Annotated in this window: 53 protein-coding genes (1 of these 53 cut by a window edge); 32 read left to right on the top strand and 21 right to left on the bottom strand. The window is 47.4% G+C overall.

Annotated elements, in window-relative coordinates; translation table 11 throughout:
* Nucleotides 1-1,282 carry the 5' portion of a sodium:solute symporter gene (locus tag WBJ53_RS14350; RefSeq protein ID WP_338876830.1) on the bottom strand. It extends 404 nt beyond the left edge of the window, so 1,282 of the gene's 1,686 nt are visible here — the first part of the coding sequence; the start codon lies at nucleotides 1,280-1,282; its stop codon lies beyond the left edge, outside the window.
* A gap of 232 nt (nucleotides 1,283-1,514) precedes the next feature.
* Here WBJ53_RS14350 and WBJ53_RS14345 point away from each other — a divergent pair, with 232 nt between their 5' ends.
* Together WBJ53_RS14345 and WBJ53_RS14340 are read left to right on the top strand one after the other, a co-directional pair.
* A complete protein-coding gene (locus tag WBJ53_RS14345) occupies nucleotides 1,515-2,303 on the top strand; it encodes a glucose 1-dehydrogenase (RefSeq protein ID WP_338876829.1) in 789 nt (262 codons plus the stop codon).
* A 126-nt stretch (nucleotides 2,304-2,429) separates the two neighbouring features.
* A complete protein-coding gene (locus tag WBJ53_RS14340) occupies nucleotides 2,430-2,963 on the top strand; it encodes a DinB family protein (RefSeq protein WP_338876828.1) in 534 nt (177 codons plus the stop codon).
* A 10-nt stretch (nucleotides 2,964-2,973) separates the two neighbouring features.
* Here WBJ53_RS14340 and WBJ53_RS14335 read toward each other — a convergent pair whose 3' ends face one another.
* From WBJ53_RS14335 to tilS, 3 genes are all read right to left on the bottom strand, one after another.
* Nucleotides 2,974-3,702 carry an SDR family oxidoreductase gene (locus WBJ53_RS14335; protein ID WP_338876827.1) on the bottom strand — a complete coding sequence of 243 codons (729 nt, stop codon included), beginning with the start codon at nucleotides 3,700-3,702 and terminating at the stop codon, nucleotides 2,974-2,976.
* A 121-nt stretch (nucleotides 3,703-3,823) separates the two neighbouring features.
* Entirely contained in the window at nucleotides 3,824-6,106 is a 2,283-nt protein-coding gene (locus tag WBJ53_RS14330) for a carboxypeptidase regulatory-like domain-containing protein (protein ID WP_338876826.1), read from the bottom strand.
* 157 nt (nucleotides 6,107-6,263) lie between these two features.
* Nucleotides 6,264-7,685 carry a tRNA lysidine(34) synthetase TilS gene (gene tilS / locus WBJ53_RS14325; protein WP_338876825.1) on the bottom strand — a complete coding sequence of 474 codons (1,422 nt, stop codon included), beginning with the start codon at nucleotides 7,683-7,685 and terminating at the stop codon, nucleotides 6,264-6,266.
* On the opposite strand from tilS, the gene WBJ53_RS14320 reads away from it, so the two are divergent.
* The 12 genes from WBJ53_RS14320 (at nucleotide 7,665) to WBJ53_RS14265 (ending at nucleotide 18,994) form a co-directional block, all read left to right on the top strand.
* Nucleotides 7,665-9,446 (top strand): OstA-like protein, encoded by a 1,782-nt coding sequence (locus tag WBJ53_RS14320; protein ID WP_338876824.1) that lies wholly within the window; start codon nucleotides 7,665-7,667, stop codon nucleotides 9,444-9,446. The genes tilS and WBJ53_RS14320 overlap by 21 nt on opposite strands.
* Nucleotides 9,447-9,541: 95 nt before the next feature.
* Entirely contained in the window at nucleotides 9,542-10,198 is a 657-nt protein-coding gene (locus tag WBJ53_RS14315; RefSeq protein ID WP_338876823.1) for a T9SS type A sorting domain-containing protein, read from the top strand.
* Between the two features lie 126 nt (nucleotides 10,199-10,324).
* Nucleotides 10,325-11,218 (top strand): outer membrane protein assembly factor BamD, encoded by an 894-nt coding sequence (gene bamD / locus WBJ53_RS14310; RefSeq protein WP_338876822.1) that lies wholly within the window; start codon nucleotides 10,325-10,327, stop codon nucleotides 11,216-11,218.
* 82 nt (nucleotides 11,219-11,300) lie between these two features.
* Nucleotides 11,301-11,615 (top strand): DNA-directed RNA polymerase subunit omega, encoded by a 315-nt coding sequence (locus WBJ53_RS14305; RefSeq protein WP_338876821.1) that lies wholly within the window; start codon nucleotides 11,301-11,303, stop codon nucleotides 11,613-11,615.
* A gap of 259 nt (nucleotides 11,616-11,874) precedes the next feature.
* Nucleotides 11,875-12,585 (top strand): phytanoyl-CoA dioxygenase family protein, encoded by a 711-nt coding sequence (locus WBJ53_RS14300; RefSeq protein ID WP_338876820.1) that lies wholly within the window; start codon nucleotides 11,875-11,877, stop codon nucleotides 12,583-12,585.
* A gap of 201 nt (nucleotides 12,586-12,786) precedes the next feature.
* A complete protein-coding gene (locus tag WBJ53_RS14295; protein ID WP_338876819.1) occupies nucleotides 12,787-13,281 on the top strand; it encodes a hypothetical protein in 495 nt (164 codons plus the stop codon).
* A gap of 118 nt (nucleotides 13,282-13,399) precedes the next feature.
* Nucleotides 13,400-14,683 carry a bifunctional phosphopantothenoylcysteine decarboxylase/phosphopantothenate--cysteine ligase CoaBC gene (coaBC, locus tag WBJ53_RS14290; protein ID WP_338876818.1) on the top strand — a complete coding sequence of 428 codons (1,284 nt, stop codon included), beginning with the start codon at nucleotides 13,400-13,402 and terminating at the stop codon, nucleotides 14,681-14,683.
* The gene (locus tag WBJ53_RS14285; RefSeq protein WP_338876817.1) at nucleotides 14,680-15,594 is read left to right on the top strand and encodes a DUF4835 family protein; all 915 of its coding nucleotides are present in this window, start codon (nucleotides 14,680-14,682) and stop codon (nucleotides 15,592-15,594) included. Before coaBC ends, WBJ53_RS14285 begins: the two co-directional genes overlap by 4 nt.
* A gap of 114 nt (nucleotides 15,595-15,708) precedes the next feature.
* Entirely contained in the window at nucleotides 15,709-17,385 is a 1,677-nt protein-coding gene (recN, locus tag WBJ53_RS14280) for a DNA repair protein RecN (protein WP_338876816.1), read from the top strand.
* 97 nt (nucleotides 17,386-17,482) lie between these two features.
* Nucleotides 17,483-17,935 (top strand): viral A-type inclusion protein, encoded by a 453-nt coding sequence (locus tag WBJ53_RS14275; protein ID WP_338876815.1) that lies wholly within the window; start codon nucleotides 17,483-17,485, stop codon nucleotides 17,933-17,935.
* Nucleotides 17,874-18,569 carry an SCO family protein gene (locus tag WBJ53_RS14270; RefSeq protein WP_338876814.1) on the top strand — a complete coding sequence of 232 codons (696 nt, stop codon included), beginning with the start codon at nucleotides 17,874-17,876 and terminating at the stop codon, nucleotides 18,567-18,569. The genes WBJ53_RS14275 and WBJ53_RS14270 overlap by 62 nt, the downstream gene beginning before the upstream one ends.
* Nucleotides 18,566-18,994, top strand: coding sequence for a c-type cytochrome (locus WBJ53_RS14265; RefSeq protein WP_338876813.1), 429 nt, complete (start codon nucleotides 18,566-18,568; stop codon nucleotides 18,992-18,994). The genes WBJ53_RS14270 and WBJ53_RS14265 overlap by 4 nt, the downstream gene beginning before the upstream one ends.
* A 94-nt stretch (nucleotides 18,995-19,088) precedes the next feature.
* Here the strand turns inward: WBJ53_RS14265 and lptC are convergent, their stop codons facing one another.
* The 3 genes from lptC to WBJ53_RS14250 form a co-directional block, all read right to left on the bottom strand.
* A complete protein-coding gene (lptC, locus tag WBJ53_RS14260; RefSeq protein WP_338876812.1) occupies nucleotides 19,089-19,646 on the bottom strand; it encodes an LPS export ABC transporter periplasmic protein LptC in 558 nt (185 codons plus the stop codon).
* A 63-nt stretch (nucleotides 19,647-19,709) separates the two neighbouring features.
* Nucleotides 19,710-21,026: a hypothetical protein gene (locus WBJ53_RS14255; protein ID WP_338876811.1), complete on the bottom strand. Its 1,317-nt coding sequence runs from the start codon at nucleotides 21,024-21,026 to the stop codon at nucleotides 19,710-19,712.
* Complete coding sequence (locus WBJ53_RS14250; protein ID WP_338876810.1) at nucleotides 20,983-21,753, bottom strand: type III pantothenate kinase; 771 nt, start codon at nucleotides 21,751-21,753, stop codon at nucleotides 20,983-20,985. The genes WBJ53_RS14255 and WBJ53_RS14250 overlap by 44 nt, the downstream gene beginning before the upstream one ends.
* Before the next feature lie 630 nt (nucleotides 21,754-22,383).
* On the opposite strand from WBJ53_RS14250, the gene rho reads away from it, so the two are divergent.
* Together rho and WBJ53_RS14240 are read left to right on the top strand one after the other, a co-directional pair.
* Complete coding sequence (rho, locus tag WBJ53_RS14245) at nucleotides 22,384-24,597, top strand: transcription termination factor Rho (protein WP_338876809.1); 2,214 nt, start codon at nucleotides 22,384-22,386, stop codon at nucleotides 24,595-24,597.
* Between the two features lie 83 nt (nucleotides 24,598-24,680).
* Entirely contained in the window at nucleotides 24,681-24,827 is a 147-nt protein-coding gene (locus WBJ53_RS14240) for a hypothetical protein (protein WP_338876808.1), read from the top strand.
* A gap of 40 nt (nucleotides 24,828-24,867) precedes the next feature.
* Here WBJ53_RS14240 and WBJ53_RS14235 read toward each other — a convergent pair whose 3' ends face one another.
* On the bottom strand, nucleotides 24,868-25,383 hold the full coding sequence (locus WBJ53_RS14235) for a hypothetical protein (RefSeq protein WP_338876807.1): 516 nt from the start codon (nucleotides 25,381-25,383) through the stop codon (nucleotides 24,868-24,870).
* 288 nt (nucleotides 25,384-25,671) lie between these two features.
* Here WBJ53_RS14235 and WBJ53_RS14230 point away from each other — a divergent pair, with 288 nt between their 5' ends.
* The 4 genes from WBJ53_RS14230 to WBJ53_RS14215 are packed head-to-tail and all read left to right on the top strand — an operon-like array spanning nucleotide 25,672 to nucleotide 29,688.
* Entirely contained in the window at nucleotides 25,672-27,375 is a 1,704-nt protein-coding gene (locus WBJ53_RS14230; RefSeq protein WP_338876806.1) for a 7TM-DISM domain-containing protein, read from the top strand.
* Nucleotides 27,338-27,964, top strand: coding sequence for a response regulator transcription factor (locus WBJ53_RS14225; protein ID WP_338876805.1), 627 nt, complete (start codon nucleotides 27,338-27,340; stop codon nucleotides 27,962-27,964). The genes WBJ53_RS14230 and WBJ53_RS14225 overlap by 38 nt, the downstream gene beginning before the upstream one ends.
* A gap of 54 nt (nucleotides 27,965-28,018) precedes the next feature.
* Entirely contained in the window at nucleotides 28,019-28,930 is a 912-nt protein-coding gene (locus WBJ53_RS14220) for a sterol desaturase family protein (protein ID WP_338876804.1), read from the top strand.
* Nucleotides 28,931-28,968: 38 nt separating this feature from the next.
* Nucleotides 28,969-29,688, top strand: coding sequence for a hypothetical protein (locus WBJ53_RS14215; protein ID WP_338876803.1), 720 nt, complete (start codon nucleotides 28,969-28,971; stop codon nucleotides 29,686-29,688).
* On the opposite strand, the gene WBJ53_RS14210 is transcribed toward WBJ53_RS14215, so the two are convergent.
* On the bottom strand, nucleotides 29,675-29,986 hold the full coding sequence (locus WBJ53_RS14210; RefSeq protein WP_338876802.1) for a GNAT family N-acetyltransferase: 312 nt from the start codon (nucleotides 29,984-29,986) through the stop codon (nucleotides 29,675-29,677). The two genes, WBJ53_RS14215 and WBJ53_RS14210, sit on opposite strands and share 14 nt — an antisense overlap.
* Nucleotides 29,987-30,108: 122 nt before the next feature.
* Between WBJ53_RS14210 and WBJ53_RS14205 the strand changes: the two genes are divergently transcribed.
* The 4 genes from WBJ53_RS14205 (at nucleotide 30,109) to WBJ53_RS14190 (ending at nucleotide 33,373) form a co-directional block, all read left to right on the top strand.
* Nucleotides 30,109-31,386 carry an exo-alpha-sialidase gene (locus tag WBJ53_RS14205; protein WP_338876801.1) on the top strand — a complete coding sequence of 426 codons (1,278 nt, stop codon included), beginning with the start codon at nucleotides 30,109-30,111 and terminating at the stop codon, nucleotides 31,384-31,386.
* Nucleotides 31,387-31,437: 51 nt separating this feature from the next.
* A complete protein-coding gene (locus WBJ53_RS14200; protein WP_338876800.1) occupies nucleotides 31,438-32,406 on the top strand; it encodes a YafY family protein in 969 nt (322 codons plus the stop codon).
* A 90-nt stretch (nucleotides 32,407-32,496) separates the two neighbouring features.
* Nucleotides 32,497-32,940, top strand: coding sequence for a GyrI-like domain-containing protein (locus tag WBJ53_RS14195; protein WP_338876799.1), 444 nt, complete (start codon nucleotides 32,497-32,499; stop codon nucleotides 32,938-32,940).
* A gap of 40 nt (nucleotides 32,941-32,980) precedes the next feature.
* Entirely contained in the window at nucleotides 32,981-33,373 is a 393-nt protein-coding gene (locus tag WBJ53_RS14190) for a DUF3224 domain-containing protein (RefSeq protein ID WP_338876798.1), read from the top strand.
* Between the two features lie 79 nt (nucleotides 33,374-33,452).
* Here the strand turns inward: WBJ53_RS14190 and WBJ53_RS14185 are convergent, their stop codons facing one another.
* The 4 genes from WBJ53_RS14185 to WBJ53_RS14170 form a co-directional block, all read right to left on the bottom strand.
* Nucleotides 33,453-34,661 carry an acyl-CoA dehydrogenase family protein gene (locus WBJ53_RS14185; RefSeq protein ID WP_338877192.1) on the bottom strand — a complete coding sequence of 403 codons (1,209 nt, stop codon included), beginning with the start codon at nucleotides 34,659-34,661 and terminating at the stop codon, nucleotides 33,453-33,455.
* A 497-nt stretch (nucleotides 34,662-35,158) separates the two neighbouring features.
* Nucleotides 35,159-36,493, bottom strand: coding sequence for an ammonium transporter (locus WBJ53_RS14180; RefSeq protein WP_338876797.1), 1,335 nt, complete (start codon nucleotides 36,491-36,493; stop codon nucleotides 35,159-35,161).
* Nucleotides 36,494-36,561: 68 nt separating this feature from the next.
* Nucleotides 36,562-37,716, bottom strand: a complete 1,155-nt coding sequence (locus WBJ53_RS14175; RefSeq protein WP_338876796.1) for a porin — start codon at nucleotides 37,714-37,716, stop codon at nucleotides 36,562-36,564.
* 329 nt (nucleotides 37,717-38,045) lie between these two features.
* Complete coding sequence (locus tag WBJ53_RS14170) at nucleotides 38,046-38,396, bottom strand: 4Fe-4S dicluster domain-containing protein (RefSeq protein ID WP_338876795.1); 351 nt, start codon at nucleotides 38,394-38,396, stop codon at nucleotides 38,046-38,048.
* A 134-nt stretch (nucleotides 38,397-38,530) separates the two neighbouring features.
* On the opposite strand from WBJ53_RS14170, the gene WBJ53_RS14165 reads away from it, so the two are divergent.
* Entirely contained in the window at nucleotides 38,531-39,550 is a 1,020-nt protein-coding gene (locus WBJ53_RS14165; protein WP_338876794.1) for an acyl-CoA reductase, read from the top strand.
* Between the two features lie 71 nt (nucleotides 39,551-39,621).
* Here WBJ53_RS14165 and WBJ53_RS14160 read toward each other — a convergent pair whose 3' ends face one another.
* The 7 genes from WBJ53_RS14160 to WBJ53_RS14130 all read right to left on the bottom strand — a co-directional run bounded on the left by WBJ53_RS14160 (nucleotide 39,622) and on the right by WBJ53_RS14130 (nucleotide 47,335).
* The gene (locus tag WBJ53_RS14160; protein WP_338876793.1) at nucleotides 39,622-41,334 is read right to left on the bottom strand and encodes a hypothetical protein; all 1,713 of its coding nucleotides are present in this window, start codon (nucleotides 41,332-41,334) and stop codon (nucleotides 39,622-39,624) included.
* Between the two features lie 189 nt (nucleotides 41,335-41,523).
* Nucleotides 41,524-43,632 carry an ATP-dependent DNA helicase RecG gene (recG, locus tag WBJ53_RS14155; protein ID WP_338876792.1) on the bottom strand — a complete coding sequence of 703 codons (2,109 nt, stop codon included), beginning with the start codon at nucleotides 43,630-43,632 and terminating at the stop codon, nucleotides 41,524-41,526.
* A gap of 58 nt (nucleotides 43,633-43,690) precedes the next feature.
* The gene (locus WBJ53_RS14150) at nucleotides 43,691-45,118 is read right to left on the bottom strand and encodes a DUF5723 family protein (protein WP_338876791.1); all 1,428 of its coding nucleotides are present in this window, start codon (nucleotides 45,116-45,118) and stop codon (nucleotides 43,691-43,693) included.
* Nucleotides 45,119-45,334: 216 nt separating this feature from the next.
* Nucleotides 45,335-45,937, bottom strand: coding sequence for a NifU family protein (locus WBJ53_RS14145; protein ID WP_338876790.1), 603 nt, complete (start codon nucleotides 45,935-45,937; stop codon nucleotides 45,335-45,337).
* A 143-nt stretch (nucleotides 45,938-46,080) separates the two neighbouring features.
* Complete coding sequence (rpmA, locus tag WBJ53_RS14140; protein WP_338876789.1) at nucleotides 46,081-46,386, bottom strand: 50S ribosomal protein L27; 306 nt, start codon at nucleotides 46,384-46,386, stop codon at nucleotides 46,081-46,083.
* A gap of 83 nt (nucleotides 46,387-46,469) precedes the next feature.
* The gene (gene rplU / locus WBJ53_RS14135; RefSeq protein ID WP_338876788.1) at nucleotides 46,470-46,787 is read right to left on the bottom strand and encodes a 50S ribosomal protein L21; all 318 of its coding nucleotides are present in this window, start codon (nucleotides 46,785-46,787) and stop codon (nucleotides 46,470-46,472) included.
* A 155-nt stretch (nucleotides 46,788-46,942) separates the two neighbouring features.
* Nucleotides 46,943-47,335, bottom strand: a complete 393-nt coding sequence (locus WBJ53_RS14130; protein WP_338876787.1) for a PaaI family thioesterase — start codon at nucleotides 47,333-47,335, stop codon at nucleotides 46,943-46,945.
* A gap of 188 nt (nucleotides 47,336-47,523) precedes the next feature.
* Here WBJ53_RS14130 and WBJ53_RS14125 point away from each other — a divergent pair, with 188 nt between their 5' ends.
* From WBJ53_RS14125 to WBJ53_RS14100, 6 genes are all read left to right on the top strand, one after another.
* Nucleotides 47,524-48,282: a phosphosulfolactate synthase gene (locus WBJ53_RS14125; RefSeq protein WP_338876786.1), complete on the top strand. Its 759-nt coding sequence runs from the start codon at nucleotides 47,524-47,526 to the stop codon at nucleotides 48,280-48,282.
* Between the two features lie 69 nt (nucleotides 48,283-48,351).
* A complete protein-coding gene (locus WBJ53_RS14120) occupies nucleotides 48,352-49,005 on the top strand; it encodes a DedA family protein (protein ID WP_338876785.1) in 654 nt (217 codons plus the stop codon).
* Between the two features lie 116 nt (nucleotides 49,006-49,121).
* Nucleotides 49,122-49,865 (top strand): shikimate dehydrogenase, encoded by a 744-nt coding sequence (locus tag WBJ53_RS14115; protein ID WP_338876784.1) that lies wholly within the window; start codon nucleotides 49,122-49,124, stop codon nucleotides 49,863-49,865.
* Nucleotides 49,866-49,981: 116 nt separating this feature from the next.
* Nucleotides 49,982-51,142 (top strand): N-acetylglucosamine-6-phosphate deacetylase, encoded by a 1,161-nt coding sequence (gene nagA, locus WBJ53_RS14110; protein WP_338876783.1) that lies wholly within the window; start codon nucleotides 49,982-49,984, stop codon nucleotides 51,140-51,142.
* 948 nt (nucleotides 51,143-52,090) lie between these two features.
* Nucleotides 52,091-55,045 (top strand): TonB-dependent receptor, encoded by a 2,955-nt coding sequence (locus tag WBJ53_RS14105; RefSeq protein WP_338876782.1) that lies wholly within the window; start codon nucleotides 52,091-52,093, stop codon nucleotides 55,043-55,045.
* A gap of 13 nt (nucleotides 55,046-55,058) precedes the next feature.
* The gene (locus tag WBJ53_RS14100) at nucleotides 55,059-55,559 is read left to right on the top strand and encodes a hypothetical protein (RefSeq protein WP_338876781.1); all 501 of its coding nucleotides are present in this window, start codon (nucleotides 55,059-55,061) and stop codon (nucleotides 55,557-55,559) included.
* 92 nt (nucleotides 55,560-55,651) lie between these two features.
* Here the strand turns inward: WBJ53_RS14100 and ribD are convergent, their stop codons facing one another.
* Complete coding sequence (ribD, locus tag WBJ53_RS14095) at nucleotides 55,652-56,674, bottom strand: bifunctional diaminohydroxyphosphoribosylaminopyrimidine deaminase/5-amino-6-(5-phosphoribosylamino)uracil reductase RibD (RefSeq protein ID WP_338877191.1); 1,023 nt, start codon at nucleotides 56,672-56,674, stop codon at nucleotides 55,652-55,654.
* Nucleotides 56,675-56,810: 136 nt separating this feature from the next.
* On the opposite strand from ribD, the gene prmC reads away from it, so the two are divergent.
* The gene (gene prmC / locus WBJ53_RS14090) at nucleotides 56,811-57,659 is read left to right on the top strand and encodes a peptide chain release factor N(5)-glutamine methyltransferase (RefSeq protein WP_338877190.1); all 849 of its coding nucleotides are present in this window, start codon (nucleotides 56,811-56,813) and stop codon (nucleotides 57,657-57,659) included.
* Nucleotides 57,660-57,671 lie beyond the last annotated feature (12 nt).

Genomic DNA, 57,671 nt, shown 5'->3' with positions numbered 1-57,671 from the left:
AGGCAGCCGCAATTGACCCCATTGAAGCACTAAAGATCACGGCAATCAGTAGCCCAATGAGACCATGCGGCAGAAAATCGAGCACAAATCGCAGAAATATGTAATTAACATCATTCGTATCGGCTGCCGGGTTATTTTTTTGGATGAGCTTAACCACATCCTGCTTTACCGTTTTAAGGGCTTCGTCGGTTTGATGCAGGTTAACTACAGCGGCTTCCTGAGCCACTTCATCATGCGCCTGCAAAGCGGCCTGCATATCGGCGACTATTCGCTGGCGCTGGGCTGTCAGGTTCTGATGTTTGATTTCAGCGATCTGATAAGGTTGCGCATATTGGCTACTTTTCAGCCGTTCGGTTTCCTGCTTATTAAAAAATACGGGAGACGGATTATACTGGTAAAACACAAAAACCAGTACTCCGACCAACAAAATCAGAAACTGCATCGGCACCTTCAGTAAACCATTCATTAATAACCCCAGGCGGCTTTGGCTAATTGTTTCTCCCGTCAAATACCGGCCCACCTGCGACTGATCGGTCCCGAAATAAGACAATTGCAAAAAGAATCCACCAATCAGTCCTGACCATAAATTATAGCGACTGTTCGCATCGAACTTCAGGTCGATCAGATTCATACGCCCGGCTTTTCCGGCAACATGCAGCGCATCGACAAAACCAACCCCATCGGGCAGAAATTTCACCGTCAGATAACCAGCCAGCGCCATTGCAAACGTAACAATTGCCATTTGCTGCAGATGCGTATAGGAAATAGCTTTCGTACCGCCCGAAACCGTATAAATCAGGACAATTCCCCCCATAAGCAGGTTGGTCCAGTAAATATTCCACCCCAGAATGGTCGATAGAATAATGGCGGGAGCATAAATCGACAAACCGGTCGACAGCCCGCGCTGGAGCAAAAACAACCCCGCCGTCAGGGTTCGAACGCGGGTATCGAAACGGCTTTCGAGGTATTCATAAGCGGTAAATACTTTCAGTTTATGAAAAATAGGTACGAATGTAACCGAGAGCACAACCATGGCCAGCGGCAATCCAAAATAGAATTGCACAAAACGCATTCCATCGCTGAAACCTTGCCCCGGAGCAGAAAGGAAAGTGATTGCGCTCGCCTGCGTTGCCATGACCGATAGGCCAACATGATACCACGGTAATGATTGCCCGGCCAGCAGATAGTCGTCCATACTTCGACTATTCCGACTCCGGACTACACCATAAACAATAACTCCCAATAACGTTGCAATTAATACGCCCCAGTCAATTGTACTCATGAAAGCCAGCGCATTAAAACGTAAAACAGGATAATTTCAACGGCTAAACTTCCGATGACGATCGTGTAGAGTTGCGTCCATGTACGCACAAAGGGCGGTAGATCTGATGATTTATCCGGCATAAAAGGTGGGTTGATGAATAATAACGGCAAAATTACTGGAAATCTGACGTCTCTTTTGAAATACATGCTGAAACATATAGTTTGCATGGCACATACCCGACAAAACCGCTATGAATTCTCAATCTGTTTTTCATTCAGAAAAAGCCCTGTTCGATCTTTCGGATAAAGTTGCCCTTATCACTGGAGCCAGTAAAGGTATTGGCGAAGATATTGCCCGGCTCTTTGCCCGATTTGGCGCAAAAGTAGTGGTCAGCAGCCGAAAACAGGAAGCGCTGGATGCACTTGCCAATGACATCAGAAATCAGGGAGGAGAAGCCACCGGAATTGCCGCCCACGTAGGCGATTCTGACCAGCTACAAAACCTGGTCGATAAAACCATTTCTGTATATGGAGGTATCGATATTCTGGTCAACAATGCGGCTAGTAACCCTGTTTTCGGCCCGGCATTGGAATGCGATGGGTTAGCGTTTGATAAAATCATGCAGGCGAATGTAAAAGCTCCGTTTGAACTGAGTAAACGCTGCTATCCGAGTATGAAAGCCCGAGGGGGCGGTAGTATAATCATGATGAGCAGTATTGCGGGTTATACTCCCGACCCTGGCCTGGGAATTTATAGTGTAAGCAAAGCATCGTTAAACATGCTCACAAAGGTCCTGGCTAAGGAATGGGGACCCGATGGGATTCGGGTAAATGCAATCTGTCCGGGGCTGATTAAAACAAAGTTTAGTCAGGCACTATGGCAAAACGAACAAATTCTGGACCACTTCATCAAACGGCTCCCCATTGCCCGGATGGGCGCAACTGACGAAATTAGTCCACTAGCTCTTTTTCTGGCGGCAAATGCTTCGTCGTACTGCACAGGTAGCTTATTTTATGCCGATGGCGGAACAATCATTTAAGTAGTTATGTAGCCTATGGTAAGTGGGCTGCCACTCATTCGAATCTGGTTTATCGTATCGGTGGCAGCCCTACCCGTTTACTCCATCCTATAGCAATGAAGCATTGCTTCGGTATATAATCAACCCATGACACCTTCCATCGAAACTCGCGAAGTCTGGCTACGCGGTCCCCTACCCGATGTTCCTCCACTGCTCCAGCCCGTTGCTCATGCGTTGCTTCAGGCACGCGAAGAAGCCCAGGCCCTACTGCAACACTTTCCGGATTCGCTACTCTGGGAACGGCCTGCCGATGTGGCTTCGGTTGGTTTTCATCTACAGCATTTAACGGGCGTGCTCGACCGGCTTTTTACCTACGCACGTGGTGAGATGCTCTCGGCAGCACAGTTGGCCGTTCTGGCTACCGAAGGCAAGCCCGAGGTTGATGGCCCCATTTCTGTACAGAGCCTGATGAGCCAGTTCAATCAACAGGTCGATGTTGCTCTTGCTCAACTACAGGCAACCGACCCACAAACCTTGCTCGAAATTCGTGGAGTTGGCCGGGCGCAGATTCCATCTACCGGACTGGGCCTGTTTGTTCATGCGGCCGAACATACGATGCGCCACATTGGTCAACTATCGGTTACTGCCCGGATTCTATTGGCCCAACAGTCGGCAAAATAAGGCTGAGTTTTCATAAAACCCCGAGCCGACCGCCATCGGCAACGAGGGTAGTTCCATGAATAAACCGGGCATCGTCTGAGGCTAGATAACAGATAGCAGATGCAATATCTTCGGGTTTACCAATGGCGCCCTCAATTTTCTCCCTGCCGCTTTTCACATTCGGATTTTCCCATAACATGGGGGTATCAACGGCCCCCGGTGCCACGCAGTTGATCCGCACTTTAGCCATGTCGTATTCCAGTGAAACACCCCGCGTGAAGGCTTCCATGCCACCTTTACTGGCCGCATACGGAATTACATTCGCCGTTGTCTGATGCGCATGAACAGAACTAACATTCACAATGGCGCCCCCGTTCATGTGCGGAATACAAAACTTACAGAAGAGAAATACGGCTCTAAGATTTACGGCCATCAGCTCATCCCAATCGTCAATCGACAGATCGACGATTGGGGTAAAGGTCATCATGGCGGCATCATTGACTAAAATATCAACCCTGCCCCATTGGGCAACCACATCGTTTACGGCCGTTTCAATGGCTGTTGCGTTGGCCAGATCTACTTCGGCAAAATCAGCAATGCCCCCTTTTTCTCTAATTTGTTCGACAACGTCGATACCCTGCTCCCTATCGCGCCCAATCACCAGCACTTTCCCACCTTCGGCCCCCATCTGTCTGGCAGTTGCGCGCCCAATACCCGATGTAGCTCCCGTAATAAGGCACACTTTGTTCCTAAACCGCATAATGTCAGGTTGTTTTGCCATCCAACCATCTGTAGCATCGAACTGTTTAACTCTCTGGTCACAGTTACACAAAAAGCGCAGGCCTGTGGGCCTGCGCTTTTTGTGTAGAAACTCCGTTTAGCTACTGCACTGATAATATTTTAAATTCTGTTCGACGGTTCTGCTGATGTTCATCTTCTGAACAGGTCACCCCATCGACACAGCCATTGATAATTTCACTCTCACCATATCCACGGGCCACCAATCGTTTGGCATCGATTCCGCGCGACACCAGATAGTCGAGAGCAGCGCGAGCCCGGTTTTCCGACAACCGAAGGTTATAGGCATCGGTAGCCCGCGCATCGGTATGCGATCGTAATTCGATCTGCATCTGCGGATATTCTTTCAGGATTGCCAGCACGTGGTCGAGTTCTTTGGCAGCGTCGGCCCGGATAAAAAACTTATTCAGATCGTAGTAGATGTTTTTCAACTGGAATACATCACCAACGCCATACAGCCCGAGCGAATCCGTTACGACCTTGGCTTTCTTTTTCGATTTTGCATACTGGGTCTTCTTGGTCGCATACCGATCCTTCTGTGCTGTGAGCGTGTAGGGCGCTCCTGGCTTCATGTTAAATTCATAGCCACCATCGGGACCAGTCGTTACGGTTTGTTCTGATTTATCTTTCTCATTCCGCAGGGTCACTTTCACACCCGATGCAGGCTGCTGGTTTACTTCTGTTTTTACGACTCCCCGAACCAATGTGTTTTCGGTTCGTTCGAGATAAATTGATACGCTCAGCACCGGTTTGGGCGACTGAGTTAATGTAGAAAATCGGACGCTGTTCAGTGCAAACCCTTCTTTAACGGCCCGGAATTCATACTCTGTGTTGGCATCTACACACATTTCTGCCCGTCCATCGACATTTGTAACCCGCAGGTCCTGATTGACGCCATTGCGCAAGATGCGTACATCGGCGCTTTCGAGTGGAGAGCCGGTTTTAGCATCGTAAACTAAGATATTCAGTTGCTTACAAGTCCGGCGGAATGCGTAAATATCATCATCACTAATACCTTTCTTACGGTTACTGCTGAAATAACCAGTGGTACGATATTTATCGGTAATAAAGCCAAAATCATCTTTCTCGGAGTTTACGGGGGCCCCTACATTTTGAACACCTTTATAAGCTACTCCATCTTTCAGTTCGGCATAGAAAACATCCAGCCCGCCAAGTCCTTCATGCCCATCCGACGAAAAATACAAATTACCGTTTCCGTCGGCATAAGGAAACATTTCGTTGCCTTCGGTATTGATTTCTTTTCCCAGATTTACGGGGGTGCCCCATTCGCCATTGTTATATTCGACTACATACAAATCGGTTCCGCCAAAGCCTCCTGGCATATCGGATACGAAGTACATTTTAGAATCGTCGGGGGCAAAGGCGGGGTGCCCAACCGAGTATTCGTTACTATTGAACGGCAGTTCTTTGATGTCGACCCATTTGCCGCCTTTATTCACGGAAGAATACAATTTTAATTTTCTGACACCATCTGAGCTTTTACCGGCCTTTCCTTTACTGGTATTGTTCCGGGTGAAAACGATTGTATTCTGATCACGCGTAAACGTCATTGGCCCTTCATGATATTTGGTATTCAGCGTGCGACTGAAAATTTCGGCTTTGGTCAATGGCTGCGATGGCTCCGCCGATTCGTCGACCTGAGCTTCTTTCGCCTGTGCCCCTCCCCCAACAGCGGCAGCACCAGCCCGTTTAAACTCCAGACCGGGCACCCGTAACTGGTTGGTATCGGGGTGATAATACATATCCAGAAAAGGAGTCTGATTCCAGTTAAACACCCGTTTTACTGCCCCCGATTCATCACGCGCCGATACAAAAACCAGTCCACCTTTGTAGTACATGGGGCTGAAGTCGGCCTGGCGCGAATTAATAGGAAGATCATACAGCCGATAGGAGGATGAGTCCTGATAGAATCGGCTCAAATCCATATAAGAGACCGTAAAACGCCGACCACGCAAATCCTGAGCCTGTTTTTCGCCATACTGGCTATACATTTTCTGCGATTCGCGGTATTTACCGTTGGCAGCCAGCGACTGTGCGTAATAGAGGTAAACCTCACTGTCGAGATCAGTATACTGCTTCACTAGATCGGCATAAACACGCTCGGCATTCCGCGTATCCTGTAATTTTCGATAGCTATAACCAAGTTTAATTAATGCTTCCCGCGTTTCGGCAGGGTCCTTCTTTTTGTCCGTGCGCAAAAATTCTTCATACGCTCGCACAGCGCTGACGTAGCTAAGGTTATCAAACTGTTTGTTAGCCGCTCGTAACCGCGCACTTTGCGCCTGAACGGTGAGGCTTCCAAAAGCCATCCCCGCGATGAGCAAAACCCGTACAATCCGGTTCATGGGAGTCTATAAGTTAAAATACTATGGGCTTATGGCAATTATATCAAATAGGATGCCAGAATTTATTTTTTTATCCTTTTTAGCTTTTTATGAGCCTGAAATACGTTATCAGGAACCTTAAAAGTGCAATTTATTAGATGCAGTTCAATGTTTTAAGTCACTTGCTGTCCCAAATAAATTGTGCCACCTGCGTTGTGTTCTCGGTGATTCGAAACCGATGATTTATCCGATGCCCGATTACCCACACAATTTCTCCGCCCGATGCTAAAACCATAACCTGCTGCCGTTCTGTATACGTTAATTTCAGATCATTCAGCAAATCGCTCACCAGCTTTCGACCATTTAGCCCTAGGGGCCAAAAGCGATCACCACGCTGCCAGGGGCGGATGACAAGCGGAAAAATCAGGAGACTGGCATCAAGGCAGGCAATGGCTGCGTGGGCTGGTGGGCGAAAATCGGGCGGTTTGTTTAGCTGCAGCACCGTTAATTCGGCCAGATCGGCTATGGCTATTGAAGACGTTGGCCAGTCGGTAACAAAAATTTCGGTAGTGGGTCTGGTTCTGAGTTGTTCCAGCATTAATCCTGTTTTCCCGTTCAACCGGTCGTGTGTTATCCGATGGGTAGCCGTCTCAAACACTTGCCCAACGGGTCTGGCAAGCGATTCGATCATTTGTTTTACCTGATCGGTTCCAAATCCAAACGGTTTCAACCATTCGGCAAGCAGAAAGGCGGGTTCGGGTTGCTGCAACAGCTTATCGGCAGAAAACAGTACCCGATCCGTTTGTTGCTCTGCCACTTCGTTCCAGCACTGTTCTACTTGTCGCTTCATGAGCGATTCGGCCGCCCGTAATCGTTCGATAGTTCGAGGCAGGCCTTCCCACAACCCCGGATTCAATCCGATTAATATGGGTACGACGTGATGCCGAATCCGGTTGCGAGCGTATTTATCATCACTATTGGAACGATCTTCCCGATAAGCAATTCCTCGTTCACGGGCATAGTTGGCTAAGTCATCGCGTGTTGCAAACAACAAGGGACGAATCATAACGCCCGCCACCGATTTTTCCTGCCGCGGAGCGATGCCATGAAGGCCCGCAAGCCCAGTACCACGCGTTAAGTTAAAAAGCAGGGTTTCCAGCACATCATTCTTATGATGTGCCGTAGCCAGGCTGGCATAGCCATTGGCATCGACAAGTTGGGCAAACCAGGCATACCGCAGATCACGGGCGGCCATCTGAATCGAAATATTCCGTTCATGAGCGACGGCATTGGTATCGAAACGAGTCAGATGAAACGGAACCTCATACTGTTCGGCCTTGTTTTGTACAAAATCGGCATCGGCGTCCGACTCTGCACCGCGAAGTCCGAAGTTGACGTGGGCGATGGCGAAAGGCAATCCCGTCTGATAAAACAGATCAGCCATAACCATCGAGTCAATGCCTCCACTCACAGCCAGCAACACGCGATCGGCAGGACCGCATAATCGATTGTCGTTAATAAATGCTAAAAACGCCTGCTCCAGCGTAGGGTTCCGGCCCGAAGCCGTAGTTTTGTCATTATGTTTCGACTGCTTACCCACGTTTTAGTTGTATTTATCCTGATCGGCTCACTGTTTCTGTCTTCAGATGCGTTGGCACAGGCTGGTGGAACACTGCCTGCCGACAAAGTTGAATTACTTCATGCCGACAGTTTAGTGGGAATCAATCAACCCGGCCAGATTATCCGTAAAATTTACAATAATGTACGCTTTCGCCAAAAAGGTGTACTGATGTATTGTAATCTGGCTATACAGAATGTAACGACAAACATAATCGAAGCGTATGGCAATGTCCGGCTCATTCAGGGCGATACCATCAGTGTACGGGGTGATACCATGTTCTACTATGGCAACACACGGCAGGCCGACATTCGTAGCCATGTGGTGATGCGTGATCGCAAAATGACGCTGACCACCAGCCAGCTTGAATACGATATGGTTACGGGAATTGCTCACTACCCCAAACCTGGCCGTATTGTCGATAAAGAAAATGTATTGACCAGCCGCGAAGGCTACTACGACACCCGCACCAAACTGTTCACCTTTCGCCAGAACGTTCGATTAGTTAACCCCAAAGGTACGCTTACGGCCGATTCGCTGCTCTATAATTCGCTGACGCGTATTGCCACCTTTCAGGGACCAACGCGCATTGTGAACAAAGATGGCGTTCTGACGGCTGTAGAAGGGCAGTATAATACAACTACAGGTATTTCAAACTTCCAGCGTCGGGCAACGGTTGAAACGCCCAAATACCGACTTACGGGCGATTCGTTATATTATGACAACATCACGGAGTTAGGAATTGCCAAGGGCAATGTGGTGATGGTAGCCAAAGACCGGAAAGCAATCATCACCGGCGACCATGTGCGGTATAACGGCAAACTTGGTATTTCGAGGGTTACGGGGCATCCGGTCGCCAAAAGTCTGGCTAACGAAACTACCCAAGACACGCTCTTTCTTCGGGCCGACACGCTGTTTTCATTCGACGACACCATCAATAACACCCGTCGGTTACTGGCTCAAAAAAATGTTTTTGTCTTTAAATCAGACTTGCAGAGCAAATGCGACTCACTGATTTATAACACAGCCGATTCAACCATTTACTTCTATAAAAAACCAATTGTCTGGAGCCAGAACAAGTACCAGATGGAAGCCGATTCGATACGAGCCTTAATGAAGAACAATCGGATCAATACCATGTATCTACAGAGCAAATCATTCGTGATCTCGCTCGATACACTCATGAACTTCAACCAGGTGAAAGGCCGAACCATTACCGCCTATTTTGCTACCAAAATTACACCAGTCAGTTCAGCCTCAGCCAGTTCGACAGCAGGAAATCTTACAGCCTCTGCAACGAATGCTCCCCCACGAAGCGTACCGGCAAAAGGAGCCACTCCGGCATCAGCTACGGTTGTTCAACAGGAGCAAACTGTATTAGATCGGGTGGTTGTGGAAGGAAACGGACAAAGCATTTACTATGCTGTCGATGAAAAGAATAAGATGATTGGTCTCAACCATGTTGAGTGTAGCCGAATGAACATCGAGTTTACCGACAGCAAGGTGGGCCGGATTCGGTTCTATGGTCAGCCCGACGCTCAGTTGATTCCGCCAAAAGAAATAACCAGCGACGATAAAGAGCTCGATGGTTTCTACTGGCGTGAGGCAGAAAAGCCCACGAAGGGACAGGTTTTGTGGCAGGAAACACCGCCCGTAGTGAAGCCGGGGACTAAAAAACCATTAAAAATCAGGAGCTCAACTAAACCTTTAGCTAAAAAACGCGTTCCAAAAGGTATAAAATAACACTTTTAACAATTTTTTAGACTCTACCCCGTTGACTTTGTCTTTTTCGATGAATAGGTTTGCGGTGAGTACAAGTGTACCTGAAGTTGATATCTATGAAGCAAATTATACTTTTGGGTTTTCTGACCGCCATTCTGACGGCCACCACTCCGCTCCTGGCTCAAACAGCCCTGCGCGATTCCGACCCCCACAAGGGGAGTCGGTTGGAGTTGGGAAGGGCCTCGGGAGGACGGAAGACAGCCGCTCCTACCCTTTCTACCAAACGCTTTTCGCTGGCACCGTCTACAACGGCAAACAGTCTGGATCGGGCAACAACCATTCGGAAAAATGCACCAATCAACGAGTACTACCGATCGTTGCTGGTTGCTCGTCCGACAGCGAAATCAACAGGTCGTAGTGTTTCAACCGAGAATACATCCGTTTCGGTAAGCGAAGCCCGCTCGGGCGCCGAACCAGAAATTCGGGCCGATGAGCGGATGTATAGTAATGACCGCATTACGGTCTCCAACATATATCCTAATCCTGCCAGCGAATCAGCACAAGTCGATTATCAGATAACAGGCACTGTTGGTGAAGCCAAACTGATTTTACTGAATGTGCTGGGTTCTCCCATTGCCGAATATGAACTGGGGGCTAACGACCACAAAGTTCATTTGGCAACCCGCGAGCTGGCGAGTGGTTATTATTTCTATCAGTTATCATTGGATGGCCGGAAAGTAGCAACCAAAAAGTTGCTGGTTCGCCATCAGTAAGCGATCGTTGAGCTTGTTAAATTTTCATAAACAGCCTCTAATAAGCGATCAATTTGCCGCACTATACGGGCCACATCGTCGTTAAAGTCGGTGTAGCCCGTATTTTTTTAGTATATTTGCGTTCTTATGCAACAACGTCACATCAGTAAAGGTCTGCTGGGAGTTCTGGTCGTGCTAATTATGGGTTCGTGCAGTCCGTTTGCCAAACTGCAAAAGAACGGTACTGACGACGAAAAGTATAAAGCAGCCGTCGAGTATTATAAAAAAGAGGACTGGTATCGAGCTGGTTTGCTCTTTGAAGAATTGATTCCGGTGCTGAAAGGAAGCACAGAGTCAGAAATGGCGCAGTTTTATCACGCCTATACGCAGTACCATCAGCAGCAATACTTGCTCAGCGCCACTCTTTTCAAGAAGTTTTACGAGACATTTGCCCGTAGTGAATATGCGCAGGAAGCAATGTATATGTATGCCTACTCGCTGTATAAAGATACTCCGCAATACAACCTCGATCAATCGAATACCCTAACCGCCACCTCGGCTTTGCAGGACTTTGTCAACACCTATCCTGACAGTAAATACCGCGACGAGTGTACTAAAATCATTCTGGAACTGCGGGGCAAACTGGAGCGGAAGGCCTACGAAAAAGCTAAACTATACTATAAGACCAGCGGTTTTAATATTGCTTCCTATAAATCATCGGTTATTTCGATCAATAACTTTCAGAAAGATTTCCCAGACTCCGAGTATAACGAAGAGCTGGCTTTTATGAAAGTAGATGCAGAATATAGCCTGGCTAACAATAGTCTGGAAACCAAACAGAAGGAACGGTATCAGGAAGCAATTAATTATTATCAGGCGTTCATCGACAAATTTCCCAATAGCAAATATCTGAAACAGGCTGAACGGATGTACGAATCCAGCCAGAAAGAAATTGAACGGTTGGAGAAACTGGAGCAGGAACGCGAAAAGCTTAGAAACCCAAACGCAAACCGCCCGGCGAAAGTAACGGCAGCAAATTAATTTGGCTAGTTGTCGTTGGTGAACAGAATCGAAACAATTACTGTTCACTAATGGCTTCTGGCTGTTAACTGTTAACTGAAATATGGCAACGAATCAATCTCTTATTACCCGCGATAATGACAAGATAGCGGCTCAGACAGGTAATCTGTATGAATCAGTATCAATCATATCGAAGCGCGCCCGTCAGATTGCGACGAAAAACAAAGAAGAATTAAGCAATAAGTTATCAGAATTTGTATCTGCAGTTGACAACCTCGAAGAGGTGTTCGAAAACCGCGAGCAAATCGAAATTTCCAAATTTTACGAACGGATGCCCAAACCAACGTCGATTGCTACCGACGAGTTTCTGGAAGGGAAAGTATTCTGGCGCAATAACGAAGATGACGCTCAGCAATAACCTGTAAGTAACTGCTGATTTTCTCCTAACCGCACGGTATGTTTTCCGTGCGGTTTTTTGGTTTCTGTTAGTTGGTACACCAATTTTCAGGGATAAGCCTTTAGCCTATGAGCGAAAGTGCTACTGTTATTGAGTTCTTGTAGCTTTCCATTTTTACTACAATAATTACCATACCCTGACAGGTAAATACAATAAACTATAAAAATAACACAAAAATTACATATATTTAAACGCTAGCCATCAGCAAATGGGAGACCTTATGAACCACAGAGACGAACTTTTGGGCAATGGCTTTTCAATTATTGACAACATCTTCTCGGCAGACGAAGTGCATACCATTTTGACTACGATCAACAATGCTGATTCAAACAAAGGTACTTTCAGAAAAACTACAGACTTATTTGCAATCCGACAGTTTTTAAAAGAAGTTCCAGAAACTTTTGACCTCATATTTACAGACAAACTGAAATCAGTTATTCGACAAGTTATGGGGAATAACTATTTTGTGGTTAAGAGCATTTATTTTGACAAACCCGAAACATCAAATTGGTACGTTTCATATCATCAAGACTTAACAATTTCAGTAGACAAAAAACATAAACTTGATAACTTCGGACCTTGGACAACAAAACAAAATCAGGTTGCCGTTCAACCCCCAACAGACTTATTAGAGAACATAACAACAATTAGAATTCATTTAGACGACACCGACGAAAATAACGGAGCTTTAAAAGTTGTACCGGCTTCCCACTTGAAACAAATATACAGACCTGAAACAATTAATTGGGACATAGAAACTGAAATAACTTGCGCAGTTAAGCAAGGTGGACTTATGCTTATGAAGCCACTCACGTTGCACAGTTCAAGCAGGACGACAAACAGAAAAAAAAGACGAGTTATTCATATAGAATTTTCAAACAAAGAATTACCGATAGAATTAAAATGGGCAGAACGAATAAACTTGAACTAGGTTCCAGAACGGCTAACATTAGCTTGGCAATATAACGACTGAATTGGACCGCCGAAGCGGTGCTTCTATGAAACATTTGCGCAAGATTCAACAATAGGATTTCTATTGAACTTTTATATTTGGATCCTCCACATCGCCAGGCCGTAAACTGGTAGCTGTCAGGTAAGCAACCAAAATCTAAACAAAAAAAAATTCTGCAAAATGGGACAATACAAAGCAAACTCACTAAATTCTCAAAATTTCAGTTTAACATTTGGTAATAAGAAAGCGGGAGAACTAATTTATAAAAAATGGTATTCGTTTGATGCGGAAATTTTATTGTCCAACGGCAAAAAATATCGGCTGGAACCAAAAGGATTCTGGGACTCGAAAATTGAATTAAAAGATGAGAGTCAAACTTTATTAGAGTTCAAAATGGGCTGGAAAGGTATACTTATTAAAACATTCTTTGACAATAAAGAAAATACTTATTTACTAACACTTAAAGGGCTTTTGAGTAATAAGTTTGTGCTACTTGATACTAATAATTCAGAATTAATGGTAGCAGAAACTGAGTTTAAATGGAACAAATTAAGCTTTGACTATACCATTGAAACTACTTCACATTTTGACAACTTTGGTAATAATGAGTTATTGTTACTCACAATTTTGCATTGCATAAATTATTATATGACAATCACTGTTGCAGCAGCATAATAAAATCTAACTATAAAAAAATTCCCGAACGGCTAACATTAGCTTGGCAACAGGGCCGATAGACTGGCCCGCCAATCAGCCGCTCTTCATTCACAACAAATCAAAAACTTAAACAGCCTTGAAAGGAAAACGAATTTTATTGGGAGTGACGGGCAGTATTTCGGCCTATAAAGCCGCTTTGCTGGTTCGGTTGCTGGTTAAGGCCGAAGCTGAGGTTCAGGTTGTTATGACCGAAGCAGCCCAGATGTTTATTACACCGCTGACACTGTCTACTCTCTCAAAGCGGCCGGTTTTATCGACCTTTGTAAACGACAACAGCGGCAACTGGAATAACCACGTCGAACTTGGACTTTGGGCCGACGCGCTTGTCATTGCCCCGGCATCGGCTCATACACTGGCTCGCTGCGCCTACGGACTCTGCGATGACCTACTGTCGGCAGTGTATCTATCGGCAAAATGTCCGGTATTTATTGCGCCAGCGATGGACCTGGATATGTACCGCCATCCGACCACGGTTGAGAACCTGCATCGACTCGAATCCTTTGGCAATCACATTATCCAGGCCGAACATGGTGAACTGGCCAGTGGTCTGGTTGGCGAAGGTCGCCTGGCCGAACCCGAACACATCATGCAGGTGCTGGAAGGCTTTTTTGAGGCTGGGAATAGTAGGGAGTTGCAGGGAGTCGGCATAGTAAATTCTTCTCCAGGCTCCCTGCAATTCCCCGCAGCTCCCCGCAACTCCCCCGCTCCTCTACAAAACAAACGCGTACTAATTACAGCCGGACCAACGCAGGAAGCTATTGACCCGGTTCGTTATATTAGTAACCATTCAACGGGTAAAATGGGTTATGCGATAGCCCGGGTTTTTGCAGAAGCCGGTGCTCAGGTTTCGCTGGTGAGCGGGCCAACGGCTTTGCCGTTACCGCACCCAGCCATTCGGCGGGTTGAGGTACGGTCGGCGAAAGAGATGTATGAAGCCTCGGAGGCTATTTTCAACGAAGCAGATATAATCGTATTAAGTGCGGCTGTAGCCGATTATACACCGCTGCATGTAGCCGAACATAAAATCAAGAAAAAAGAGAGCACATTTTCTATCGAACTCACCAAAACAACCGATATTGCAGCCACGCTTGGGAGTCAGAAACACCCCGATCAATTGATGATGGGGTTTGCACTGGAAACCAACGACGAACTGGCCAATGCGTTGAAAAAGCTGCACTCCAAAAATCTGGACTGGATTGTACTCAACTCATTACGCGATCCGGGAGCCGGTTTTGGGCACGATACCAACAAAATAACCGTTATTGACAAAGACGAACAAACCTACGAATTTGCGCTAAAAACGAAAGACGAAGTGGCGCAGGATCTGGTTAGTCTGGTTGCCCGGAAGTTATCAGTATGAAACAACTAATGCTATTGATCTGCCTGCTTGCTGTTCAATTGACAACACAGGCTCAGGAACTGAACTGTCAGGTAACGATCAACTCCGATCAGTTATTTGCACAGCAGAAAACTGACTTTTCCTATGTGAACCAGTTAAAAGGTATCATTACGGAGTTCATGAATAACCGACGCTGGAGTAATGACCAGTTTGCGGTTTCTGAACGTATCAACTGCTCAATGAATATTAACCTGATCAAATCATTGACGCAGGGCGCTTTTGAAGCTACAGCCCAAATCGTTGTTACCCGGCCAGTCTATGGCACAACTTACGAAACCACAACATTCAGTTATGTCGATCGGGCCTTCAATTTTGTTTATTTACCCTCAACGCCCGTTTATTTTCGCGATAATCAGTTTTCCGACGATTTAACGTCGATGCTGGCTTTTTATGCCAATGTAATTCTGGCCGTCGATTACGACACGTTCAGTAAACGCGGAGGAAATCCATTCATTCAGAAAGCCTATACCATTGTGAACCTGGCCCAGCAGGGGTCTCCCAATGGGGCCTGGCAAAATTCGGGCGACCGGCGGAATCGCTATTGGCTGATCGAGAATTTGCAAAATCAGCAGCTCCTTCCTTTCCGCGATGGTGTATATTCGTATCATCGCCAGGGGCTCGATATGTTTGCCGCCAATCCGGTAGAGGTTCGCAAACAGGTACTTGCCCTGCTAACCACCATCCGTACCATTGGTCTTCAACTACCCAATTCGGTTCTGATCAGTTCCTTTTTTGATGCTAAATCGCAGGAGTTACTCAATATTCTCTACGAAGGCACTGCCAATGAGCGCAAACAGGCTTTTGAGCTATTATCTTTTTTAGATCCGGGCAAAACAGAAGCCTATCGAAAGTTGGTAGCTACGGGTCAGTGAGCTTAAAGGGGCCAGGTTTTTTCTTTCTCCAAACGCATTTTTCATTCAAACTATCCATCCGTATTTTTGAACCGCACCCCCACTGGCATTGTTCTGTAAGTAAGCGCTTCTTCTATGCTATCGCATTTACTGATAAAAAATTACGCACTGATCGATCAACTTGAACTCACCCCCGATCGTGAACTAAACATCATTACGGGCGAAACGGGGGCCGGAAAGTCGATTATGTTGGGGGCAATTGGCCTCTTACTTGGCAATCGCGCCGATACAAGGGCTCTCTACGATCCGGAGAAAAAATGCATCATCGAAGGTATTTTTAGCGTTTCGGGCTATCAGATTGAACGAATCTTCGATGAAGAAGAATTAGATTTTTCTGATACCTGCATTGTGCGTCGGGAAATCAGTGTCAGTGGAAAGTCAAGAGCTTTTGTTAATGATACGCCCGTTAATCTCGAAACGCTTCGACGCGTAACCAGCCAGCTGATGGATATTCATTCGCAGCACGATTCGGTTTTGCTTGGCTCAAACGAATATCAACTGGAAATAGTCGATACATACGCTCAGGACGACGAACTTTTGCAACACTATCGGATCGACTACCTGGCCTATCGGTCGGCAAAATCGGTTTATGAACAACTACAATCGGAGGCTTCCGCCATGCGAAAGGAGTTCGACTATAATAACTTCCTGTATGAAGAACTGGTGAAAGCCCAATTGCAGCCCGATGAGCAGGAAAGCCTGGAACAGGAACTGAACATACTCGAAAATGCGGAGGAAATTAAGGAACGACTGCAACTGGCCTACGAATATCTGGATAACAGCGAACAATCGGTCATCGATTTTTTAAAAGGAACTGTTAGTAACCTTACCTACATCAGCAAGCTTTCTGACCAGTACGAGCAATTGCTACAGCGAGCACAAAGCAGTTTGATTGAACTTCGCGATCTGGCCGACGAAATCAGCACGGAACAGGATCGGGTTGAGATCGATGATACCCGAGCGGACACCATTCGCGAACGACTCAATCTGATTTATCAGCTTCAGAATAAACACCAGGCAAAAAATGTACAGGCACTGATTGCCTTACGGGACGAACTCGAACAAAAAGTCAGTAAGGTGCTAAACCTCGATGATGCGCTTACAGAAGCCAAAATGAATACCGAAGCTGCCAGGGCAAAGCTTCAGGGTAGCGCCCAGGCTCTTTCCGATGCAAGGCAGATGGTACTTAAACCCATCGAATCGGAAATTAAAAGCCTGCTGAACGAGCTGGGTATGCCTAATGCATCGCTGCTGATTCAGGCCGAAATTGGTAAACCAACTCCGGCCGGTATCGATACCATTTCGTTTCTGTTCAGTGCCAATAAAGGCATAAAACCACAGCAACTGAAAAGTGTAGCATCAGGCGGTGAGTTTTCAAGGCTAATGATGGCCATAAAATACATTCTGGCCAGTAAGCGCTCGCTCCCGACAATTATCTTCGATGAAATTGATACAGGCGTTTCGGGCGAAATAGCGATTAAGATGGGGAACATGATGCGTGATATGGCCCATAGCCACCAAATCATCGCCATCACACACTTGCATCAGATTGCCGGACAGGGTAATGCTCATTATTTCGTCTTTAAGGATCATTCGTCGTCCAAAACAGTCAGTCGAATTAAAAAACTTACTTTCGACGAACGGGTTGCAGAAATAGCCCAGATGATTGGCGGTAAAAATCCTTCGGCCAGCGCGCTAAAAAATGCCCGCGAAATTCTGAAACAACGCGCTACGGCAACTGCCAATAGATGATATATGACACGTATGCGCTATGACATGACGGTTTGTTCAGCCATAGCGCATATGCCATTCATTTACCTCCTGTTTCTTTCGTTTTCCTACCGTTTTTATGCTTAAGCCTATTTTACAACTTGTCGGAATCTTCAGTCTGGCCTTTCTTTGGGTAGCTTGTAATCAATCAGATGAAGAAACTGTCAGGCAAGCGGAAAATGATGTTTTCGCCATTCATGACGATATTATGCCGCTAATTGACGATGTCATGAAAATGCGGAAAGTAGTAAAAGCCCGAATTGCCTCGCTCGACAGCGCAAAAGCAACAGGTACAGCTACTCTTCGCCTTGACGAAGAGCGCGATCAGGCACAACGAATTGTCAGAGACTTGAACGTTGCTGACAGCCTGATGATGCGCTGGATGGATCAATATAAAAATGATACGATTGCCAGCTTGTCGACCAAAGATGCCCTCCGCTACCTGGATCAGCAAAAAGAACAAATCTCCGATGTTAAAACAAAAATCAACAATAGCCTTTCTGAAGCGACTACGTTTATGGCCAAACCTTAATGCCTGGATCGTTTTATCGGGTCTGACTATACTAGGCTGGAGTTGTACTTCATCGGGCGATAAATTGCCAATTCTGGGTCAGCGCAAAGCAGTACTCAAAACAGTTGATGGCAAATTAGTTACAGATTCGGTTTATCATACGATTCCCGATTTCAACTTTCTTAGTCAGTATGGCGATACGGTTACGGCTAAAACCTTCGCCAACAAAATCTATGTTGCCGATTTTTTCTTTACGTCATGCCCAACCATTTGCCCGAAAATGAAAGTACAGCTTAAGCGAGTCTACGAAAAGTATAAGAATAATCCTGATGTTGCTTTACTTTCGCATTCGATAGACCCCGAACACGATACGGTACCTGTATTGAAAGAGTTTGCAGACAATTTAGGAATCACGGGGCGCCAATGGTTATTTGTAACCGGCGACCGGGAAAAAATCTACGACATTGGCCAGAACAGTTATATGGTAACTGCACAGCAGGATTCGTCAGCAGTTGGCGGTGTTGTGCATAGTGGTGCCTTTATTCTGATTGACAAAGACAAACACATTCGGGGCCTTTATGATGGCACAACCGAAGCCGGGGTCGGCAAATTGATGAACGATATGGACCGGCTACTGGCCGAATATAAACAATGATGCGATTTTGGAGTGGGTTATCCCTCGTAGTCCTTATTTTTTTGGGGAGTATATCCTGTCAGGACGATCAGGAGATAAAACGGCAGCGGTATATTACCGAGGGGATCTTAATTTATAAAAATACATGCGCTAACTGCCACCAAAACAAAGGGCAAGGTCTGGCATCCTTATACCCTCCTATTGCGGGAGCAGATTACCTAACCAACAAATCGGATGTGATTTGCCTGATTCGTTATGGTCATCAAGGGGCACTCGTTGTTAATGGCAAAACCTACAATCGGCCGATGCCCGCTCAACCTCAACTTAGCGATCTGGAAGTAGCTGAGCTAACCACTTACCTGTATAACGAATGGGGAGGGGAAACAAAAGTTACTGATGTTAAGACAGTTACACCAATTCTGCAAAAATGCAAACACCGTGAGTAGGGCTGGAAGTGCTCACGAGTAGCGTTATAAACTATTGTCCACAGAGAACACAAAGAAAAAAGCGCTGTACCTCTGTGGACAATACTATTTTGATTTAAATACCGGGGCCGCCTTCCATATTAAACACGCCTGTTGGCTTTCGAATTGAGTACTGCGAAAAATCCTGGTTCGCATCCAGCCCCAGCCCGTAGAGTTTTTCGCCGGAAAGCTGACTGATAACAGCAACGTGTTTGTCGGTAAATACTTTCTTGGTAACCGGATTCCAGTTAAGCTCCGAAGTCAATAATTTTTCCTGTTTTTGCTTATTCACAACCACAACATGCCCCATAACCGTATACAGGTCTTTGGCTTTGTCGTAGCGGCCCGAATCAGAAACGAGCGTAGTAACCTCCTCGCCACCAGGGCCATAAAAAATGATATTTACTGGCTTGGGGTATTTTCGGTTATCGTTCAGATAGCGATACTGTTTGGCTGTTGTTAACTTAACTTTCAGTTTTGCGGCCTCACTATATAGCAATCGAACATCGTTGATTTCTTCGATTGGCCCCTGGTATGGCTCTACTTTTTTGCCCGTTTTCGGTTCACCACAGCCACTCAGCCATACGCTCAGCAGAAAAATGGGCAAAACAACTAATAAACGACTCAGATTCATTGGGTAAGCTATGTGGATGCTATCAGCATAACACGACGGCGATCGGGTAAGTTTTCAAACCATTTAATCAATCACTGGTTTTCTGAACCAGCGGTCGGTCAATGAGAATCCTAAAGCAATCCGTACATACTGTTCCCGAATCTGATGCCCGGTCAGGACACCACGTTGCCCACCCACCAGCGATAAGGTGATATGGTTAACATAATAAGCCCCAACAGGCAGCGATACCCCAGCGCTTACGTTAACATCGTTAATCTGATTGCCCAGCAGCTTATAGGGCATTTGATTATACTGAAAACCAGCCCGATATGTGATCAGGTCGGTATATTTGTTCGACGTAGGCTTGGGCGTATATTCCAGACCCGTTGCAACTGTCATACCATCGTTCAGATTACCTGCTTTGTTATCGACAGTTCTGTATTGCCCCCACTTCTGAAAACCGACATCGACCCCAACCAGAAAGCGGTTCAGCCGTTCCAGACTAACCCCAAAATGAAGCTGCTCTGGCAGCGTTGCATGCCCCGCCGAGTTATTACGCAACGTATCGGCCGCTCCCAGGTTAAGCCCTGCATTTGTTGTTTCCTGATAAATTTCGGTCTGGCTCGCCTTTACCCGCATTTGGGGATCATAGGTAGCTCCCAGGTTTAGCACCCAGTTATCGCTTAGTTTCGGGCGCCAGGCGGCCCCTAATTTCCAGACAACATCTTTATAGTTCGTTCGGCTTAGCTGGGTAACAACGCTATTTGGATCCGTAATGCCAATCTGGCTAATAATTATCCGTGAATCGGAAGAGTAAGTAATATTACCGAACAGGAACGAGGCCTCGAAACCGAAATACAAATTCTTGAAAAAGCGGTAACCTGTTGCAAAGGATGCCTTGTTTAAGCCACCTTTCCCCGTATAATTATACCTAACAGCCGATGTGCCTTCTGGAAACAGATCAGTCTGTGTAAGCGAATAATTTACGTACGTATAAGGCCTGAGGTTCAGCGACATACTCCAGCGCGAGCTGGCTGGAAAAGCCAGTGCCAGATAACCCAGATTGCCGCCGAAATTGCGTTGTACCAGGTTCGAATTCCCGGCATTCTGGCTAAGCACCTGCGACTGCCCAACCAGACCAACTTCAAACACCGTATAGGGTGGCCGGCTTCCGAGCAAAGCCGGATTTTGCAGATTCAGATAGAATGGACTGGCATTACTGATTCCAATTCCGCCCATTCCAATATTGGTAGCATTACCCAGTGGGTAGAGTTCTCCAAGACCCAGTGCTGAATACGGTGAGCTACCTAATCCCTGGCTCAGCACTATCGGCGACGTCGCGGCAGTGGCCAGCAAACTAATACATAGTACCCGGCTTATCCGCGTGTAAATTCTCAACATTATAGCGTAAAATTCGATTCAATCCCACCAGCACCAATTCCGGCACTGCAAATATCGGCTGTTTCAAACGACTTTCAAAAACTGGAGCATCGCCCCCACATACCAAAATCACCAGATTCGGGTATTCCAGACGATATTGGTCAATGAGGCCATTGATTTCAAACAGCATTCCATTCATAACTCCACTTTGCATAGCATCCCGCGTAGTTCGGGCTGTCAGTACTGGCCAATCTTCAGCCAGATCAACCAAAGGCAACCGGGCTGTCTGTTCATGCATCGCCCGGAACCGCATTCGCAATCCGGGCGAAATCAATCCGCCCCGAAAAACAGTTCCACTCACAACCAAATCAGCAGTCATGCAGGTACCCAGATCGATAACCAAACAATCCTGTTCAGGAAACAAAGCCGTGGCTCCAACAGCGGCCGCAATTCGGTCCGTTCCGAGTGTATGGGGGGTATCGTAGTCCTTATAAATTGGAACAGGGCTCCCCGAATCCAGCACCCACACCTCGCAATCAGCACGAATCAGTTGAGCCTGAATGTCTGTAGCCGAACGACTTGTTGACGAAACCAGAATGTGAGCCAGTGATTTGTTGGTTGTATTTCGTAGGGCCAGCTCGGCCATCAGATCCTGAACCTTCTCATAATGCCGGGTTTCCAGCAACGTATCGTCGTCGAACCATCCAACTTTAAGGCTTGAATTTCCCCAATCAATAACAAGATTCATTAGTACGTATTGGTGAGTATGCACACTCGTTTCCTGATCGTACCCGAAAGGTAACGACAGTTTCGGGTGCAACCATTGTTAAATACTGCCTTTTTAAGGATTTTTAAGGATTATTTAGTTCACTATGCAACAATCTGATATTTCTGTTGTAGATTAGTATTGATAATAGCTATAGATAGCGAATAACCAGCTATCCATCGCATAATCGAATAAAATAAGGGAAACATTTTCCAATTAATAACGTTATCTTGACAAAACCGGATTTGTTCGTTACCTTTGTCTGTATTAATCCTGCAGGCAGGTAATATTCTTCCCTAGTAGCAATTCAGAGTTACGACGGATTTTCCGATTTTCCAACCCAATTTATTAACCACCGTGTCTGGCCTCACCAGACTCCCACGTTTGTATCAGGCAAACTACGTCTTGTTTATTTTTGACTTATTAGCATAGCACACATATTCTGAACTTTTCAGGTTAGTTTCATTTGGCAACCAGCGATCTCATCGATCATCGTATACAGTCACAGCCAGTCGGCCCGATAAACTGCCCCCCTACACTCAATCAAGCCCCATTTTTTCACTATTCCCGTATCAACGGTCTTTTTTAAGGTTTATTGATAACCTGCACCTTATGTTAAAGAAAGAAGAATTAGATATGAAGCTTCTCTCGGAGCTTCACCCTATTGCCGAGCAGTTTGGCATCCGTAACATTGCCAAATTCACGAAAGAAAAACTCATATACGAAATATTAAAGCTGCAATCGGAACGGCCAGGTCCTGAAGATACAACCCCTGTTGAGGAATCTCCACGCCGAAGTCGCCGGACCAAAACGGCTGCCGTTACTCCCGCTCCTGCTGAGGTAATCGAGCCCAGCAAGCCCGCAACAGCCGAAAAAACGCCTAGCCAACGGACACGGCAACGCGTTCGGCGCGATGCCGATGCGGCCGACATTCCGGCTCCCACTCCAGAAGATGGCATGACTACAGTTCCGGAAACAACGCCTATTGAAACAGCACCAGGCTCTTTTCCTACTGATACTCAACCGCTGGCAACCGAAACCCCTCAACCAACACCATCGCCAACCGAAGCTCCGGCTCCGGCAGAAGAGCGGGCCGAAGTGACGAATACAGTTGTACGTAACCGGAACGAAACCAGTCGCGACCGCTCAAATCCGTCATTCCGAACCAACGAACCAGGTCAACAACGGAACGACCGTACTAATAACGCCCGTCCCGATGGTAACCGTCAACGTAATCAGCGTCCCGATACGTCTCAATCAGGCTCGCGCGACGCTGGCAACCGGCCACGGTTAGAAAATAATCGGGACTCTCGGGAGCCAGGCAATTCGGATCGAGGTCAGCGCGACAATGCCAATCCTCGTCGCGAATTTAGCCCACGCGATACTGGTGGTCAAGAGCGTGGTTTTCGTGAACAACGCCCTCGTACACACCGCGCCGTAACCGACGAAACCGCGCTGACACTGGGTAGTCAATCGGATGAAGAATTCATGACTCCTACCGTCATTTCAGAAGATAATGCAGGCAATATGCAATCGGCGGGTGAGTCTACCGTGCCCATGAACGAGGTTCAGTCTCCGGAAACGCCATCTGAAACACCCCAGGGATTACCCCAACCCCAACCTCAGCCACCGGTTCAACAGGCAACTCGCGACGCTCAGGAATACCAGAATCGGATTCGTCGGCAGTATAATCAGCACATCCGGGAGTTCGATGGCATAATCGATAATGAAGGTGTTCTGGAAATTATGCAGGATGGCGGCTATGGCTTTCTCCGTTCAGCCGACTACAACTACCTGGCCAGCCCCGACGATATTTATGTGTCACCTTCGCAGATTAAATTATTCGGTCTGAAAACCGGCGACACCGTTCGGGGCGCAATCCGCCCACCTAAAGAAGGCGAAAAATACTTTGCCCTACTTCGGGTTTCGACTGTAAATGGAAAAACAACGGAAGAAATCCGCGACCGGATTCCGTTCGAGTACCTCACTCCTCTGTTTCCGGAAGAGCAACTCCACCTCAGCAACCGGCCCGAAAATTTTTCGTCACGGATTTTGGATCTGTTTGCTCCTATTGGAAAAGGCCAGCGCGGTATGATTGTTGCCCAGCCTAAAACAGGCAAAACAGTACTGCTCAAAGAAATTGCCAATGCCATTACCAAAAACCACCCTGAGGTTTATCTGATTGTGCTGCTGATTGACGAACGGCCAGAAGAAGTAACGGATATGGCCCGCAGCGTCAATGCCGAAGTTATTTCGTCGACATTCGATGAACAGGCCGACCGGCATGTGAAAGTATCGAGCATGGTACTGGAAAAAGCCAAACGCATGGTCGAGTGCGGACACGATGTGGTGATTCTGCTTGATTCCATTACGCGCCTGGCCCGTGCTTATAATACGGTTGTTCCTTCGTCGGGTAAAATTCTGTCGGGGGGTGTCGATGCCAACGCGCTGCACCGTCCGAAGCGGTTCTTCGGGGCTGCCCGGAACGTAGAAAATGGCGGTTCGCTGACCATTATCGCAACAGCCCTGATCGACACCGGCTCCAAGATGGACGAAGTAATTTTTGAAGAATTCAAAGGCACGGGTAACATGGAACTCCAGCTCGACCGGAAACTGGCCAACAAGCGGGTTTATCCGGCGGTCGATGTACTGGCTTCAGGTACACGTCGCGAAGATTTGCTGCTCGACAAAGAAACATTGCAACGTGTCTGGATTTTGCGTAAACATATGGCCGACATGAACCCAATGGAAACGATGGATTTTCTGCTCGAACGCATGCGGGGTACGCGCAACAACGAAGAATTCCTGATTTCGATGAATCGGTAAGATTCCGTACATACCCTGTTTGCAAACTAAAAGCCACACCGTTAAAAAGGGGTGGCTTTTAAATTTCGATGGATTAACCATATTTGCGAAAACGTATTCAGTCGATGAATCAGTATGTATCAAGGCCCAATCTTTCGCGGACTGCTTTCTGGGATGTCGATTTCGATACAATCGATTTTCAGGCCGACAGTCTCCTGGTCATGAATAAGATTTTCAACTATGGTATTTAGAAAACACGTCCCCGCCCACGCACAATACACACAACTACTCTCACTTAATGTCGATTGGGATAGCTATCTCAATTGGTTTCACATCCTCTACTATGTCCATTAGATCTTCCCAAGAAGCAGGTTCTAAATTGTTTACCTGTTTTGGGAAAGACAGAATTTCAGAGGGAGAAAATTCAATCATTTTTTCCTCACTCACAGCAAATTGAGCACTATAAGTACGAATAGCATAGGCTAATGCCTGGGGAGCATGTTGGAGCAAATCCAATTGGGCTGCACCATTATGTGCTTGTCCAGCCATTAACCATCTTATCCCAATGTCTGGCCTTCCATTATTTACTGTCCAGTAAATTGATTGCCGTACACAGTCACGCGCTGATAACGGGCCTCTCACCAAAGTTGGATTAACCGGCCAAACTACAAAGAACAAGCAAACTGGCTTTCCGCAAGCTCCTTCCTGTGACCACATCCAATCAATATTGATTTCGTAGCTAGGTTTCTCTAAACTTTCCATAAAAAAGGTGTTTTTAAGTGAATAATTATGAATGATTTTATCCAAAAAGGTGTGGATAGTGATTTGAACACGACAAAGTTCCGTTGGAGAAGCCTCCCCTGACAATCCCCCTTGAGGGGGATTTTTTTAATCTCTTTATGTCTCATTATTTTGTAGTAATAAATGAATGACAGTGCCTTACCACTGATCTGTATGCGAAGGGGTCTCCTGTGGCTGATATTTTTTGTAGCTTCTTTTGAGAGTCAGGCACAACCCTGCCTACAAATAGGCTCTACATTCAAAAGTTCCTATCTGTCAGGCTGTTTATCCATTTTCACGGATTCGACCAATCAGTTGTCCGTTTACGACTTAGATACCAGTCGTTTTCAACTATCTCGTACAGAACAACCGAACTTTGCCACAGATGGACTTGTCCACTGGCTAACCTTTAGCTGTCAAAACGTTGATACTCAATCGAGGCAACTTACCGTCGAAGTCGATATTGTGTATGCCGATGAAATGAGTTTTTATGTTTTGAAGAATGGAAAAATAATCCAGCAGATTGAGCATTATAGCTGGCAAACACCTCTTTGGAGCCGGGAAGTCCCGTCGCGCTACTTTGCCTTTCCACTGGAGTTAAAGCCTGGTGAATCGGTACGCGCTTATATTCGGGCGCAGGAAAAAAATGGCACGCTGATTACCCCTATTTCCGTCTGGGATCGGACAGCATTTGACATTCGTGCCACCAAAGAAACTACTGCTTTTTTAGTTTCAGCTACTATCCTGATTTTTGTTGGTTTGGTCGGCCTGCTCGTATTTATATTCCTTCGGAACACTCTATGGCTTTTTTATGCAATACATGCAATCGGTACGGCAATGTATGACCTGACAGCCGAAGGTTTTCTGGCCCATTATGCTCCCGCCCCTTTCAATGCCCTGAAATCCTACGCAATTGGTGTTTCATTAAGCTGGTTAGCCAATTTACTATTCACAAAACAGTATATATATAAGCCTATCAAGCGTTTACCGAATTGGCTTTTACGGACTCATTATAGTCTTGTTGCCTTGCTCGCCATCTGGCTTTTCCTTCTAATTGTCAACCCATTTACAAACGCAATGGCGGAGATTTCGCTCTTTATAAATGGATTAATCCCTGTGTTTGTTTTTCTTAGTTTACTGATTAGTAAACAACGGGGCAGTAAGGAAGCAGCGCTTTATTTGGTTGCAATCGTACCCTTATTGTTTATTGTTTTTATCCGGGTTTTAGCAAGCTCCAATCTCATTACGGCCCAGAACTGGCATTACTATTTCCGGTATTATGCTCCCTTATTCGAAATCATTGTGCTTGGCATAGGCACCATCCGGCAAGCAATAAACGAACGCGAAACCATACTGCTTCAGTTAAACATAATCCAACAGGAAGTTATAATTACCCAGGACACCGAGCGCCAGCGAATTGCGGCCGATCTACACGATGACCTCGGTGGCGTTATTGCCACGATCAATCACCAACTAGAGCTAAGTTTGCAAAGCAACTCGGTCAACGAATTACATCAAACCATTCAGGGCATTCGAAAAATTACGGCCAAGGCTAGCGATAAAATCCGTAGCATTGCCCACAACCTGATGCCGCCCGATTTCGAACGCCAGGGCCTGGTAGGAAGTGTGCAGCAACTGATGAATTCGCTAAACGATGCCCGGTTTCGGTTTTCAACCTTCGGCGCCCCCAAACGGCTGGCTCCCGAAATTGAACTGAATGCGTATCGAATTGTATCAGAACTCGTTCACAATGCTCAAAAACACGCTCAGGCTCAACAAGTACAGGTCCAATTGCTGTTTCATACCGATAACCTGACGCTCATGGTAGAAGATGACGGTATTGGCAATCAATCGGCAAAAAATAATACCCAGCAGACAGGAATTGGATTAAAAAATATATCTTCAAGAGTCAATTATCTTAACGCCCGCTGGCAGACTGATACCTCAGAGCAGGGAACCACCACGCTTGTTGAAATTCCATATGAGTTCGTCTCAGGGAAAAATCCTGATCGCCGATGATCACCGAATGTTCAACGATGCAGTAGCCAGTATGCTACGGCCTCTGTTTGGCCATATCTGGCAGGTTTTCGACGGAGCCGATCTACTGTATACTATTCAGGCTCACTCGCCCGAACTGCTTTTGTTAGACATCAACTTACCCAATCTGAACGGGCTCGAAGCGGCCCGTATGCTTCGTCAGCAGGTATCCCGGCTGAAAATCATGCTGGTAACCATGTACAACCATGCTCATTTCGTAGCCGAAGCTCAATCCCTGGGCTTGGAAGGTTACCTGCTGAAAGACTCTCCATCTCAAGTACTAATCAATGGAATTCAGACGGTGCTGGAAGGAGGCCGCTTTTTTGACCCGAAACTTCAGAAGTTCCCCGAATCGTCCGACGATTTCGTGAAAGGTTTTCTGCTCACCCGGCGCGAAAAAGAAGTGATCCGAGCGTTAGTTGCTGGCAAAAATGCAGAACAGATTGCTAACGATCTTTGCATTGCCTACGAAACCGTAAAAAGTCACCGCAAAAACATTTATCTTAAGTTAGGTATCAATAGCCTGGTCGACCTCATCCGCATAAGCCAGGCCCAGGGCTGGACCGAGTAAGTATCTTGAATAAAGCTAACAAAATCACTAATTTGCACTGAACACAGAAAAAACATGAAGGATCTGATTCAGTATGCAATACCGGGCTTTGTTATTCTGCTCGTTGCTGAAGTGATAGTAACGGCCATTCAGCAAAAGGATTATTACAATGCCAAAGACACGGCCAGTAGCCTGTCGATGGGAATTGGCAATGTTATTATTGGCATTGTCGGAAAAGTGATTGTGTTTGGTGCTTATTCGCTGGTGTATCAGGTTCGGCTGTTTACGATCGATATGACCCAGTGGTGGGCATGGGTGCTGCTTTTTTTTGCCGACGATTTCAGTTACTACTGGTTTCACCGGATTAGTCATAGTAGCCGCTATTTCTGGGCATCGCACGTAGTACACCACTCATCCATGAAATACAACCTCGGCACGGCGCTACGCCAAACCTGGACTGGTAACCTCAGTGGTGCATTTATTTTCTGGGTTTGGCTCCCTTTGGTGGGCTTTTCGCCGGTTGCGGTTATGACTATGCAGGCCATCAGCCTACTCTATCAGTTTTGGATTCATACCGAACTGATCAATAAATTTCCGGCACCGATCGAGTATATTTTCAACACGCCCTCCCATCATCGGGTCCATCATGGCTCCGACCTGGATTATCTCGACAAAAATCATGCGGGTGTGCTAATCATTTGGGATCGTATGTTCGGTACGTTCGAACCCGAACGCAACCGCCCAACCTATGGGCTGACCAAAAATATCGATTCACATAATCCGGTACGAATTGCGTTTCATGAATGGGCCGATATTGGCCGGGATCTGAGTAAGGCTGGTTCATTCAGAAATGCGGTGGGCTATCTCTTTGGCCCTCCGGGCTGGAGCCCTGATGGCTCCCGAAAAACAACCCGGCAGCTACGGGAAGAACAGAAACGAAACGCTACCCACCCCCAGGAGCCCCATTCTCAACAATTCAGTCATTGATTTAACCCGATAACCTGTTTTTGAGTTAAATCAGCATTATGATACAGACGTTATTGCTAGCCTGTTTGCTGATTCAGACTCCAGTCGATTCCCTTACTCCGACCGACTCGGACAGGCATGTACGTGCACTTATTCGCCCTGCTTTCAACCTCGACTTTCGAAATTCCTTTCTGCAACAACAGCCTGTCAATGTTTGGGGCGTAAATGGTGGCATTCAGTTTGGCAAGAAACGACACCAGCTTACTCTTGGCTATTACTGGTTGAGTTACGCAACCTATCTGCGATTGATTGACTGGCGACGAAATGCGGCCAAACGAATTAATCTTGGCTATTATACCCGCACCGATCTATGGTTTGTGAACCTGCTGTATTGGTGGAATCTCAAAAATAACAACCGCTGGACTATTAGCGTACCCGCCGAAATTGGCGGAGGCATTGCCTATGCATTACCGATCGATCTGCGCCAGGAATCGCCCATCGACCGAACGAAACGCGATTTTTTTGTACCCATACAACTGGGCGTTTATACCCAATGGAAAGCCACCCGCTGGGTAGGCCTGAGCGGTCAGATTGGGTACCGTTATTCTGTATTTCAGACCGACATTCAGCAAAACTTCAACGGAACATACTATAGTGTTGGCCTCTCTATTTTTCCAGCCCTTTTTCTGGATATATGGAAAGCGGTTAAATATAAAGCCCGAATCTCTCCAATCCGCTCACCCAGGTTCCCCAAAAAGACACCCCTCAAAAATCATTAACCGAATACTCCGTGGAAACGACATGGCTCCATTCGGGATGCCGTTCCAGATAAGCAGCAACGAAGGGACAGAGCGGCACAATTTTCAGATCGTGACTCTCAACATAGCTCAGCATACCAGCAACTAATCGCGAACCAACGCCTTTTCCTTCCAGACTACGATCCACTTCGGTATGCACCACAGCAAGGGTCTGGTCGTCGATGTCCTGATAAGCAATTATAGAGAGTTTACCATCGATCTCCAGCTCGAACCGATGATGATGGCGGTTATTGCGAACAAGGGGCTCAGCAGAATTCATACTGTATCTCGTAGTTTTATGTTCAAGTTACCAATTTTCTATTCACCTTTTACCAACCCAGCCTATTAACTGTGCAGAAGGCCGCAACCTGCCGCCTGATTACCCCCATAAGCACGTTAACTATGGACCTATCATCACACCACCGTTCATTCTTCAATAATCCGTATGCACTGACACCTACCCATTGGTATCGCTTTCTGCGTAATGTATACCAGGCCGACAAATGGCGGGAACTGATTTCTTATCTGCGCTGGGAAATCAAGCACCGGCTGGGTCTCTTTCAAACTAATCGGTACCTTACCTTCACCGACCATACGCCAGTTTTTCTGAATTCATCGTCCGATTCCGTCGATACTATTACCTCGGTTCGGATCAGGAAGGCACTCCACCCCTGGCGAATGCGCCTACAAAACTCCTCTGGCCAAGTTTGGGGATGCCTGTTTGGTAACGATTTTTCGTTGTATAGCCTTTCCGATGTCAACCACTCCATTCACATATGCTATCAATTTACCCATCCCATTCAGTCAATCTACTTATCAGCACGAAGTCATCTTTATGTATGCTGTCAAGGCCAACTTTATAGAAGTACCGATAAAGGCAAATCATTTGAGCAGGTGCTAACGCTTAGCAGTACCAGCAGCTATTTTCTATTCAATAATGGCATGACCGAACTACCCGATGGGCGGCTTCTGCTGGGCGAATATGGAGTTGTCCGGGAGCAAAAGTCCTGGCAAAATCTGGCGCATGTCTATTACGCGGCCAACGAAGGGCAGGCCTGGCAGAAAACCGATTTTCTTATTCGCGATGGCGTCAACAAACACGTCCATCTGGTAAAATACAGTCTGTTTCTAAACGCATTGATTTTAACCGATGGCGATAATAAAAAGCAGATTTGGTGTAATCGGAGCCTATCCCGGCTCGACCAGGCCGCTAATGGCCAGAACGATGGCTGGCACCGGCTCAATAAGTCTCATTACCAGATGGGTGGCTACCTATCTATGACTGAGTTAAATGGTACCGTATTTTTGGGATCAGACTATTTGGGCGGAACCAACTTTCTTGTTACGACTCAGGATGGCTCTGTTTTTACGAAACAGGTAATTCCGGATCCATACCGCCGTAGTCCGGTTATGGATATTGTCAGACGGAAGCAAACCAATGGCCAGGTGGAGTTATGGGCCGTATTGCACAACAGTATTGCCAGTTCTACCCGATCGCTCCTGATGGTTTCAGCAGACAATGGCCTATCCTGGCGAAAAATAATCGATTACGACGGCACCACCCATGAAATTAAACTGGTTAGTTCTTCGGCCCGGCTAATCGATGAGCTTTATTTCGTTGTTATCACCCAAAAAGGCGGTCATAGCAGCCAATCGGTTTTTGTCGTGTCGGATAATTGATTCTTGCCAATATGCTTTGTTTTTCGACAGAATCTGCGTTTGTTCGTCCTTATGAACCGCCTTGATCGTCTGACTGCCATTCTGATTCATCTGCAAACCAAACGTGTTGTTCGAGCCCAGGAACTAGCCGAACGGTTTGGTATTAGTCTGCGCACGGTTTACCGCGATGTTCGTTCGCTGGAAGAAGCAGGGGTGCCTATTGGGGCTGAAGCGGGTGTCGGCTATTTCCTGACCGACTATCATTTGCCCCCCGTCATGTTCACCACTACCGAAGCCAGTTCGCTGCTGATTGGCGCTAAACTCATCGAGAAATGGACCGACGATTCCGTTAAAACAGAGTTTGAATCGGCACTATTCAAAATCAAGTCAGTACTCAAACGAACCGACCAGGAACATCTCGACGATCTGGCCCCCAATGTCGGCGTTTCACAGTTCGGAACCCGGCCAGCCTATGCCGATGGGCTACTAACGACCATTCAACAGGCGATTGCCCGCCACCATGTGCTCGATCTTCGCTATCATTCGCTCTATAATGACACCGAAACCCAGCGACAAGTGGAACCGGTTGGTTTATATCACTATAGCATGACCTGGCACCTGATTGCCTTTTGTCAAACACGTCAGGACTACCGGGATTTCCGACTCGACCGGATTCGCTCACTCACCGATACCGGACAAAAATTCCCCCGTCACGAACGGTTGTCATTGCAGGAATACATCGATCGCGAACACCGCAGCCCCGACAGACCGCTGGTGAATGTGACACTGGTTTTCAACAAGAAAGTAGCCCGTTTTCTTCAGGATCAGAAATATTCCTGGGGCTTTGTAGCTGAAGAAGATTTAGGAGATAAAGTTCGGATGCAGTTGAATACGCCCTATCTGGAAGGCCTTGCCCGCTGGCTGCTTTCGTATGGAACTACCGTTACGATTGAGCAGCCCGACTCGCTACTTACGATTATTCAGTCCCTCACCGAAGAGTTACGGGAACATTATATGAACGTTTTTTCGGAAGATTACTAGCAATCGGCCAACTTCCCAATTCACTACTGACATACGGCTGTCAGTGGACTGTTTTTTCTTTGTGATGTAATTGTCAATTTTCACATCGCAATGGAAATCAAACAGGCTCCCCCCATGACGGTGCTCTGCTTTAGTGCAGAAACAACCCTGAAAGAGCTTCATCAGTTTTCGGCCGATACGTTGTATAATGAAGCGGTTCGGCTTGCTCTCAACGTTACCGGATCTGTCCACTGGACTTACGTTGGCGTCAATTCAGATCCCGATCATCGGTTCTGGCTCGAAATTGCCCTGCCGGTCAACCGAATCAATGGTGAGCCCCACGGTGCGTCTTTTAAGCACTACAAGCCTTTTCGCTACGTTGGAACCATTCATTACGGTTCCTGGGAAACGCTTGGTTCTGCCTATCCACCCCTACTCAATCACATTCAGCAGGCAGGCCATAAGTTAACCAGCGTATGCCGGGAGGTTTACAGCTTCTGGGATATGACTCAGCCCGAAAACAACATTACTGAAATTCAGATTGGCGTTGACTAGCGTTGCGCCTACTTTTTAGCACACGATCTCCCCAAACACGATGCTGGCTGTTGCCCGACGAATTTACAAAACCTGGAAAGAAGCCCCCTACGATGAGCTGGAAGGGGCTCCTAAACTCACTCAATCGCGCGTTACGAATGTAATCGAAGGAGATATTGAAGGCGAAAGCTGGGAAGAATACCTAATGATGTATCAGCATCCCGATTGCTGCACTTTTATTGTTATGGAACGCGTTATTGGCAGGCTTGGTAACCACACAGGCAGTTTTGTTCTGCATGGCTATGGCACTTACGACAAAGGAGTAGCCCGCGCCGATCTGACAATCATTCGTGGTAGTGCAACAGGACAATTAACGGGGCTTGTCGGGACAGGAACCTGTATTGCCCTGAAGGGCCAGCACGCTACAATCACACTCGACTATTCGTTCGATTAATTGCCCCTGCCCGGTAAACAACCCTAATGATCAACGCCTAAAAGGTCATTTAGACCTTTTAGGCTTATAATTATTGCATTCATTTATAGGCAGGTATGCCCGTAATGGCTGCTCCCAGAATCAGCAGGTGAATATCGTGTGTGCCTTCATATGTACTCACCGATTCGAGGTTCATCAGATGGCGCATAATGGGGTATTCGCCCGAAATACCCATGGCTCCCAGAATCTGACGCGCATCGCGGGCTACACGAAGTGCCATTTCGATATTGTTTCGTTTAGCCAGCGAAATCTGAGCGTTAGTAGCCTTATCCTCGTTTTTCAGCATACCCAGTCTCCAGCAAAGCAGTTGCGCCTGGGTAATATCGGTCAGCATTTCGGCCAGCTTTTTTTGCACCAACTGAAAACTGGCAATTGGTTTGTTAAACTGGATTCGCTCAAGTGCATAACGCCGGGCAACTTCGTAGCATTCCATGGCGGCCCCGAGCGATCCCCAGGCAATGCCATATCGGGCCTGGTCCAGGCATTTGAGCGCGCTCTTCAGACCAAACGCTTCAGGTAGCATATTCTCTTTGGGCACACGTACATCCTGAAAGACTAACTCACCGGTGCTGCTGGCCCGCAGAGACCATTTGTTGGGAATTTCGTTGGTACAGAATCCCTCCATACCTCGCTCAACAATGAGACATCGTATTTTACCCTGATCGTTTTTTGCCCATACGAGCGCAATATCAGCAAAGGGACCATTGGTAATCCAAAGTTTCGATCCGTTGAGCAGATAATAATCACTACGCTCAATAAAGTTAGTTTCCATACCGCCCGGATCTGAACCATGGTTCGCTTCGGTTAGGCCAAAACAACCCAGAAACTCACCCTTCGACAGACGTGGCAGGTATTTTTTCTTCTGTTCTTCGGAGCCAAACGTAAAAATCGGATACATGACCAGCGAGTTCTGAACCGACACGCATGATCGCATACCCGAGTCGCCCCGTTCAATTTCCTGTAGCATCAGTCCATAGGAAATCTGGTCGAGTCCGCCACCACCCAGTTCGGCCGGAATGGTAGCACCGAATACGCCTATCTTGCCAAATTTGGGCACAAGCTGCACAGGAAATTCAGCCTTCTGCGCCTGTTCTTCAATGATGGGTGTAATTTCTCGCTTTACAAAATCGCGGACAGCCGAGCGCACCAGTTTGTGCTCAGCCATTAGAAGATCGTCCAGGCAATAAAAGTCCGGCGACTCAAAGGAGTCTACCTTATTGCGGGGTGGAGTCATGGTTACGGGTTGCATATTGCTAGAACTCAAAAAGTTACGGGTTGTTGGCAAAAAGCCGTTTTTTTGGCAATTTACCGTAGAGCGCAAACTGCCAGTAAGCCATTTCCCGAATACAACCTTACAATAATTTCACCAGAAAACAGCATGGCCTTCCGCAAAAATTCATCGAATCCATTTCGTTATTCAAGGCTGGTAATCAGAACAATCGCCACAGCCACTACCCTGTCTGTTTCTCCAATAACCTTTGGCCAATCGCCACCCAATTTGGCGATTGATCCGTCAGGAAAGCAACTGGCCCTGGTAGGACAATAGGACACAAAAAGATATTGTCATTGGTTTTTTTGACCTTTCGATTCTCCAGCCCACGACAATACTCAGAGAAAGACTGCTGAAACTGCCAAAAAGCAGGAAACCGCCCCCAAGTGGGGACGGCTCCATGAGTACAACAAAACCACAGTAAAGCTGCTGGACATTACGACCAGACAGGGTGCCTGTGGCTCTGCTGTCGTATCTTAAGCTTCGATCAGAAACTCGTCGTGCTGGCTTACATCCAGACCCGATTTCTCATCTTCTTCCGACACGCGCAGTGGCAGAATCATATCGGTCACTTTCAGTAAGATATACGACATGGCGAAGGCAAATACTGAAACCGCAACCAGCGCAATCATGTGATTGATAAACAGGGTAGTTTCACCAAAGGCAAGCCCTTCATCAGCAACGGCCGAGTTAACATTTTTGCTTGCGAAAATACCCGTCATTACCATACCTACCATACCACCAACACCGTGGCAGGGGAACACGTCGAGCGTATCGTCGAGCGTTGATTTCGAGCGCAGGTGAGCAATGTAGTTCGAAATTATAGAAGCAACCGTACCGATGAAGATAGAAGTCGGAATTGTAACGAAACCAGCGGCAGGCGTAATGGCAACCAGACCAACTACTGCACCGATACAGAAGCCAAGAGCCGATACTTTTTTACCTTTAGCCGCATCGAATAATACCCAGGCCAAACCAGCAGCCGCAGCCGCCGTATTAGTAGTCGCGAAAGCCGAAGCAGCCAACGGCGAAGCGCCCACTGCCGAACCCGCATTGAAACCGAACCAGCCAAACCACAGCAGACCCGTGCCAAGCAATACGAATGGAATGTTGGCAGGTGGGAAATAGCTGGCTTCCAGGTGCGACTTACGGCGCTTCAGGTATAAAGCACCAGCCAGTGCTGCCCAACCAGCCGACATGTGTACAACCGTACCACCGGCAAAATCGAGTACACCCAGTTTGAACAGGAATCCTTCTGGATGCCAGGTCATGTGTGCCAGCGGAGCATACACGAACAGGCTAAACAGGATCATGAACAATACGTATGAGCGAAAATTGATACGCTCGGCCATCGAACCGGTTACCAGAGCCGGAGTGATCACCGCAAATTTCAGTTGAAAGAATGCAAATACAACCAGCGGAATGGTAGAAGCCAGTGACCAGGGTTTGCCATCCAGTACACCTTTGAACATAAAGTGGTCCATTGGGTTACCAACAAAGCCACCAATCGACGTACCAAAGGCCAGGCTAAAGCCAACAACGACCCACAACACACTAATGACCCCCATCGCAATGAAGCTCTGAAGCATCGTTGAAATCACATTTTTGTTATTGACCATACCGCCGTAGAAATACGCCAGACCCGGAGTCATTAACAAAACAAGCGCAGTAGCTACCATCATCCAGGCCGTGTCGCCTGTATCGATACCTTCGGTCACGATTTGGGTTGGAACACCATTAAACCCAGGAAGTATGCCAAGTACGGCAACCACTCCCAGCAGCACCAGGGGAATGTAATTTGGCTTTTGCATGATAATTGAGGGGTTTTTGTTGTACTGAATTATAAAAATTGGTTAAGAAAACGGGGGACTTTCACAGGTTAAAATTTGAAGATGGCAGCCATACCCAGGGTAGCCTGCGATGGCGTAAGCGATCCATCATTTTTCTCAAACTTATCGGCCGAATAGCTGTCCAGACGGAATTCTGGCTTCAGCAATACATGGCCGTCGGCTGCGGTAATATTGCCAGTAATCGTAATCGAATTAACACTAGCGCCATTGCCAGCGGCATCGGTTAGTCCACGGACACCGCTTTTATTGTCGAACGTTTCATAACGAAGACCCAGACCAAATTTATCGGTAAAGGCATAGTTGGTATAGACCGCAACGCCACCCCAGGTTTTGGATGTAGAAGGGCCACCTACTCCCTGGTAATCACCTTTTTGCGAACCGGTTGCCGCGTTCAGGCCCAGAAAGAACTTATCGGTAATCTGATAGGTAGTGGTCAGGTCAAACAGCATATAGCTGGCATCATCAGCTTTCACACCATTTACATCCTGCGAGGCTTCGTTGGAAGCAATTGCGTTCAGGTAAACGTTCCAGTTCGATACGGGCGAAAAGAAGAACTGTCCGATTAATCCCTTTTTCTTGTTGTTGTCGTACAGGTTATCGACGTTGTTCACAACTCCCAACATTAAGTAAGCCCGGTCGCTGAAGGTATACTGACCTTTCAGACCGATGTGATAGAAGGGTCCGTTGTTAAAGAGGTTTGATAGTGAGTAGTTATAGTTAACAGGAGCATCAATTACTTCGTAACCGATATGGGTACCAAACTGCCCGGCGGTAAACGATAGTTTTGGGGTAGCTTTAAAAACGATGTATGCCTGCTTAATGGTCAGTGCCGTTGACCCACCACCCAGCGGGCCGAGGTAGTTACCATAGTTACCCAGATCAGCAAAAGGCCCAAATGTCAGATCGATAACCGCATCAACTTTGTCGGCCGTATACATCGCTTTCGCCTGTACTAACCCAATTCCAAACTGACCAGCTTTCTGATCAAAAGCGCGTGCGTTGCCTGGACCCGATCCATTTAACCCCAGGTTCGACTGGCTCTTTGGGTTATTGAAGTTTCCCCAGTAGTAGGTATCCATGTACCCAGAAAAGGTAAATTTCCCTGGAGTAGCAGATGTCGAATCCTGCGCATATGCGCCTAATCCGGTAAACAAAGAACTAAGAAGTAAAATTGCTTTTCTCATGCTTTTTATTTGGTGGAGTAAATCAGCAAATTGTAGTTTAACCGGGGACAAATTTTATCATATAATTTATTTCACACAAGAGATCTTCTTTAAAAACACAGTGATTTTCCAAATTTTATGCTATTTTATTTAAAATGTTCTACTATTTACAAGCATAATACCCTATTTGAAGTAATTTTTATTCATTTTATTTTATTTGGCCACAATGACTTTTGACCAAATTTTATTTTTTGCATTTTTTTTAAAATGTTGTTTTTCCTATACCAGTAAAAATACAAAAAGCCCAACCGGCAACCGGTTGGGCTTTTTACGGGAAAGTATGGCTGAATTTACACCTCAGCGTGCAGCCATGCTTTTTTGGCCAGTAAGGTATCTTCGTCTTCTACATGGTCTGGATCAGGTACACAGCAATCGACCGGGCATACAGCCGCACACTGCGGTTCTTCATGAAAGCCCATACACTCTGTGCATTTATCACTTACGATGTAGTAAAACTCATTGGAGACTGGTGCTTGTGGCGATTTGCCGCTAACCACCGTACCATCGCCGAAATCAACTTCGGTCAGTTCGGTTCCTCCACCCCAGGTCCATTCGACCCCACCTTCGTAGATAGCTGTATTGGGGCATTCGGGTTCGCAGGCACCACAGTTGATGCACTCGTCGGTGATCATGATTGCCATGAGCAGTACAAATTTATAGGCGATACTTGTTTATCTTCCTGAATTGAACAACAAATATAACTATTTAAAGGTTAGGGGCAAACTAAAACTTCATTATATTAGTTGATGGGGTATTCCATTTGTTTATTTAGTTCATGCTTCAATCAGAACGCATTCAAACGTTCGTGGCTCTGGGTGATTTTCTTCGCTCCGACAAAGCCCAGCCCGAATTAGAAGAAATTTCCCTTCGGGCCTATCACAAGAATAACTGGTTTACGCCTGAGAACACAAAAAAAGCCCTGTCGGCTATCGCCACTGAGTTTTTATCCGAACAAAATTTAAACGGCTGGCTAACCAATTACCCTGCTGAGCCACAAACTCCCCGCACCGTCGGCGTGGTGATGGCGGGTAACATTCCGGCCGTTGGTTTCCACGATTTGCTGTCTGTATTAATCAGTGGGCATAAACTGCTGGCAAAGCTCAGTAGCCAGGATTTTGTACTTATTCATTATTTAATACAAAAAATAAAAGAGATTAATCCTGAGTTTACAGAATTAATCGAAGAAGCCGACCGAATTAATATAGCAGATGCTTATATCGCTACAGGCAGCAACAATACGGCTCGTTATTTCGACTATTACTTTTCGAAGAAACCCAGCATCATTCGTAAGAACCGTACCTCCGTTGGCCTGCTGATGGGAGAGGAAAACGACGACGAGTTTTTAAAGCTGGGACATGATATTTCAGACTATTATGGGCTCGGTTGCCGCAATGTATCGACTCTGCTGGTTCCTGATGAGTATGATTTTACACCCCTTCTACGAGCGTTGGAACCTCAGGTAACTACGTATCTCAATAACCATAAGTATCAGAACAACTACGATTATAATAAGTCTATTTATCTCATCAATGCTGTTCCTCACCTGGACAATGGCTACTTATTGCTGACAGAAAACGACGGCCTTGTTTCGCCGGTGTCTGTTGTTTACTATCAAACGTATAAGACGCAGGCCAACGCCAATCAGTGGCTCAATGAGCGAGCCGAACGCATTCAGGTAGTGGCCTCTGCGCAGGGATGGCATTCGAACAGTATTCCGTTTGGCAAAACCCAATGCCCTGGTCTCAGCGATTATGCCGATGGCATCGATACAATGGCATTCCTGACTTCATTGTAAGGGTTCAGTTTACGGTTGCTCTGCCTGCTTGCATACCTCCTTCCTAAGCAGAGTAACCGTAAACTATAAACTCAATACCTCCAGCTTTTCAGATCGGCCCCTTCGGGATGGTTCGCTTCGATGCGTTTCAGTATTTTGTCGACATACATCGTATTGTAGCGAAGGCGACTGATGTAGTTAGGCTGAGTCGGATCGCCATTCCAGCAATGCTCGGCGCGGTCGCCGTAAGCCACTTCGCTCTGGGCAGGAGGGTTCTGCACGCTCTTCAGAAAATCTTCCATCAGATAGACCGCGTTGTTAAGATAGTAGTTATCCATATCGCCACAATAGATATGAATTTTGCCAGCCACCTTCGGACCAAGGGTTTTCCAGTCGCGCCGTAGGATGTGCATCAGGTCATAATGCTCCCGCCAATAATTTGCCACAGTAGAATCGATCTCGCCCGTGAGTTTATTCCAGACCCGTTTTGGATAACCATCTGACCCAACCGGCGAGTAAACCGCTTCCCAAATATCGAACTGGTCGCCGGAGCGAGTATGAGTTCCAATAACCAGTTCGCGATGGTTGGTTTCTGCCATCGTTACTTTTACCTGTCCCAGATAATTTCGCTGGCCAGGCCGGGGAGTCCGCCGAAAGGGCCCTTCGGCATAATAGGCATTCTTGTCTTTGTAAAGGTTAAATACAGTATAGGCATCGAATGCAATGGGGTCTGGACAAGCCGCAAAACAACCGTTAAATTCGTCTGGATAAAAAACCTGTGCAGCCAGTGCCTCCCAGCCCCCTGTTGAACCTCCGTAGGTGAATCGTGCCCAGCCCTGACCAATTCCCCGGAATCGTTTTTCGATTTCGGGCAGGAGTTCATACATGATCGCATCGCCGTAGGGTCCCAGATTTTCGGAATTCACGGCATACGAATCATCGTAATACGGATTAGCGTGCTGAATTTCCACGATCAGCATCCGGGGAAAATCCTTGCTTGTCCATTTTTTGTAAAAATCGTAGGCTTCCTGTGCTACAATTTTTTTATAGCCATACACATGAAACCGTTCGATGTAGTCGGTTGTATCCATGCTGGCAGGTGGTGGTGTCTCACTAAATCCCGAAAAATCGGACGGGAAATGGCCATGAAAAATGCAGAGCGGATATCGGGCTTCGGGGTGTTCATCGAAACCGGCGGGGATGAGCACATGCGCCCCCAGATACATCGGACGCCCCCAGAATTCGGTTAGGCGTTTGCTCTGAATTTTAATGTGTTTGACAAATTTAGTGTCTTTCGGCTCAGGCAGTGTGGGGTTAACCTGGTCCATTACCACCGTAAATGGTTGCTTCTGGCCCGCTTTAAGCGTTATTTTTTGCGGTTTACTAAACAGATTGCCGGGAGCTGTGCGCCAGTTTTGCCCTTCGCCCCGATCCATGGGTAACTTTACCGTATGGCCATCGCCCCGTTTAAAGGTTTCGTATTTATGCAGTACGGCCTGCACGTAATAGTCACCAGGGGCAACATCGTTCAAACTACGTTTCGGGTAGCCCATAACACGGGCATCAATCATTGCTCCCTGACCAGGTTGCAGACCATTAACATCAACCCCAAATAATTGGGCGGTTTCTACAGCGTCGCTCACCTGCGAGCGCGGTTCGGGCTTGTCGGTTTTCGACAGAATTAACAATACGCGTCCATCGAGCGGGGTTTTGCTTTGGCTGGCCGGAAATGAAATAGAGAAAGTAGGTTGCGCCTGGGCTGCCATCGAAACAAGCCCAAGCAGAATAAGTAGTCGATGCTTCATAAATACGTTCAGGTTAATATTCCGCAGGGAATATACACAGTAGCAGGCATTTACGAAGTAATTCGCCGGTTATTTGTCAATAATTTTGGGGTTTGGCTTGATAAATAGACCTAAAAGATTTTTAAAACCTTTTAGGTCTGAGAAAGCTAGCAGTACAAGCTGTTTGCGTTAGTGATTCACTACCGGCTTCTAGCTAATACGCCCCCAGTTATTTTCAGATTTCCTGATGCTGTCAACATGGTTTCGGATGGGCGCATGCTGGGGCAGTACTAACTCTGGATCTTCGGCCAGAATAGCCTGCGCCGACTCGCGGGCGGCCGTCAGAATGGCACCATCTTTGGCCAGATCGGCAATCATCAGATCCATAACCCCACTTTGCTGCGTGCCGGTCAGGTCGCCGGGGCCGCGTAATTGAAGGTCGACATCGGCGATCTCAAACCCATTGTTGGTTCGAACCATCGTTTCGAGTCGGGTACGGGTATCGCTACTGAGTTTATAGCCTGTCATCATAATACAATACGATTGCTCTGCGCCCCGACCAACGCGCCCGCGCAGCTGATGCAGTTGCGATAAGCCAAATCGTTCGGCACTTTCGATAACCATCACGCTGGCATTTGGCACATTTACCCCAACTTCGATCACCGTTGTAGCCACCAGAATCTGTGTTTCGTGTTTAATGAACCGCTGCATTTCGTCATCTTTCTCATAGGGCAGCATTTTGCCGTGCAATATGCCGATTTCGTATTTGGGCCGTGGAAACGCCCGTTGCATACTCTCGAAACCGTCCATCAGGTCTTTATAGTCGAGCTTTTCTGACTCTTCAATAAGTGGATAGACAACATACACCTGACGACCTAGCTCGATCTGCTGACGCATAAACCCGAACACTTCGGAGCGGTGCTTGTCGTATTTATGAACGGTTTTGATTGGCTTACGGCCCTTTGGCAACTCGTCGATTACCGACACATCGAGACTGCCATAGAGCGTCATGGCCAGCGTTCGGGGAATGGGCGTGGCTGTCATGACCAGAATATGGGGCGGAACGGTTTCGTTCTTTTTCCAGAGCTTTGCCCGCTGCGCTACACCGAAGCGGTGCTGTTCGTCGATAATACACAGCCCCAGGTTTTTGTACTGAACAGCATCTTCGAGCAAGGCGTGCGTCCCAACCAGAATGTGCATTTTGCCCGACTGCAACTCCTCGTGCAGTATGGTCCGACGTTTTTTGTTAGTTGAACCCGTCAGAATGCCCATGTTCAGGCCCATAGCCTCGGCAAAGGGTTTCAGGCCATTGTAGTGCTGATCGGCCAGAATTTCGGTTGGTGCCATCAGGCAGGCCTGCGCGCCATTACCGATAGCCAGTAAACACGAAATAAAGGCCACAATGGTTTTGCCACTGCCTACGTCGCCCTGCAACAACCGGTTCATTTGTTTGCCGGTCAGAAAATCGCTGAATATCTCCTTAATAACCCGTTGCTGAGCACCCGTCAGTTCAAAGGGCAGCAGTTCGTTATAAAAATGCTTCACAAGGGATGTGTCCCGGAAAATCTGCCCCGGAAACTCATCTTTCTGAATGAGCTTATTCTTAATCAGTCGAAGCTGGTTGTAGAACAGTTCTTCAAATTTGAGTCGCCGTTGCGCCTGTTTCAGCCAGCCCTGATTTTGAGGCAGGTGAATATTCCACATGGCATCGCGCTTACTGATCAGGCGGTATTTCTGAATCAGATTGTCGGGCAAGGTCTCATGAATATGCGGCCACGACTGTTCCAGCAGCCCCCGCATGATTTTCCCGATTACCTTACTGTCGAGATGGCGCTTGCGAAGTTTTTCGGTAAGGTTATAGACCGGAAAAAAGCCAAGTTCGTGCTCGGCTGCCGCATTGGCATTTTCCAGTTCGGGATGAACAATACTGAACTGGCCGTTGAACGACTGGGGTTTGCCATATGCAATGTATTCACCTTCGCGCCGGAGAATCTTTTCGATGTAGGTGATGCCCTGAAACCAGACCAGACTCATGGAGCCTGTTCCATCGGTAAACGTAGCAACCAGCCGTTTTTTAGGCCCCTCTCCCTCCAGATACCAATCGCGCAATCGGCCACGCACCTGCGCCGACGGCATCGAATCCATCAACTCGCTAATGGTGTAATAGCGCGTACGGTCGTCGTAGCGGAACGGATAGTACTGAATCAGGTCGCCATAGGTAAACAGATTCAGCTCTTTGTTGAGTAGTTCTGTCCGCTGTGGTCCCAGTCCTTTCAGATAAAGAAGGGGTGTATCAAAAAATGTAGTTCGTTCGGTCATAGCAGACCCAGCCTGGATTGACCAAAATTAAGCATTTCTGCCGAATTTGAAAGGATTTCTAGTCATCCTCATCGACCCGGCCTATACCGAAAGCAAAACCGGCATAGATGTCGAGGCCACGGGGATGAATACCATTGATACTATTGCCCAGGAGGCCCAGGAAGTTATCGGTTCCCAGCCAGCCCGGCCCTACCCGAACCGACGCTCCGGCCGTAATGCCATGATTCAGATAGGCAATTGGAACGGCCAGACTCAACCAGCGAGCATCATAGCGGGGCGTTACGGCCAGTAACGATGGCTGGTGAGTTGCCAGCGCATTGATCGACCGAACATCCTGCAAATACGTCACGTTGAGGCCAAAGCCGGTGGGTGCCTGATAATCCATGGTCAGGTTCAGCGACGTGGGCAATCCCGTACGAAAACTGGTTTTATCGGGACTCCGGCCTGTGTTCAGCTTCTCCTGAATCACACGGGCAATGTCTTCGACCCCACTCAGGTTATTGAAATCACTACTTCTGAAATAAACCGGATTCTGGCCGATGTCATTATAGCTGTATTCTTCACCCGTATAAGTCAGTCCACCAATGTCGGTTACAGCAATCCCTAACTGAAGAGCCGGGCTATCGGTATCATATTGACTGATGTAGGTGAATCCAATGTCGAAGCCCACCCCTTTGCCGGGTGCTGCTGTACTGAACAGCGTTCGGGGATTCAGACTACGATTCTGCAAAAAACTTGTATAAGCCAGCGTGGCATCGAGCCGATTCACTTCCAGCAAAGCGCTATTGCTGTTATTGGGGTCGGGCACAATCTGATAGTCCATTCCCCGATTAACCAGGTGCTGCGCATTGTAGCCCAGCAGTAATTTAGCCGTTGCGCCCAATAAGAGTTTCTGCCCATCGCCCTCCCAAATGGTTCCGGCATAGGTGAAACCCAGTTCGGCAAACGTATTGGTGTTGGCACTAAACTTATTGTTCGTATTCGGGATGCTGTAGAGCGCCTTATCGACCAGACTGGCCCGAAAAGCCGACAGTATATCTTCCGAAGCACCAACGACCTGACCAACCGCCCGGAAACGGGTCGTAATGGCAAACGCTGACCGATCGGTGGGTTTTATCAGGAACGATGGACCCCGTATTTCACCCAGAATAGTCCCGTTTTTGGGTTTGCCGTCCAGAATCTCTTTGGTATACGAGGATTCGAAACGCAAAGAGCCATCCGAATTTTTATACTGCGCCGGAACCGTACCGCTAATCAGCCGCAACAGCGAGAACGGGGCCTGATACCGAACATAATTGTTATCGACATGGGCAACGCCGGTTCCTACATTCAGAAAAAATTTAGAAGGCGAATCGGCAGCCAGTGCCGGATTGATATAGAGCCGGTTGGTTCCTCCAAATCGGCTTGTCGAAATCCCCAGAAGATTTTGTGAAAAACCGGCCGTAGTAGCCAGCAACATAGAGGCACAGGCAAACAAATACTTCATGTAGTCACGGTTTGAATGGTAGCGTGTCGTGCAATGTAAACGTCAATTCGCGCTATGGGTTTACGAGACTACGACTATTTTTGATCAACTGGTAAAGAAAAAACCGTTGGTGGCTGTCAATCTGCGGCTTCGCAGCTAACAGCCACCAACGGTTTTTCGCTTCTTAAGACTGTGGCTTTACCGAGGCCTACTTGAGTTTACCCCACGCCCTCAGCCCTATACGCCTTCGGCTTCAACAGTTTTCACCTCCGGCACCAGACGGGTCAATAAGTTTTCAATACCGGCCTTGAGCGTCAGTGTCGACGATGGGCAGCCGCTGCACGAACCTTGCAGCAATACTTTAACCGTTCCGCTGGGTTCATCGAACGAATAGAAGTTAATGGCGCCCCCATCCGATTCAACCGCCGGACGGATGTATTGATCAAGAACAGCCTTTATTTTCTGTACCGTTTCCGAATCCATATCCAGTTTGGTGGTATTGGTATCCATAGTCCGTTGAGAAAAAACGGGCTTTTGCTCACCAAAATAGTCTTTCAGGAAGAACTTCACCTCGAAGATCACTTCGTCCCAGTCGGTTTCGTCATCTTTCGTTATCGTGATAAAGTTGCCGGAAATAAACACCCGACGAACGAACTCAAAGCCGAAAAGAGCGACAGCCAACGGCGAAGCTTTCCCTTCCAGCAACGCATCGCCCGGTGTAGCATAATCGAACGACAAGCCAGAAGGAACAAGTTCGAAATTGACTACGAACTTCATGGAGTTCGGATTAGGGCTTCCTTCGGTAAAAATAGAGACGGGGCGACTTAATGTAGGATTCATTATGAATGCGTTTTCAGTGTTCGGCTTTCTTTTCTGGATGGATTTATATTTCTCTAACAGCCTGGCCACTTTTTTAGTTTTTATACACAAAAAAACCCGTCTGGTTCGTCACCAAACGGGTTTCGTACTAATTCAATTGTATACTAGGCTTCGGCGGGTGCTTCTGCAACCGGAGCTGTTTCAACAGCCGACGGACCAGCCGGAATAATATCTACGTACGAACGACTGTCGCGGCCGGGACGGAATTTTACAACACCATCAACCAGAGCAAACAGCGTAAAGTCTTTACCCAGACCAACGTTTTTGCCAGGGTGGTGTTTTGTACCGCGCTGACGAACGATGATGTTACCGGCAATGGCCGACTGGCCACCGAACAGTTTCACGCCCAGGCGCTTGCTGATCGAGTCACGGCCGTTTTTGGAACTACCTACACCTTTCTTGTGTGCCATTTTCTTTTAAGAGTTTTCAGCTTGCAGGTTTTCAGTTTTCAGTAGAGATGCGATAGCCAACTGAAACCCGAAAACGCCTAAACTTAAATAGTTATATCTTCGATCAAAACTTTGGTCAGATACTGACGGTGACCATTTTTCTTCTTATAGCCTTTCCGACGCTTCTTTTTAAAGACGATAACTTTTTCGCCTTTCAGGTGTTCGACGATTTTGGCTGATACCGTTGCTCCTGCAACAGTTGGTGCACCGATGGTGATGCTCCCTTCGTTATCAACAAGGAGAATTTTCACCTTGTCGGAGGCAAGTGCAGCGTCCACGTCACCCTCTAACCGGTGGGTATAGATAGAGCGACCTTTCTGGATCTTGAATTGCTGCCCTGCGATCTCTACGATTGCGTACATGTTTATGTATAAAATTGGAAATGAGGTGCAAAAGTAGAAAAACTTTTGTCATTAGTCAATAGTAGATCAATGTTAGATGTTGGATATTGGCGTTGGTGGTGCATAAGTATTGAGTAGTAACTACTATCTGCTAGCTAACGACCAGCCCCCAACGTCTAAAAGGCCAGCTTCACCGACGTCTGAATCAGATTGGTCGAACATTTGGCGATGATTTTGCCGTCGGCCGCTACGATTCGACCTTCGCCGTGAATAATGTTTTTCCCTTCCCGAATCACATCCGAACTGGCCGTAATCACCTCACCAACTCGGGCCGCATGCAGAAAATCGACGGTCAGATTCACGGATGTATAGGCATATTCACGCCCTAGTGTAAAAACCGTAGCACCAATCAGATCGTCGAGAATAGCAGCCGCAGCGCCCCCGTGCAACACCCCGGCCGGATTTGTCATCTCATCCCGAACAAGGTATTCAACTACCAGACGACCATACTCAGCAGACCGCAGGGTTCCGTTTAGCCAGCGCCCCATTGGCGATATACTGCTGCTCATATCATGCCCGACCTGAGAGCGAAAAAAGTCAAGACAAGGGTTTGTTAAATTGTCCATATCCAACAAAAATAGTACAAAACTAAGCCACAGACGCACCAAACGCTACTATTTATGGACTTTCTTGTGAGGTTATCAGGACTTATACTACTTTTGGGGCAATTTTTAACGTGCCTTTTTGACCACAAGGAATGAATTATACGCTTACGCAAATTCCCGAACGCACCGCCAAGCCCCGCCAGAGCGGCTTGACGATGGTAATGGACAAAGGATTAAGTATTCGGGAGGTCGAGGACTTTTTATCTACCTCCGCTGGCCACGCAGACATCATCAAACTCGGTTGGGCCACATCATTTGTCACTCCCAATCTCAAAGAAAAACTAGACGTTTATCGGTCGGCTAACATGCCGGTCTATTTTGGAGGAACACTTTTCGAAGCCTTCGTTGTTCGCAATCAATTCGACGACTACCGAAAACTTCTGGATAAATACGGCATGGAATATGCCGAGGTCTCCGACGGGTCGATTGAGATGCCTCAGGACGAAAAGTGCGAATATATCCGCCAACTGGCTACGCAGGTGACCGTTCTGTCGGAAGTTGGGTCGAAAGATGAAGCCAAGATTATCCCTCCCTACAAATGGATTCAGCTCATGAAAGCCGAGTTACAGGCCGGAGCCTGGAAGGTAATCGGTGAAGCCCGCGAAGGTGGTACGGTTGGGCTGTTCCGGTCGAGTGGCGAAGTCCGTCAGGGGCTGGTGGAAGAAATTCTGACTCAGGTTCCTTTCGAAAGCATCTTGTGGGAAGCCCCCCAGAAAGAACAGCAGGTTTGGTTCGTTAAACTCCTCGGAACCAACGTTAATCTGGGTAATATCGCCCCTCACGAAGTTATTCCGCTCGAAACAATTCGGCTGGGTCTTCGGGGTGACACATTTATGCATTTTTTGAAGTAAGGCGTGAGAGTTAGCGGGTTCCTACTCTACTAGCTCCTCTCCACACCACTGTCTTCTCACTCCTTCTATATGGAACTGATCAAATCCCTGCTTGACTTTCTGCTTCACCTCGATCGGTATCTCGATGCGTGGGCCAACGATTACGGCGTATTGCTTTATGCCATCCTGTTTCTAATTGTCTTCACCGAAACCGGTCTGATTGTTATGCCCCTCCTTCCGGGCGACTCACTCCTGTTTGCGGCTGGTGCACTGGCCGCCCGGCCAACCAATGATCTGAGTGTGTGGGTTATTATTCCATTGCTCATTACAGCCGCTCTGCTCGGCGATAACGTGAATTATTTTGTCGGAAAGTTTCTGGGAACAACCATTAAGTCGAGGGAACGAATTCTGTTTTTCAAGCGGGAATATATTACCGAAACGGAGAAATTTTACGAAAAATACGGTGGCCGAACGGTCATTCTGGCCCGGTTTATTCCCATCGTTCGGACTATTGCGCCTTTTGTGGCTGGGGCCGGTAGTATGAACTATGGAACTTATCTGCGTTTTTGCATCATGGGAGCCATTTTGTGGGTAACAAGCATTTCGCTACTGGGCTATTTTTTCGGAAATTTCCCGATTGTTCAGAAGAACTTCGAACTGGTGGTGTTTGGCATCATAGGCTTGTCTGTAGTGCCGATCATCATCGGTGCGCTCAAAAAACGCTCCAGTAACCCAACGGTTTAGTCAATAACTAATTAACCCTAAATGGTTTTCAAAACCGTTCAGGTTGGTCTATTAAATTCCTACGTAGGCAGAGAAAAGTAGTCGTAAACTGCCTACTTTTCTCTGCCTTTTTTACTATGATTCGCTACGGTCTTATTGGCTTCCCGCTCACCCATTCGTTTTCACAACGGTATTTTTCCGAAAAATTTTCTCGGGAAGGCATTACCGACAGTCGCTTCGATCTGTTCGAAATGCCCGATATTACAGCCCTGCCCGATCTATTAAAAACACCGGGATTACGTGGCCTAAATGTCACCATTCCGCATAAACAGGCAGTTATTCCTTATCTGGATCGGGTAGATGAATCGGCCGCAAAGATTGGTGCCGTCAATGTAATAAAGCGTGAACCCGATGGTAAAACAACCGGCTACAATTCGGATTATTACGGCTTCAAATTATCGCTGGTCTACTGGCTGGCCGACTATGACCGGACTACGGCCGGTCTTCGGGCGCTTGTACTCGGAACGGGTGGGGCGTCAAAAGCAGTGCTGGTGGCTCTTGCCGATTTAGGGATTCCATTCAAATCGGTATCGCGCACTAAAACCAACGATAGCATCACCTATGCTGAACTGCCGGGGCTGATTTCGGATTATCCGCTAATCATTAACTGTTCGCCAGTGGGAACCTACCCGCACACAGACGAAGCTCCAGCCCTGCCCTACGATCAGCTTACCGATCGGCATATGCTCTACGATCTGGTCTATAACCCAGCCGAAACGCAGTTTATGAAACGCGGACAGGAACGGGGAGCCGCCACCCTAAACGGTTACCAGATGCTCGTGCTTCAGGCCGAAAAAGCCTGGGCTATCTGGCAGGAGTAGGTCGGTATTGGGTTTATGGTTTACGGTTGCTCCGCAGAAGGAATAAGAATGGGCGGAGCAACCGTAAACCATAAACTGTACCGGGTATTTTAATCCAGCGCCTTACTTTCCTACCTATGCAATCCATTATTTTTCAAAACGCCACGGTTTTTACGGGCGACTCATTTCTTTCCGGCGCATCGGTGCGGATTTCTGACGGTTATATTCAGGAGATTTCCGAAAATGGGAATATCCCGGCTACCGATTCGGGAACGGTCGTCGATCTCCAGGGCGATTATCTGCTTCCGGGCATGATCGATTTGCAGTTATATGGCGGCTCCAATCTGTTTCTGAACGACATTCCAACGCCCGAAACGGTGCGCCATATTTATGAGTCGCACCGCCGAAACGGGACCACCACACTGCTCCCAACGATTCATTCAACGTCGCTGGATATAATGCTCCAGTCGATGGCAGCCGTTGCCATTGTTCGGGACGAAAATCCGTTTGGTGTACCGGGCATTCATATCGAGGGCCCCTATTTTAACCCAATCAAACGAGGAGCACACAGTATGGCGTATGTGCGTACTCCGGCCGAAGGCGAACTGGAAACATTATTCGGCTCCAATGCCGACGTTATACGTATTCTGACACTGGCCCCAGAGATTCTGACCAACGAACAACTGGCCACCCTTCAACGGCTAAAACATCCCGATACACGTCTCTCCTTAGGCCATAGCAATGCTACCTACCAGCAGGCGATGAATGCTTTTGATAGCGGTTTCCCGTTAGCAACCCACCTCTATAATGCCATGCGCGGTTTCGAAAGCCGCGAGCCGGGTATTGTCGGAGCTGTTTTTGATCATGCCAGCGTTCATGCCAGCGTAATTGCCGATGGGTATCATTGTCATCCGGTAGCGATCCGAACCGCCTATCGACTACTGGGCGAACGAATGTTTTTGATTTCGGATGCGCTATTCGCCAACCCACCCCGCCCCAATTTCTCATTAGGTGAATTTGTCGTTCATTTTGAACCCGATACCCACGGCCCTGGCCGATATGTGAACAATGAAGGTAATCTGGCGGGTTCAGCCCTCACCTTAATCGACTGCGTACGGGTGGCGGTTGACCAGGCCGGGATTCCACTCAGCAACGCATTACGAATGGCTACGGCCATTCCGGCAGAGTTGATTGGGCTGGGCAACCAATTAGGGAAAATAAAGCCGGGCTATGTTGCCAATCTGATCCAGACAAATCAGACGCTGGCGGTCAAAAATGTCTGGACAACAACCTTTTAGTCGTTAACTAAAGCTATAGTATCGGTTGCTCACAAAAGCCCGGCGCTCATAAAGGAACTAGTTGCAGTCTATCAGCACATTCTTCCGTTGTGAGCGCCGGGCTTTTGCGTACACACTAATTTATAAATCGATCAGGCCCTGCATTTATAGTAAATATCCTTATAGCTCATCATCCGCCAACGCAGGCTTGCTTAAGTATTATTACGAAAAACCCGTTCAACGTTTGGTTTAAATATAAAATAACCAATAATCTGTTTTATATTTTAAATATAATAATATAATATTTTGCATTACAACTTGTTAACGTAATTTTAATTTGTTTATTTAGCAATGTACAACAGAACATACTCTCTATTTGTGCACATTCCTACAAAGAGAGCTTGGCAATAAATGTAGCCCATAGCTACCTGATTTACAGTATAATTCTTTCTTGACCAATTCAATATTTATCAATACGAAGTCAACAGGTCGTATAAATACCTGAATAGGTTTTTACTATCCTATCATTAAGAATAAATACGCTTCACATTCAACTTTCCAGCAGTATGAAACGCAATGACATCAGGAGTACTTATTCTGTACGGAGCGGGTATTCGCCGGGCATACTTCTCTATACGTCCCCTACCGATCGATTCCTCTGTTTAGGAAAAAACAGTTGGGCCAAGCTGCCGTCAACCAGGTATAGTAACTCGGCATCCGTAACACAACAGGCGCAATAATTCACGCTTTTCAGATTGCTATCGGCTAAAACTCCAACCGGAGTGATGGGAAATTAGTGCCCAAAAAAAAGCAAAGATTCAATCAGCAAAACCCTGAACATCAATCAATTAAATAAAAAAATTTAAATCCCAATTACGAATAACTCATTATCAAAGGCGTATCTAGTTCACTTAAATCAACCCAGATTCTCTTGTTCTGCTACTGACTTTCCATCAACTCCTACTACTTATGAAACGAAGAGTATACACACACAGCTCTCTGCGTACCCTGCTGCTTCTGATTGTGTTCGGTGTAATATTACCCGTCATCACCCAGGCCCAGAGCAGGCGAATAACCGGCAAGGTAACAGCCACTACGAATTCGGAAGCGCTACAAGGGGTAAATGTCCTGATTAAGGGCAACACCCGCAAAGGAGCCATCACCGATAATCAAGGGGCTTTCTCACTCGAAGCAGCTCCGAACGATGTTCTGGTCGTTAGTTTTATTGGCTTTAAATCAAAAGAAATTCAGGTTGGCGATCAGACAACCATCAATGTCAGCCTCGATGAAGACGCCACCCAACTGACCGAACTGATCGTAACCGGAACGCGCAACACAGGACGAACCATTCTGGAAACCCCCGTTCCGGTCGATGTTATTTCGATTAAAGACATCATGGGCGAATTGCCGCAAATCGATCTGGCACAGATGCTTGCCTATGTGGCTCCCAGTTTCAACGCCATCCGATCGCAGGGCGGTGACCTCGATTCACACGTTGATCCGGTTCAGCTACGCAACATGGCACCGAACCAAATTCTGGTCTTGATCAATGGCAAACGACGCCATACGTCGGCCCTGCTTATTACCGGTACGGCTGTCGGCAGTCCATCAACGTCGGTCGATATGATGACCATTCCGGCGGCTGCTATCGATCGGGTCGAAATCTTACGGGATGGTGCCGCAGCTCAGTATGGTTCCGATGCTGTTGCCGGAGTCGTGAACATTATTCTGAAAAAAGGGACGAATAAACTGACAGGTAGCCTTACCGGTGGCGGTTATCTCAACTCGGGTGGTAGCGCCGGTGCGCTAACTAAATCTGGAAAACCCGATGGTTTCAACTACCAGTTCGATGCGAATTACGGATTTAAAATTGCGGAGAAAGGCTACCTCAACATTTCGGGGCAAATTACGCAGCGACGGCCAACCCTGCGCCCTTTCGTCAACGACTGGGGCTTTTTTGATAATACTTATCTGAACAACCTGCGGACCGATAAGACCGGCAACCCAGTTATTACGAACCCCGAACTTATTCGTGCCCAGTCGGCTGGCAATACTCAGTTGATTGAATCATTGAAAACGGAAGATGGCCTGATGGCCGCCCGCGGCTTAACGAAAGCCGATTTTGCCGTTTATGCCGGTATGCCCGCCATTACGCTGGGAAGTGCTTTTTATAATGCAGGTTACGAGATCAATCCAACCACTACGATTTACAGTTTCGGCGGAGCTTCCTACAAATTTCTAGAAGGTTTCTCCTGCTATTTCCGTCGCCCCTCCCAAACCGACCGGTTCAACTACCTGCTCTATCCCAACGGATTTCGCCCACAAATGACGTCGAACACCTCCGATTTTTCCAATACGGTAGGGATAAAGAGCAAAGTTGGCGATTTCAATGTCGATTTCAGCAATACGTTTGGCCGGAACGGGATGCGGATTGGCATGGTCAACACGATGAATGCATCGCTGGGTTCCAACTCGCCCGTAAATATGTATCTGGGTACGCATCAGTTCACCCAGAACTCAACAAACCTCGATTTTTCGCGCTATTTTAAAAGCATAATGAACGGTCTGAATGTTGCGTTTGGGGCCGAGATGCGGGTCGAGAATTATAAAATCCTGAAAGGTCAGGAAGAGAGTTACAGCTATGGCGATGCGGGTATCCTGACGGCAACCAAAGCCGGTTTGCTGGTTGGTCCCGATGGCAAACCACTCGAAGATGCCAGCAGTACACCCATTGTCGATGCGTCGGGCAATCCATTAAGTGTATATGCCGGTCAGCAGGTAACGGTCAAATCGCTATCGTCGAACTGCCAGTGCTTTGCCGGATTTGGGCCTAAAAACGAACGCAACGAATACCGAACCACCATGGCAGCCTATCTGGATGCCGAACTCGAGCTGACCCGTAAGTTTCTGGTAGCCGCAGCGGTGCGCCTGGAAAATTATTCTGATTTTGGTGGCGTATCGATTGGTAAACTGGCTGCCCGCTACGAAATCACCAAAAACCTGACCATCCGGGGTTCGATTGCAACGGGTTTCCGGGCTCCTTCACTACAGGAGTTAAACTATACGCATACGGCAACGGCTTTCGTACCCGATGCCAATGGCATCCCCCAACCACTCGACGTGACCACCTATCCAACCAACAGTACGGCAGCACGAGTGCTGGGTATCAAAGGATTGAAGCAGGAAAACTCACGTACTTATGGCCTGGGCTTCACGTTCCAGCCTACACGTGGATTTGAGATCACAGCCGACGCCTACCAGATCGATGTCGACAACCGGATTTTCCGCACCAGTTATTTCAATGCCTCAGAAGTTGGCAATAACTATGGAGAAGTTATTGGCGGTGGCGAAGCACAGTTCTTTGTCAACGGGGCCAATGTTCGGTCGAGAGGTATTGAACTGGTTGGCAACTACACCTACACAATGGCCCGCAACAAAAGTCTGACGTTTATGCTGGCTGCTATTTTCAGCAAGAATACGATCCTCACCCGGAAAACACTCGACCTGAATGTCGAAAACCTGACCCCCGATCAGGTGGTTGAAAAATACCTCAGCCGCGATGTAATTGGCCAGTTTGAAACCGGAACCCCCAGAACTAAAGTCATCAGTTCTATCACCTATCGTTTCGATAAGTTCAATATCATGCTGCGGGGTACTTACTTCGGATCGGTTACGGAGCGTTCGGTATCGTCCGACGATCAGGGCAATTACTACGACCAAACGTTCTCTCCACAGGCTATTTTCGACATGAGCATTGGGTACGACCTTACCCGCAATCTGAAACTGTCGATTGGTGGCAGCAATATTTTCGACAAGTATCCCCAGATTCTTCGCCCCGAAAATCAGGGATTCTATCTGTACTCCAACAACCAGCAGGGTTCTAACGGTGCCTACTACTACGGCCGTATCATGTTCAACTTCTAATCACTGCCAAGCCATGAAACGCTTTTTTCATAAACTGCATATCCTTCCTGCGTTCGGTATTCTCCTGTTATTTTTCCTTACTTCCTGCGAACAACAGGTCTATGAACCCAACTTAAATGTCGCTCCGGGCGGAGGTACCATTTCGACCTATACCGCCTACACGCTAGCCTCTTCCGATGGTACCAATGTGTATGGAAGGGTAGTCTTCTACAAGTACAGCTCATCGGTAACGCTGGTTCAGATCGGTCTCTACAACACGGATAGTGGTATGGCCTATTCGTCGTCCATCTATCAGGGCAAACTTACCGAAAGCTTATCGACCGTTCTGAAACCGCTCGATGCCATCAGCGGAGCAACCGGCGAATTTTCGAGCAACAAGTACTACGTAATCAATGAAGCGGGCTTCTACGATAACCTCAGTTCGTATAATGCCAACGTCAAAATCATGGCCGGAACCACGCTGGTCGCCAGTGGCAATATAGGAATCAATGCCACACCAGTAGCGCATTCGTAGAGTAGCCATTGGCTAATCCACTAAACAGCAGTCCTTTAAGTAGTTCTGATTAGCAGAAAATAGTGAAAATAACCCTGGGCATGATCCTGGGGTTATTTTTTGCAGGTGATTAACTCGTCATCGCCAACTAACTCCGACCGAACCAGATTTCCCTGCACAACCGGGGCCTTAACCCCAGCCTGAAGCATAGTTCGGGATCTAAATACCCGCATTTCGTCCCACAGTCCGGCGTCGATAAACGATTGAAGTAACGTTGTGCCGCCCTCTACCAATACCGACTGTATGCGTCGAGTATACAGATCGGTCAGCAACTGCGGCAACAAGGGTTCATCGGCGTTTAACCGACAGTACGTTGTTTCGCCGGTCAGGTCCGTTTTAAGAAAATTATAGACCAGCGTTGGCTGCGCATTATCGAACAGATGCAAGTCCTTACTGAGTTTCAACTGTTTGTCTATAACGATCCGGAGCGGATTTCGCCCCGGCACCAGACGCACATTCAGCCGCGGATTATCGGTACTTGCCGTATGGGTGCCCACCATAATAGCATCTTCTTCCGACCGCCAGCGATGCACCAGTCGATGCGACAGATCGCCACTTATCGTAACGGGTTTTCCGTAGGGTCCTGCTATAAAGCCATCGGCCGTTTCGGCCCATTTCAGAACGATATAGGGCCGATGCTGTTCCATAAATGTAAAGAAACGGGCGTTCAACTCCCGCCCTTTGCCGACTAATACGCCCGTTTCAACGGCAATACCAGCCGCTCGTAGTTTCGCAAATCCCTGCCCGCCAACCAGCGGATTGGGGTCGTCGTTACAGCAAATGACCCGTTTTATCTGCTTTTCGATGAGCAGATTGGCGCAGGGTGGCTGTTTGCCATAGTGCGAACAGGGTTCCAGCGTTACGTAAGCCGTGCTTTCGGGCAACAGGTACGCATCGTCGGGACGAACCGAGAAAATGGCATTTCGTTCGGCATGGGCTTCGCCATAGCGCTGGTGCCAGCCCTCGCCGATGATCCGCCCGTTATGTTCGATCACACACCCAACCAGCGGATTCGGACTCACATGTCCACGACCGAGGGTTGCCAGTTCGAGCGCACGCTCCATGAATAAATTCATCATTCTGAAATTCGTTTGCTGTTTTCGGAACCAATTCCGGTACAAATTTCCTAGCCACAGCCATAAACAGAAAACAGTAGACTATCCCTTAACCGAAAACTTCCCTATTTTTGGCAAAATTACCCGACTATACCGAATGGCCACAGCCAAACCACTCTATCAACGTCTAAGCAAGAATATTACGGCCTATCCGCCCGAAGAAGCCCGCGAGATGGCGTTTATGCTGCTCGACCATTACTTCGGTCTGCGCAAAACCGACATACTGGCCGATAAACCTCTACCGCCAAACCGGACTGAACCTGACTGGTTTAAAATTCTGGAACGATTGAATCGGCAGGAACCTATTCAGCATGTTATTGGTACAACCATCTTCTGCGGTTTAGAATTCGAGGTTTCGCCTGATGTGCTGATTCCAAGACCTGAAACAGAAGATCTGGTGCGGCTTATCATGCACGATTTTGCCGACCGTACCGACGATGTTCATATTGTTGACATTGGTACCGGCAGTGGATGCATTGCCATCACCCTGGCCCGATTTCTGCCGCAGTCGGTCGTGACGGGTTGGGATGTTTCTGATCAGGCCCTGACCCTGGCCCAGCATAATGCCGATCACCTGAACGCCGATGTTGCCTTTTCCATTCAGGATATTCTTCAGATTCCGTCCGATTTTACGGGTAAGTTTGACTGTGTTGTCAGCAACCCACCCTACGTTACTCGTTCCGAAGCGGCTCAGATGGATCGGAATGTATTGAATTATGAACCCGACCTGGCCTTATTTGTCGATGATAATGATCCGCTGGTTTTTTACAAAGCCGTTGCCGATTTCTGCGTTCGTCATCTAACGAAAGATGGGGCTTGTTACGTTGAAATAAATGAACGGTTTGGCGAAGCAACCCAACAGGTTTTTGCCGATCGGGGTTTTACCCGAATTCAGGTGTATAAAGATATTCATGGCAAGGATCGAAGCATCCGGGCAACTTTTTAGTTTATAGTTTAT

Source organism: Spirosoma sp. SC4-14, assembly GCF_037201965.1.
Taxonomy (GTDB): Bacteria; Bacteroidota; Bacteroidia; order Cytophagales; family Spirosomataceae; genus Spirosoma.
Note: the sequence above shows the minus strand (reverse complement) of the source record. Positions and strands in the feature narration are given on the sequence as shown.

What these genes read in the sequence shown, in the direction of transcription:
- WBJ53_RS14170 (WP_338876795.1), bottom strand. Translation starts at nt 38,396, where the DNA reads ATGGCAATCATGATCACCGACGAGTGCATCAACTGTGGTGCCTGCGAA.
- WBJ53_RS14300 (WP_338876820.1), top strand. Translation starts at nt 11,875, where the DNA reads ATGAACCACAGAGACGAACTTTTGGGCAATGGCTTTTCAATTATTGAC.
- WBJ53_RS14195 (WP_338876799.1), top strand. Translation starts at nt 32,497, where the DNA reads ATGGAAATCAAACAGGCTCCCCCCATGACGGTGCTCTGCTTTAGTGCA.
- WBJ53_RS14120 (WP_338876785.1), top strand. Translation starts at nt 48,352, where the DNA reads ATGGAACTGATCAAATCCCTGCTTGACTTTCTGCTTCACCTCGATCGG.
- WBJ53_RS14285 (WP_338876817.1), top strand. Translation starts at nt 14,680, where the DNA reads ATGAAACAACTAATGCTATTGATCTGCCTGCTTGCTGTTCAATTGACA.
- recG (WP_338876792.1), bottom strand. Translation starts at nt 43,632, where the DNA reads ATGACCGAACGAACTACATTTTTTGATACACCCCTTCTTTATCTGAAA.
- prmC (WP_338877190.1), top strand. Translation starts at nt 56,811, where the DNA reads ATGGCCACAGCCAAACCACTCTATCAACGTCTAAGCAAGAATATTACG.
- WBJ53_RS14190 (WP_338876798.1), top strand. Translation starts at nt 32,981, where the DNA reads ATGCTGGCTGTTGCCCGACGAATTTACAAAACCTGGAAAGAAGCCCCC.
- nagA (WP_338876783.1), top strand. Translation starts at nt 49,982, where the DNA reads ATGCAATCCATTATTTTTCAAAACGCCACGGTTTTTACGGGCGACTCA.
- WBJ53_RS14175 (WP_338876796.1), bottom strand. Translation starts at nt 37,716, where the DNA reads ATGAGAAAAGCAATTTTACTTCTTAGTTCTTTGTTTACCGGATTAGGC.
- bamD (WP_338876822.1), top strand. Translation starts at nt 10,325, where the DNA reads ATGCAACAACGTCACATCAGTAAAGGTCTGCTGGGAGTTCTGGTCGTG.
- WBJ53_RS14165 (WP_338876794.1), top strand. Translation starts at nt 38,531, where the DNA reads ATGCTTCAATCAGAACGCATTCAAACGTTCGTGGCTCTGGGTGATTTT.
- WBJ53_RS14320 (WP_338876824.1), top strand. Translation starts at nt 7,665, where the DNA reads ATGTTTCGACTGCTTACCCACGTTTTAGTTGTATTTATCCTGATCGGC.
- WBJ53_RS14150 (WP_338876791.1), bottom strand. Translation starts at nt 45,118, where the DNA reads ATGAAGTATTTGTTTGCCTGTGCCTCTATGTTGCTGGCTACTACGGCC.
- WBJ53_RS14125 (WP_338876786.1), top strand. Translation starts at nt 47,524, where the DNA reads ATGAATTATACGCTTACGCAAATTCCCGAACGCACCGCCAAGCCCCGC.
- WBJ53_RS14250 (WP_338876810.1), bottom strand. Translation starts at nt 21,753, where the DNA reads ATGAATCTTGTTATTGATTGGGGAAATTCAAGCCTTAAAGTTGGATGG.
- WBJ53_RS14315 (WP_338876823.1), top strand. Translation starts at nt 9,542, where the DNA reads ATGAAGCAAATTATACTTTTGGGTTTTCTGACCGCCATTCTGACGGCC.
- ribD (WP_338877191.1), bottom strand. Translation starts at nt 56,674, where the DNA reads ATGAATTTATTCATGGAGCGTGCGCTCGAACTGGCAACCCTCGGTCGT.
- WBJ53_RS14345 (WP_338876829.1), top strand. Translation starts at nt 1,515, where the DNA reads ATGAATTCTCAATCTGTTTTTCATTCAGAAAAAGCCCTGTTCGATCTT.
- WBJ53_RS14225 (WP_338876805.1), top strand. Translation starts at nt 27,338, where the DNA reads ATGAGTTCGTCTCAGGGAAAAATCCTGATCGCCGATGATCACCGAATG.
- WBJ53_RS14330 (WP_338876826.1), bottom strand. Translation starts at nt 6,106, where the DNA reads ATGAACCGGATTGTACGGGTTTTGCTCATCGCGGGGATGGCTTTTGGA.
- WBJ53_RS14200 (WP_338876800.1), top strand. Translation starts at nt 31,438, where the DNA reads ATGAACCGCCTTGATCGTCTGACTGCCATTCTGATTCATCTGCAAACC.
- WBJ53_RS14145 (WP_338876790.1), bottom strand. Translation starts at nt 45,937, where the DNA reads ATGAATCCTACATTAAGTCGCCCCGTCTCTATTTTTACCGAAGGAAGC.
- WBJ53_RS14265 (WP_338876813.1), top strand. Translation starts at nt 18,566, where the DNA reads ATGATGCGATTTTGGAGTGGGTTATCCCTCGTAGTCCTTATTTTTTTG.
- WBJ53_RS14220 (WP_338876804.1), top strand. Translation starts at nt 28,019, where the DNA reads ATGAAGGATCTGATTCAGTATGCAATACCGGGCTTTGTTATTCTGCTC.
- WBJ53_RS14185 (WP_338877192.1), bottom strand. Translation starts at nt 34,661, where the DNA reads ATGCAACCCGTAACCATGACTCCACCCCGCAATAAGGTAGACTCCTTT.
- WBJ53_RS14305 (WP_338876821.1), top strand. Translation starts at nt 11,301, where the DNA reads ATGGCAACGAATCAATCTCTTATTACCCGCGATAATGACAAGATAGCG.
- rplU (WP_338876788.1), bottom strand. Translation starts at nt 46,787, where the DNA reads ATGTACGCAATCGTAGAGATCGCAGGGCAGCAATTCAAGATCCAGAAA.
- WBJ53_RS14275 (WP_338876815.1), top strand. Translation starts at nt 17,483, where the DNA reads ATGCTTAAGCCTATTTTACAACTTGTCGGAATCTTCAGTCTGGCCTTT.
- WBJ53_RS14215 (WP_338876803.1), top strand. Translation starts at nt 28,969, where the DNA reads ATGATACAGACGTTATTGCTAGCCTGTTTGCTGATTCAGACTCCAGTC.
- rho (WP_338876809.1), top strand. Translation starts at nt 22,384, where the DNA reads ATGTTAAAGAAAGAAGAATTAGATATGAAGCTTCTCTCGGAGCTTCAC.
- WBJ53_RS14160 (WP_338876793.1), bottom strand. Translation starts at nt 41,334, where the DNA reads ATGAAGCATCGACTACTTATTCTGCTTGGGCTTGTTTCGATGGCAGCC.
- WBJ53_RS14105 (WP_338876782.1), top strand. Translation starts at nt 52,091, where the DNA reads ATGAAACGAAGAGTATACACACACAGCTCTCTGCGTACCCTGCTGCTT.
- lptC (WP_338876812.1), bottom strand. Translation starts at nt 19,646, where the DNA reads ATGAATCTGAGTCGTTTATTAGTTGTTTTGCCCATTTTTCTGCTGAGC.
- WBJ53_RS14100 (WP_338876781.1), top strand. Translation starts at nt 55,059, where the DNA reads ATGAAACGCTTTTTTCATAAACTGCATATCCTTCCTGCGTTCGGTATT.
- WBJ53_RS14255 (WP_338876811.1), bottom strand. Translation starts at nt 21,026, where the DNA reads ATGTTGAGAATTTACACGCGGATAAGCCGGGTACTATGTATTAGTTTG.
- WBJ53_RS14270 (WP_338876814.1), top strand. Translation starts at nt 17,874, where the DNA reads ATGTTAAAACAAAAATCAACAATAGCCTTTCTGAAGCGACTACGTTTA.
- rpmA (WP_338876789.1), bottom strand. Translation starts at nt 46,386, where the DNA reads ATGGCACACAAGAAAGGTGTAGGTAGTTCCAAAAACGGCCGTGACTCG.
- WBJ53_RS14340 (WP_338876828.1), top strand. Translation starts at nt 2,430, where the DNA reads ATGACACCTTCCATCGAAACTCGCGAAGTCTGGCTACGCGGTCCCCTA.
- WBJ53_RS14130 (WP_338876787.1), bottom strand. Translation starts at nt 47,335, where the DNA reads ATGAGCAGCAGTATATCGCCAATGGGGCGCTGGCTAAACGGAACCCTG.
- WBJ53_RS14210 (WP_338876802.1), bottom strand. Translation starts at nt 29,986, where the DNA reads ATGAATTCTGCTGAGCCCCTTGTTCGCAATAACCGCCATCATCATCGG.
- WBJ53_RS14180 (WP_338876797.1), bottom strand. Translation starts at nt 36,493, where the DNA reads ATGCAAAAGCCAAATTACATTCCCCTGGTGCTGCTGGGAGTGGTTGCC.
- WBJ53_RS14295 (WP_338876819.1), top strand. Translation starts at nt 12,787, where the DNA reads ATGGGACAATACAAAGCAAACTCACTAAATTCTCAAAATTTCAGTTTA.
- WBJ53_RS14205 (WP_338876801.1), top strand. Translation starts at nt 30,109, where the DNA reads ATGGACCTATCATCACACCACCGTTCATTCTTCAATAATCCGTATGCA.
- recN (WP_338876816.1), top strand. Translation starts at nt 15,709, where the DNA reads ATGCTATCGCATTTACTGATAAAAAATTACGCACTGATCGATCAACTT.
- WBJ53_RS14335 (WP_338876827.1), bottom strand. Translation starts at nt 3,702, where the DNA reads ATGCGGTTTAGGAACAAAGTGTGCCTTATTACGGGAGCTACATCGGGT.
- WBJ53_RS14115 (WP_338876784.1), top strand. Translation starts at nt 49,122, where the DNA reads ATGATTCGCTACGGTCTTATTGGCTTCCCGCTCACCCATTCGTTTTCA.